Here is a 57,671-nt window from a genome sequence, read left to right as displayed (position 1 = left end):
GATTCACAAGTGCCTGTCAGCGCTGAAAAAAGCGGATGGCAGCAGTATTGTATTGTTTTCCACCGTCGCAGCAAAACTGGGAATGCCTTTCCACACATCAATTTCTGCCAGTAAGAGCGCGATTGAAGGTTTGGCTAAAAGCCTGGCGGCAGAAGTTGCTTTGCAAAAAGTTCGCGTAAACGCCATTGCGCCATCGCTGACGGATACCAGCTTATCTGCGGCTTTATTGTCCACTGAGCAAAAGCGCGAAGCGGCCGATAAGAGGCATCCGTTGCAGCGCGTGGGAACACCGCAGGATATTGCAGCGCTGGCAGCATTTTTAATGTCGGATGAAAGTTCCTGGATGACCGGACAGGTAATTGGCCTGGATGGTGGTATGGGGAGTATTAAAAGTTAGTAAATTTGTAATATGGAATTAGACACAATTGTACAATTGCTCACCGAGCTTGAAAAGTGCCAGAGCACGCGTCCGTCTGGAACCATTACTTTGGAAGACTTCCGCCTTTTCCTGAATGAACAGGCTTACCAACGCGAGAATCCGGAAAATCTGACTGAAAAATATGAACTGGATGTGAATGATTTGGAAAATCAGATTGCGAAACAGGTGATTATGCTGGGCCGCTACAGTAAGCATTTGATTAAAAAGTCCTTAGACAAACATCCGGAGTTGGTGAATGAAGATTTCACCTATCTCTACCGGATGATGGATTACGATTCATTAACGAAAATGCAGCTCATTGATAAAAATGCGCATGAGAAACAAACAGGAATTGAAATCATCAAAAGGCTCGTGAAACATGGCCTGTTGGCAGAAAAGCCCGACACCAAAGACAAGCGCAGCACGAGAATATCTGTTACCGCGAAGGGAAGGGAACTTTTTAACGCTTCCATGAAAGATATCACGACAGTTTCCAAAGTAATGTGCGGCCGGCTTTCCGAAAAGGAAAAGGAAGACCTGCTGAGAATGCTGAAAGAGTTAAATACATTTCACCACACTATTTATACGACGCGACGCACGGAGGATCCGGCAGAATTTTTAAGCTTGCTGGGAAGTGAAAACTAGGCTTTCACTTTACTGGATGCGCCGGGATTTGCGGCTGGACGATAATCATGCTTTATACCGCGCACTTTCTGAAAAGGAGCCGGTTCTTCCTCTTTTTATATTTGATACCACAATCCTGGATCAACTGGAAAACAAGGAGGACCGGCGCGTTGATTTCATCAGGCAGCATCTCGGTGGGCTTCAGGATAAACTTGCCTTAAAAGGAAAAGCAATTGCGGAATACCATGGAAAACCGCTCGATATCTTTAAAAAATTAGTGCAGGATTATGATGTCGCGGCGGTTTATACCAATGAAGATTATGAACCTGTTGCAATTAAAAGGGATGCCGAAATTTGCGATTTTTTAGAGGGAAAAAACATTTCTTTTTATAGTTACAAAGACCAGGTGATCTTCGCGAAAGACGACATTGTAAAAGCAGATGGAAGCCCGTACAGCGTGTACACGCCTTATTCAAAAAAATGGCTGGAACACTGGAAGGAAAATCCACAGAAACCATATCCGAGCGAAAGACATTTGGACCAGCTGGTAGACAGCAGATTTAAAAGGCTTAGTTTAAAGGATATTGGTTTTGAAAGCACGGGCGGCAGCTGGAAAGTTCCTCAACTAACCGATGCATTTCTGAAACGATATGCCGAGATCAGAAATACGCCTTCCGAGCATACCAGCGAACTCAGCGTGCATCTCCGCTTTGGAACGATCGGCATCAGGAAGTTGGTGGAAAGAGTAGGAGACAAGAGTGAAGTTTTTCTGAAAGAACTGATCTGGCGGGAATTTTTCATGCAGATTTTATATCATTTTCCAAAGGTGGTTACTCATTCTTTTCGTGCGGAATACGACAGTATTCCGTGGGAGCACAATGAAGATCATCTCTCAAAATGGCAGCAAGGCAAAACCGGTTATCCCTTAGTAGATGCCGGAATGCGCCAGCTGAACAAAACGGGATATATGCCGAACCGCGTCCGGATGGTCTGCGCCAGTTTTCTGACCAAACACCTGCTGACCGACTGGCGTATCGGTGAAGCCTATTTCGCAGTTCAATTGCTGGATTATGATCTGTCTGCCAACAATGGAAACTGGCAATGGTGTGCCGGCAGCGGCGCCGATGCCTCCCCGTATTTCAGGGTTTTTAATCTGGAAGAACAGCAAAAGAAATTCGACCCTGAATTTATATACATTAAAAAGTGGGTGCCGGAATTCAATACGACAGAATATCCCCAACCAATAGTCGAGCACAAAGCTACGCGGGAAAAAGCGTTAAATACCTACAAAAAGGCGTTACAAAAAAGCTGATTACTGCAAAACACAAAGGCTGGCCGGCTGTACCTGTATGTGAACCGGCGAACTAATTTCGATGTAATCGCCATCCAGATGCCAATCCCGGCTGTTCACGGAAAAGCTAATATCTGCGGTTGAAATGTAGGATATATATTCATCCTCTTTTAAGGTTCCTGCAAATAATCTGGCAGCGAAGATGGCTCCGTACCAAAGCGGAAATTTCTTAACCAGGACAATTTCAGCAAGTCCGTCCGTAGTGGTCGCGTGTGGAGCAATAAAGGCATTGTTTCCAAACTGACGGGTGTTGGCCACATTAATCATCAGATATTTACCTTTGCGGCTTACGTGTTTTTCATCCTCAAACTTAATCTCTACAGGCTTATACGAAAAAAAGGTTCGTAAAGAAACTTTAACATAATTCCAGAGTCCACGGTTGGTTTTTTCAAATAATTTAGTGACGACGCCATCAAAGCCGACGCCTGAAACATTGATGGATAAGTGTCCGTTCACGGTGAAGGTATCAATCCGGCGGTATTGTTTGCCTTTAATTTTACTTAGAAGTCCGTCAATATCTTTATCAAACTGATGCTCGCGCGAAAATCCATTACCGGAACCGCCCGGCAAAATGGCTAAAATTTTATCCGAATGCGCCAGCTGGCACGCTACTGAGGTAATGGTCCCATCACCGCCTACAGCAATAAAAATATCCGTGTCGTTCCACTGTTTTTTGATAAATTCATGCGTGTCCTGCGCCGATCTGGAAAGCAGGATACGGTCATCGTGCAGCACCTTCTGAAAAGCCTGTAAGGCAGCGTGATATTTACCCTTGGAGGAGTTTGGATTGATGATGCAGGCAACGTTTTTCATGCTGCAAAAATAGCAATACGTTGCTTATAAAGACAGTCTCTCACGGAAGGATTGTGTCAGCATCGGTTTAATGTCGGAAAAAGGCACTTTGATCAAAACCGGTCCGGCTGCATAGGCCGCAATTTCATATTGATTGTACAGAAAATACAGATTTTGGTTATCAAAGTAAAAATTGTTGTTCAGCGGAATCTCTTTCACCAACAGCATTTCACTTTGTCCGGTGCCGAGATCATTTTTAAGAAAGTGATCCATCAAAATCCTCGACCATACCTGGGAATCCTGATTTTCGACCACATCACTCAGCTGTAAGGTTTTATTATTCTTTAAATCAAAAACTTTATAAATTTCGTTATAATAACCGTGGGCACCACCACTGTAGCCGTCGGATTTGTATTGGATAGTAAGAAAATCATGTTCGCGTGAAAATGTTTTCATGTGGCTGCTCTGGTTCCACGTTTGGTGAAAAGTTGGTTTAAAGTCAGCTAATGTTTTCCTGATGTCATCATAATATTGCTGCGCAGAAGCTTTTAAGCCCGCTTCCAGTTCGCTGCGTGAATAGCCATTTAATTGCAGATTGGCAGGTTTGTAAAGGGAATCAAGAAGTGCCTTATCAGCCGTACCGTCAAAGGTGGGAACCGTGGACTCAAACAAAGCGGTGAGATTTTTATCCAGCTGAACAGAATCCCGAAATATAACCGAATCGCTTTCCTTAAATTCTGGTTTTTGCACGGCAACCGTATCTGTCCCGGTACCGGAATGTTGTACTTCAGTTGTTTTTTTACAGGCTGCAAGGGAGAGCAGCAGAACGGGAAAAGCGTACCATATTTTTTTCATAATTTAAATAATGTTTGTCGTAAAGGATGCAAATATCAGGCAAAAAGATAAAAAAACTGCCCGAATGGACAGTTTTTAAAATATAGTATTTGATGATGCAGCGATTATACATCAATCTTGGCATAAATCGCATTCTTCTCGATAAAGTCACGGCGCGGCGGAACTTCATCGCCCATCAGCATGGAGAATACATTATCAGCTTCTGCCAGGCTTTCAATCGTTACTTGTTTCAGAATTCGGTGTTCCGGATTCAGCGTTGTATCCCACAGCTGCTCCGGATTCATTTCCCCGAGACCTTTGTAACGCTGCACTTCTACGCCTTTTCCGTCCGGAGCGAGTTCCAGCGTCAGCTCTTCTCTTTCCTTTTCATTGTAAGCATAAATCTTCTTATTTCCTTTTTTCAAAAGATAGAGTGGCGGTTGGGCAATATAGACGTAGCCATTCTCAATCAGCTCTTTCATATAACGGAAGAAGAACGTCAGAATCAGCGTACTGATGTGCGCCCCGTCGATATCAGCATCGGTCATAATTACAATTTTATGATAACGCAGTTTGCTGATATTTAGGGCTTTGGAATCTTCTTCAGTTCCGACGGAAACGCCCAGTGCCGTGTAGATATTTTTGATTTCATCATTATCATACACTTTGTGTAGCATGGATTTTTCCACGTTCAGAATCTTACCCCGCAGTGGCAGGATCGCCTGGAAATGACGGTCACGGCCTTGTTTTGCCGTTCCGCCTGCCGAGTCACCCTCTACCAGGAACAATTCCGAAATGGCCGGGTCTTTGGAAGAGCAGTCTGAGAGTTTTCCGGGAAGGCCGCTGCCGCCCATCGGCGACTTGCGCTGAACCATTTCGCGGGCCTTTTTTGCGGCCTGCCGTGCTTTTGCAGCGAGAACTACCTTCTGAACGATTTGCTTCGCTTCATTCGGGTGCTCTTCCAGGAAGTTGGTCAGCATTTCGCCCACGATTTTATCCACGGCACCGCTTACCTCGCTGTTTCCAAGCTTGGTTTTGGTCTGGCCCTCAAACTGAGGTTCCATCACTTTCACCGAAATAACAGCGGTCAACCCTTCGCGGAAGTCATCACCGGTTACTTCTACTTTCTCTTTAGCGGGAAGCCCGAGCTCATCAGCAAATTTCTTGAGCGTACGCGTAAGCGCACGTCGGAAACCGGCTAAGTGCGTTCCTCCTTCGTGTGTATTAATATTATTTACATAAGAGTGCAGGTTCTCATTATATGAGGTGTTATAACGCATCGCCACTTCCACCGGAATATTATCCTTGTCACCTTCCATAAAGATGACGTTGTTCATAATGCTCTCACGGTTGCCATCGATGTACTCTACAAACTCCTTAAGACCGCCTTCTGAATAAAAGACCTCATGTTTCACAACGCCTTCTTCGTCTACCAGTCGTTCATCGGTCAGCGTAATACGGATGCCTTTGTTCAGGTAAGAAAGTTCGCGCAGTCTGCTGGCAAGTGTATCATAACTGTATACGAGTTCATGGAAAATAGAATCATCCGGCTGGAAAAATACTTCAGTTCCGCGTTCTTCGGTTACATCGATTTCGCGTACATCTTCCAGCGCATGGCCTTTGGAATAATTTTGCTGATAAACTTTACCACCGCGGAAAACCGTAGCCACCAAGGAAGTGGAGAGGGCATTCACACAGGAAACCCCGACACCGTGCAAACCTCCGGAAACCTTGTAGGAATCCTTATCAAATTTACCACCGGCGCCAATTTTCGTCATAACAACTTCAAGCGCAGATTTTTGCTCTTTCTCGTGAAAGTCCACCGGAATCCCACGGCCGTTATCACGTACCGAAATTCCGTTTCCTTCATGAATGGTTACCATGATCGAATCACAGTATCCTGCCAATGCTTCATCAATGGAGTTATCCACTACTTCATACACCAAATGGTGCAAGCCACGCGTTCCGACATCACCGATGTACATGGACGGACGCAACCGCACGTGTTCAATTCCTTCCAGCGCCTGAATACTACTGGCCGTATATTCTTTTTGACTCATATTCTATATTTATTTGAACGGCAGTTATCAGCTGCCGGCTGTCGACTTTGTATTAAAACCAATCCTTGAAAATACCGCCGTTTCAGCGGTATAAAAAAGACTAACAAATATACGAAAAATACGCGGAATACGAAAGGTTCTCAGCTGTTCAAATACAGTAATTAGCGGCATGAAAAATCCCCGCAGAGCAGGGATTTAAAAGTTATCTATGATGATGAATTTAAAGTGCCTGCATAAACAGTCCTTCCTCTGATTTCTCCACCTTAATGAGTTCCAGTTTGGTGAGCCCTTTGGTGGCTTTGTCCCACTTTTTCCCCGAAAGTTGGCTGCGCTCTTTAACTTCATTTAAAAGCATCGGCGCTTCCTGCGAGGCCAGGATTTCAATGATTACTTTTTCATCTTCCCCAAGTTCAACCTGCGCTGTTGTTTTTTCGGGTTTCATCTGCGGGAAAAACAAAACTTCCTGAATGGATGGATTATTTGTCAGGAACATAATCAGGCGGTCCATGCCGATTCCTAAGCCGGAGGTCGGTGGCATACCGTATTCCAGAGCACGCAGAAAATCGTTATCGATAAACATGGCTTCATCGTCACCTCTTTCGGATAAGGCCAGCTGTGCTTCAAAACGCTCCCGCTGATCAATCGGGTCGTTTAGCTCCGAGTAGGCATTGGCAATCTCCTTGCCGCATACCATCAGTTCGAAACGCTCCGTGAGGCCTTCCTGGCTTCGGTGCTTTTTGGTCAGTGGCGACATTTCTACCGGATAATCTGTAATAAAGGTGGGCTGAATGAAATTGCCTTCACACTTTTCACCAAAAATTTCGTCAATGAGTTTTCCTTTGCCCATGGTGTCGTCCACCTCAATACCGATAGACTGCGCGAAGTCAAATAATTCTTTTTCAGTTTTACCGGTAATATCGAAACCTGTAAATTTCTTGATGGCGTCCGTCATGGACACACGTGGGTAGGGCGCTTTCCAGCTGATTTTGTGTTCGCCAAACTCGGACTCCGGACTGCCGTTCACCTGTGTGGCACAGAACTCCAGCAATTGTTCGGTGAAGTCCATCATCCAGTTATAATCTTTGTAGGCCACGTAGATTTCCATCACCGTGAATTCCGGGTTGTGGGTGCGGTCCATTCCTTCATTACGGAAGTTTTTCGCAAACTCATAGACACCGTCGAATCCGCCCACGATCAGTCTTTTCAGATACAGTTCGTTCGCAATACGGAGATATAATGGTATATCCAGCGCGTTGTGATGCGTGATGAAAGGCCGCGCGGCTGCACCGCCGGGGATTTGCTGCAACACCGGGGTTTCCACTTCGAAATATCCGGCATCATTGAAAAAATTACGCATCGCCGTGAACAACTTGGTGCGTTTCATGAAAACTTCTTTCACCTGCGGATTCACTACCAGGTCCACATACCGCTGGCGGTATCTTAATTCAACGTCATTGAAGGCATCGTATGTATTTCCATCCGCGTCTGTTTTAGGCAACGGCAAAGGACGCAATGCTTTTGCAAGAACCGTCAGGTTTTTTACCAGCACTGTTTTTTCGCCTACCTGTGTGGTGAAGAGTTCACCTTCGATACCGATAATATCACCAATGTCCAGCAAGTGTTTATATACTTCATTGTAGAGCGTCTTATCGTCGCCAGTACAGATTTCATCGCGGTTAAAATATACCTGGATACGTCCTTCGGAATCCTGCAATTCCGCAAAGCTGGCTTTCCCCTGAATACGTCGGCTCATCAGGCGGCCGGCGAGGCACACCTTTTTTCCTTCTTCATAATTTTCCTTCGCGGAAAAGGTCGTGTCGGTTACTTTATATTCGGCGGCTGGGAATGGTTCGATGCCCAGATTTCGGAGGGCTTGTAACTTTTCGCGGCGTATGATTTCCTGTTCGGTTAATTGCATGGATTATAAGTATATGTAAAAGAATGCAAATTTAATTAAAATTTCAGCAAAAGCCAGCTGCCGGCCGGGCATAAAAAAAGCAACCTTTAAAAGGCTGCTGTTTTCTTTCGTTGCGTGGTGATTACTGTACTACTGCTGTAGAATCAGTTACCGTTGGAGCAACTACCGCTGCAGAGTCAGCAGGCATCATTGCAGTGCTGTCCATCATTGGAGTAGTGATGCTGTCCGGTTCAGTCATCATTGTGTTTGTTTCATCAACAGATTCTTTTTTTGCACAGCTCGCCATGATCAGACCACCAACGAACGCGATTGCTAATAATTTTTTCATAGTAAAATTTTATTTGTGGCAAAACTAAACTAATTTGAGATACCAGCAAATATAAATTTAAGATTTTGTAAATTTTATTTTTTAATTTTTTTTCATAATTGTTTGGATTATCTGAAAACATATCTATATTTGCTGTAATGAATCTAACAGTACAAAATACTTGGTGGTGGCTTTCAAACTCTCTTAGGGTCTGAGGCGAATCTTTGTATTTTGTTTATATAAGCATATAAAAGACTTTGGCGGGACCCGCTGAGGTCTTTTTTTTTATTTCAAAATTAAAAATTAACATGAACTTTTCAGAATCTTTTCCCTTTAAAACGACGGTAAAAACAGTGATGAGCGATCTCTTCACGCCGGTCGGAATTTACCTGCGGCTGCGCGACCGCTTCCGTGATACTATTCTGTTGGAAAGCGCCGGAAATCAGAATACGGAGAATAACTTTTCTTTTATCGCAGTCAATGCCATCGCGGGAATTGAGATAGAAAACCGTCGTTCCGCGGAAGTGAAGTTTCCGGCAGGGGAGCCATTCAGCATCGATCTCGAAAATCAGAAACTGACGGATGTTCTCCAGGAGTTCAGCGACTGTTTTCGATCGGAGCCGGCAGCTCACCCAATGGCAAAATACGCGCAGGGATTGTACGGATACATTTCATATGATGCAGTTTCTTTCTTTGAAAAGATTGATATTCAGCAGGCAGAAAATCAGATTCCGCTGTTGCGCTACAGGCTGTATCAGGTCGTGATTGCAATTAATCATTACAATGATGAAATGTTCATTATCGAAAATAAATTCAGTGGCCTGAAATCGCCTGTCCTCGAAATTGAAAACCTGATCCATCAGAAGAATGCACCGGTGTATCCGTTTAAGACCATCGGCGCAGAACAAAGCAATTCGAGCAGCGAATATTTTCTGGAAATTACCGAAAAAGCAAAACAGCACTGTTTCCGCGGCGATGTTTTCCAGCTGGTTTTAAGCCGCCGTTTCCGCATTCCTTTCGCCGGTGATGAGTTTAATGTGTACCGCAGCCTGCGGACAATCAATCCGTCGCCGTATCTCTTCTTTTTTGATTACGGAGATTATAAATTAATCGGTTCCAGCCCGGAGAGCCAGCTTATTATTAAAGATAACAAAGCCATTATTCATCCGATTGCAGGTACATTTCGCCGGACCGGAGATGTGGCGGCGGACCTGCAGGCAGCGGAAGAATTAAAAGCCGACGCAAAAGAGAACGCAGAGCACACCATGCTTGTGGACCTTGCTCGTAATGACCTAAGTGTCTTCGGAAACGAAACGCACATCAGCAAATTAAAAGAAGTGCAGTTTTTTTCACACGTGATTCATCTTGTCAGTGAAGTGTGCGCGACACTCCCTACAAATCAAAATCCTTTTGAGGTAATCGCGGCCACATTTCCGCAGGGAACACTGAGCGGTGCGCCGAAACACCGGGCGATGCAGCTGATTGACAAATATGAGCAGGTTTCCCGATCGTTTTATGGCGGGGCCATCGGTTTTACCGGTTTCGACGGCAGCTGCAATATGGCGATTATGATCCGCACGATGCTGAGCAAAAATAATGAACTCATTTACCAGGCCGGCGCCGGAATCACGGCAAAGTCGGAGGCACATAACGAATTGAAAGAAGTAGATAACAAGCTGAATGCACTGCGTGCGGCGATAGAACGTGCCGAAAAAATTTAAATAAAACAAAGATGAAAACACTTGTACTTGATAACTACGACAGCTTCACCTATAACCTGGTGCAGATGATCGAGCAGGTTACCGGACTGCGTCCCGACGTCTACCGAAACGACGAAATAACGCTGGCAGAAGTTGGAGTTTATGATAAAATTGTGCTCTCACCCGGGCCGGGTATTCCCGCTGAGGCCGGAATTTTATGTGACCTTATTCGTGAGTATGCCGCCACGAAATCGATTCTCGGCGTGTGTCTGGGACAGCAGGCGATTGCAGAAGTATTCGGGGCGACGCTGGTGAATCTTAGCGAGATTTTCCACGGGGTGGCAACCGCTGCCACTTCCTGTGTTTCGGAAGCTCCACTTTTACGGGGCCTGCCGGCTGAAATAGAAGTAGGCCGCTACCACAGCTGGGCTGTCTCTGAGCTGGATTTTCCGGAAGAATTGCTGATTACGAGCCGTGATGCCAACGGTATTATTATGTCCCTGCAACACAGAACCTGCGATGTACATGGTGTGCAATATCACCCCGAAAGCATCCTGACGCCCAACGGCAGAAAAATACTGGAAAACTTTTTCGGCGCGTCCATGCCGCAATAGGGATAGACGCGTAAATCCTGCGGCGACACAGGAGCCGCAGATTGCAGCAGATAGCCCGGCCCCGGCGCGGCTGGCCAAGGATGGGCGAGGGGATTGCCCCAATAAAAATATTTAAACTATGAAAGAAATACTACAATATTTATTTGATCACCAAACGCTGAGTAAAGCGCAAGCGAAATCCGTATTGCTGGAAATTGCCAAAAATATATTTAATGAAATCGAAGTGACGGCGTTTGTGTCGGTTTTTCTGATGCGCAGTATCACGATGGAGGAGCTGGAAGGATTCGTGGAAGCGCTGCAACAATTGGCACCAAATATAAACCTGGAAAATGATGGACTGGTAGACATTGTGGGCACGGGCGGCGACGGAAAGGATACCTTCAATATTTCAACCTTGGCTGCACTGGTGGTGGCTGCGGCGGGACAGCCAGTCGCTAAGCATGGCAATTATGCCGCCTCTGCGGTGAGCGGTGCGTCGAACGTGCTGGAACTGTTGGGATACCGGTTTAAAAAAACTGAAGAAGAGTTAAAGCGCGACCTTGAAAAGAGCAACTTCTGTTATCTGCATGCGCCCCTGTTTCATACGTCATTGAAGAATATTGCACCGATGCGCAAAAATCTGGGACTGAAAACTTTTTTTAATCTGCTGGGACCGCTCATTAACCCGGCGCGGCCGAGGTATTCGATCATCGGTGTGGCCAATCTGGAAATTGCCAGGCTGTATCAATATTTGCTGCAAAAGAAAAATCAGCATTTTCTGCTGGTGCATTCGCTGGACGGATATGATGAAGTTAGCCTGATCTGCGATACGAAACTGATCACCAGTCACGGCGTAAAAGTCTGTACCGCGCGCAGCCTGAATCCGCAGCCAGTACGAGCCGAAAATTTATACGGAGGGACCACGCCGGAAAAGGCCGCGGAGATATTTTATCAGATTTTAAGCGGAAAGGGAACCGAAGCACAAAATGCGGTAGTGGCAACCAATGCCGCCCTTGCGCTGGAAACCGCAGGACAGCATGGCGATTATAGACAATGCCTGGAACTCGCTTACAAAACATTGTCCGACGGAGTCGCCCTGCAAAACTTTAAAAAACTGATACAATAAAATGGATATATTAAAGAAAATCATCGCGCACAAAAAACTGGAGGTGCAACAAGCGAAGCGCACATTTGAATACAGAAAATTTTTGGAAACTGACGCAGCGCAACAAGACCCGCTTTCTTTCACGGATGGAGTACAAAATAAACACGGCATTATCGCTGAGTTTAAAAGACAATCGCCCAGCAAAGGAATTATCAATGCCAAGGCGGCTGTTGCAGAAACTGTTGAAGGTTACGAGCGTGGCGGAGCCAGTGCAATTTCAGTGCTGACGGATTCGGCTTTTTTTGGCGGTTCGGCCAATGATTTTGTGAAGGCCGTGCAAACGGTCCGTATTCCTGTCTTGCGAAAAGATTTCATGGTGGACGAATACCAGTTTTATGAAGCGCGCGGGCTGGGGGCTTCGGCGGTGCTGCTCATTGCGGCCTGCTTGTCTCCGGCACAGGTGCAGGAGTTCACGGACTTGGCGCACAGTCTGCAATTGCAGGTATTACTGGAACTGCATTCGGCAGAGGAGTTAGGCCATGTGTGTAGAGAAATTGATATGGTGGGCGTGAATAACCGCAATCTAAAAAACTTTAAAGTGGATCTGCAGCATTCGGTGGATTTGGCGGCGGCACTTCCGGCGGATGTGATTAAAGTAGCTGAAAGCGGTATGCGGTCGGCGGAAGATTACCACTATTTAAAAGAAAACGGATTTAATGGTTTTCTGATCGGTACCCGTTTTATGGAATCGGATGCGCCGGCGGAAGCGTTTGCAAACTTTGTAAAAACATTATGATGAAAGTAAAAGTGTGCGGGGTCACAAATCTAAAACAAGCGGAAGAACTGCAACAAGTGGGCGCTGATTATCTGGGTTTTATTTTCTATGCAAAATCTAAAAGATATGTGCTGACTCATCTTTCATTGCAAGCGATTTCACAAATTACGCACAGTGGAAAAGTGGGTGTGTTTGTTAATGCAGATATACATGAAGTAGTGGAAATCGCTCAACACGCAGGACTCCATTTTGTACAGTTGCACGGCGACGAAGATTTAAATTATATTTTAAATGTAAAGAAAGCGCTGCCTGCCGGGATTAAAATAATTAAAGTAATCCGTGTCGGTTCAGATAAAGGATTAGTCTGCCAGCAAATTCAGCGATACAATCATATGAAAGAAGTGGATATTCTTTTATTTGATACTGATGGCAGTTCTTATGGTGGAACCGGACAATCTTTTGAGTGGAGTTTTCTTAATGACGTTACTTTTGAAAAGCCCTATTGGCTAAGCGGCGGTATTGATGAATCTTTATTGCCAAAACTTAAAACATTACAAATCCAACCTCAAACACTCGATATTAACTCACGTTTTGAAACAGCACCAGGCCTGAAAGATGTAAACAAGGTCCGCAGTTTCTTAATAAGGTTAAGAAATTGAAAATTTAAATACGCTAACATTACAAAAAACTGATGATAAATAAAACCTATAAAAATCCTGACATCAACGGATATTATGGCGAGTTCGGCGGCGCCTTCGTACCGGAAATGCTGTATCCGAATGTGGAGGAATTGCGCTCGGAATATCTGGAGATTATGGAAAGGCCGGCATTTAAAAAACAGTATTCGGCGCTGCTGAAAGACTATGTCGGGCGTGCCACGCCATTATATTTTGCTGAAAATTTAAGTAACCAATATAACACCCAGATTTATTTGAAGCGTGAGGATTTAAACCACACCGGTGCGCATAAAATTAATAACGCGCTGGGCCAGGCACTTCTTGCGCAGCATTTAGGCAAAAAAAGAATTATTGCCGAAACGGGCGCGGGCCAGCACGGCGTTGCGACGGCGACAGCTTGTGCGCTGCTCGGCCTGGAATGCATTGTTTACATGGGCGAGGTTGATATCAAGCGGCAGGCGCCCAACGTAGCACGGATGAAAATGCTGGGTGCGACCGTGGTTCCTGCCACTTCGGGTTCCAAAACGCTGAAAGATGCCGTGAACGAAGCCTTGCGCGATTGGATTAATAACGCTGATTCCACGCATTATATCATCGGCAGCGTGGTGGGGCCTCATCCTTTCCCGGATTTGGTGGCACGTTTCCAAAGTGTTATTTCCGAGGAAATACGATTTCAGCTGCGCGAACAAACCGGATCTGAACTGCCTGACGCCATCATTGCCTGCGTGGGCGGTGGCAGTAATGCCGCCGGTGCTTTTTATCATTTCGCGGATGAACTGTCAGTGCGGCTCATCGCGGCAGAGGCCGGCGGTTTAGGTGTTGACTCAGGTAAATCGGCAGCGACCACCGCCTTGGGTACGACCGGCATTTTGCACGGCAGTAAAAGCCTGGTGATGCAGACTGGCGAAGGACAGGTGATTGAACCGCATTCGATTTCTGCCGGTCTGGATTATCCGGGAATTGGTCCGATGCACGCCCATTTGTTTGCCTCGGGCAGAGCAGAATTCGTTTGTGTGACTGATCAGCAGGCGCTGGCTTCTGCAAAGAAACTGGCACGGCGCGAGGGAATTATTCCGGCGCTGGAATCGGCGCACGCACTGGCAGTCCTGGACTTTATGAAGTTTAAAACGGAGGAAAAAGTAGTAATCTGCCTGAGCGGACGCGGTGATAAAGACATGGAAGCGTATATGACTGATTTGGCAAAGGATGGAAAACTGTAAAAACACAGCAATGAAAAAGAAAAAACTTAATATTTATTTTACCGCAGGAATCCCGCAGCTGAACGATACCGGGCGCGTTTTGCAAATGATTCAGGACTCGGGCGCAGACTATGTGGAAATAGGAATGCCGTACTCGGATCCGGTGGCGGATGGCCCCGTCATTCAGCGAGCACATGAAAAAGCACTGGCCAATGGAATGACTATTTCCATTTTGTTTTCGCAATTAAAAGAGATCCGCGACCGTATTACGATTCCTGTTATTCTGATGGGTTATCTTAATCCTGTCCTGCAATATGGTTTCGAAAATTTTTGCCGCGAGGCCCGTGATGCGGGCGTGCAGGGTTTGATTATTCCTGACCTGCCGCCGGTTGAATTTGAAAGAGCGTATAAAAAGGTTACAGAACAATATCAGCTGGATTTTATTTTCCTGATTACCCCGGAAACTTCTGTTGAAAGAATTTATTACCTGGATAAACTGGGCAGCGGATTTCTGTATGCAGTGTCCAGTTCATCCACCACGGGTCAGCAGTCGAAGCAGGTGTATAATGAAAACTACCTGAACCGATTACAGTCACTGCCACTTAAAAATGAAATAATGGTCGGATTTGGGATTAGTAACTGCGAGGATTTTAAACAGATTTCAGCTAAAGTAGACGGCGCCATCATAGGTTCGGCCTTTGTGAAAATTCTGCTGGATGACCCGGATTGGGAAACATCGGGGGCGGCTTTTATTGAAAATATCCGCAATTAGTTTTAAATTTGTCAGGCGTCCGCACTTTTCTTTTTCAGGCTTTATAAATGAGTAAAAAGTATTGCGTTGCGCCTCAGAAAAAAGATTTTATGACTAGTACTCAAAACCGTGTCCTGCAGTTTGAAGATTTAGGGTTGATGGAATATGAACCCGCTTTTACTTACCAGCAGGAATTGATGGACTCCATTATTTCGCTCAAACTTCACAACCGCGATCATGAAGATGACAGAAAAATAACGCCTAATCATTTTCTGTTTGTGGAACATCCGCATGTATACACGCTGGGCAAAAGCGGCTTGCAGGAGCATTTGCTGGCGGACCAGCTGAAGTTGCGCGACCTAAAGGCGAAATTTGTACAAACAAACCGCGGCGGGGACATTACTTATCATGGCTTTGGCCAAATCGTGGCCTATCCCATTCTGGATTTGGATAACTTTAAGTCAGATATATTTCTGTATATGCGAAACCTGGAAGAAGTGATCATCCGTGTCATCGCAGAATATGGTTTGAAGGGAGAACGCAGCGAAGGCGAAACTGGGGTCTGGCTGGATGTGGGAACGCCGTACGCCCGAAAAATATGCGCAATGGGTGTGAAGACTTCCAAATGGGTAACCATGCACGGGCTTGCTCTGAATGTGAATACAGATTTAAAATATTTCGATTATATTATCCCGTGTGGAATCAGGGATAAGGCAGTAACATCATTAGAACGGGAGCTGGAGCGATCTTTTTCAACCGAAGAAACAGCTGAGATTAAGGAGAAAATTCTGCGTCATTTCAGCGCAGTTTTCGAAGCTACCTTTGAACAATAAACATAAAACAGGAAAAAACATTTTTAAAAATTTGACAAAAAACCAGGCTTAAAAATCACTTTTTGCTAAATGGCTAAAATTTTTATCTTTGTAAAAACCGAAAAACAATAATGGCAGAATATAAACTATTGCTTCCTTCGATGGGCGAAGGAGTCATGGAAGCCACCATCATCAGCTGGCTTGTAAACGAAGGAGATACCGTGCAGGAGGACGATTCTGTAGTGGAAATTGCAACAGATAAAGTAGATTCTGATGTACCGGTACCCGTATCCGGTAAATTGGTCAAAATCCTGAAACAAAAAGACGAAGTTGCACAGGTTGGGGAAGTAATTGCCATTCTGCAGGTGGCCGGCGCCGGAGATGCAGTGGAAGAGCAGGCGCAGGAACCAAAATCCCACGCAGAGGTACAGACCCAGATTCCGGAGACTACACCAACGGATATTGCCGCACTGGAAGAACCGCTCCAGAAGACTTCTGCAACTACACAAATGAATACCGGTGATCTGTATTTATCACCACTGGTAAAATCCATTGTGCAGGAAGAAAATATTTCCGAAGACGAACTTCGCTCTATTTCCGGCAGCGGAATGGAAGGTAGAATTACCAAAGAAGATATTTTATCCTTTGTTGCAGATCGCAAAGAAGGTAAAACAGCTCAGCCACAAGCGCAGCAAATTACGCCTTCGCAACCTGCCGCTACGACAACAGCAGCACCTGCAGCGCCAAAAGCAGTGCCGGTTCCGGTTGCTGCCGGCGATGAGATTATTCAGATGGACCGTGTGCGGAAAATCATTGCTGATGCGATGGTGAACTCCAAACGTATCTCGCCGCACGTTACCTCATTTATTGAATCTGATGTAACCAATGTCGTGAAATGGCGCGCCAAGCACAAAGCATTGTTTGAAAAGCGGGAAGGCGAGAAGCTGACCTTTATGCCGATTTTTGTGAAGGCCGTGGTGAAAGCCATTCAGGATTTCCCTATGATCAACGTTTCAGTGGATGGTGATAAAATCATTAAGAAGAAAAACATCAACATCGGAATGGCCACCGCACTTCCGGATGGTAACCTGATTGTACCGGTGATTAAAAATGCGGATCAGCTTTCCCTGTCAGGTCTGGCGAAAGCAATCAATGACCTGGCGCACCGTGCGAGAAATAAAAAACTAAAACCGGAAGATACCCAGGGCGCTACCTACACCATTTCAAATGTGGGCAGCTTTGGAAACCTGATGGGCACGCCGATTATTCCGCAGCCACAGGTGGGAATTCTGGCAATTGGTGCGATTGTGAAAAAACCGGCCGTATTGGAAACCGCTGATGGCGATGTGATTGCCATCCGTCAGCTGATGTTTATGTCACATTCCTACGACCACCGGGTGGTAGATGGTTCATTGGGCGGCATGTTCCTGAAACATGTTCATGATTATCTGGAGAACTGGGATCTGAACACTGAAATATAATATCTAAACCTCCGGAATTCGGAGGTTTTTAGTTTTAATTACGTTCTATTTACATTTAAAATCAAATTATTAATGTTTACCATCCGTCAGGCAAAAGAAGCCGATACTGAATTAATATTTTCACTGATCCGCAAATTGGCCGTTTATGAAAAAATGGAAGATGCAGTTATTACCTCGGCAGAAGAGCTCCGCGAACAGCTGTTTGTTAAAGAAAATGCGCAGGTACTGATTGCAGAAGAAGCCGGAACCGCAATTGGTTTTGCTTTATATTTTTTCAATTTCTCCACCTTCGTAGGCCGCGCGGGACTGTATCTCGAGGATTTGTATATTGAGCCGGAATACCGCGGCAAAGGCTACGGCAAACAACTCTTTGTTCAGCTGGCCACGCTGGCTAAAGAGAAAAAGTGTGGCCGGATGGAATGGTCTGTGCTCAATTGGAACACGCCGGCCATTAACTTTTATAAATCGCTCGGCGCTGTAGCCATGAATGAATGGACAGTTTACCGCCTGGACGAAAAGGCACTGCAGAAACTTGTGAAATAAATTTCGGAGTCTGATTAACAAAAACCGGCGCGGAACCTCAAGGTTCCGCGCCGGTTTATTACTGTTTTGAAATGCCTGATTATTACATAATGTCACTAATCTCTTCACACAGCCACTCCAGCAATTCGCGGTCTTCCGCTGTAAAAGGATCTACTGTATGGGAATCGATATCGATCTGACCAATGTTTTCACCGTTTTTCATAATCGGAACCACGATCTCAGCCTTCGTATCAATTGAGCAGCTCAGGTAATTATCCTGTTCATGAACGTCCGGTACCACAAAGGTCTCGTTGGAGACAGCTACCTGCCCACAGATTCCGCGACCGTAGGGGATAATACTGTGATCCGTGGGTGCACCTACATAAGGTCCCAGAATAAGTTCCTGCTTATCGCCATTTTTGAAATAAAAACCGGTCCAGTTGAAATACGAAATTTCTCTGTCCAGAATTTCACATACTTTCTGGAGTTTCGCATTGGTATCTTTTCCCTCGTCATCCAGCGCAGTCAGCAATTGCTTTTTTAGTTGTTCCATATATTATGAAAAGTGTTTTAAATTCATTTCTTCCTGGTAGCCAAACATTCCGCGTGCTTTAATCATTTCTGCCACACCTGCCGGCACTTCTTTTTCCCAGCCCGGCGTGTGGTCTGCAATTTTTTGCAGAATGCTTCTTGAGTAAATTTCCAGGTGATTGGGATTATATTCTTCGATATCCACAATCCTTTCGTTTTGCTTAAAGTATTTATATAATTGCTTCAGACTGTCGCTCACTTTCAGGTTTTTGGAAGTCAGCAGCTCATGTGTTTCGGGATCTTTGTAAGGGTAGAGGTACACGCGCATATCCTGGCGGAAGAATTTACCAAACGCTTCGAGGATTCCGCCGGACAGGTTTTTATAATATTCTTCATCGAACACATCCAGCAGATTATTAACGCCCATCGCCACGCCAATTTTGCCATTGGTGTACGTTGTAAAATAATCAATCAACCTGTAATATTCCGAGAAGTTCGAAAGAATTACCGTGTAACCCAGCTTTCCTAAGATATCAACCCGGTGCAGGAAATCACGCTCATCAATATCGCCCGCTGCCCGCAGATTGGAAATGGTAATTTCAAAAAGGACCTCCGTTTCTTCGGGCGTGGATTCCCAGTCGCGCTCAAACATTTCCAGCCCGCGCTTAAACATATCGATGTTCACCAGCGTTACTGGCCGGAAACTTCCGCGTACGGCAAAAATATTTTTCTTGTATAAAGTATCAGCCGGAAGCATATTACTGCCCTGCGCATTGAAGATCACGGCGTCGGTCATATTGTTTTTCACCAGCTGCAGACTCATCAGGCGATTGTCTACATACTCAAAAGCCGGCCCGCGAAAATCGATCATATCAATCTCCAGGTTGTCCGTCGGGATATGATCATATAATGAATTGATCATCTTGCGCGGGTTATCGCTGTAGTTGAAAGCGCCGTAAATTAAATTAACCCCGAGACCGCCTAAAGTTTCCTGCTGCAGTGTTGCATCATTCTCCCGAAATTTAACGTGCAAAACGATTTCGTTGTAATCCTCGTGCTCGTCCAATTGGAAACGAAGACCCACCCAGCCATGGCCTTTACTTGTTTTATCAAAGTTGATGGTGGTTACCGTGTTTGCATAAGAGAAGAACCTGCGGCCCGGATTGTTTTCGCGGGATAGGCGCTCTTCGATCAAAGCGACTTCATACCGCAACATTTTGCGCAGGCGGTTTTGCGTCACGTAGCGGTTGCCGGGCTCTTTTCCGTAGATCGCATCACTGAAATCTTTATCGTAAGCAGACATTGCTTTCGCAATGGTTTTGGAAGCTCCTCCGGCGCGAAAAAAATGACGCACTGTTTCCTGACCCGCGCCAATTTCGGCGAAAGTGCCATAAATACCGGCGTCTAAATTTATTTCTAATGCTTTCTGTTTCGGAGTTAATTTCTGCTCAATCACGGCCCATTTCAATTTGGCGCAAAAATACGAAATATTCAACAATCTGAGGCTATCAGCCGTTTCCAAGCGCGCTTATTGTTTCACATGGCTTTCCATTCTTCTTCTGCCTCTTTAAGTTTTTAACAAATAATTGTAGATTTACAAAACATCCGTTTTTTATGATTTTAAACTTTCTTGGAACAGGAACTTCTCAGGGTGTTCCGGTGATCGGTTGCCACTGCCCAGTGTGCCGCTCCGATGACCCGCGGGATCATCGTCTCCGTTCGTCCGTACTGCTCACGACTGACGATCAAAAAAATCTGCTCATCGACTGCGGCCCCGATTTCCGGCTGCAAATGCTGCGCGCCGCGGCAGATGATCTGGAAGCTGCCCTGATTACCCATGAACACAATGATCATATCATCGGGCTGGACGATATGCGGCCATTAATTTTCAGAAAAGGAAAAAATATTGATATCTACGCAAAAGAGCGCGTCGCAAACGAAATCAGAGAACGTTTTCCGTATGCATTTGCCACGGTGCGTTATCCGGGAGCGCCATCTTTTGATCTTCACCACATTGATGGACCGCTCGAAATTGCGGGAGTAAAAATCCAGCCTTTGGAAGTTATGCACGGAAATTTGCCGATTCTCGGATTCAGAATCCGTAATTTAGCGTATGTCACTGATGCCAGTTATATCTCACCACAAGAAAAAGAAAAAATGCAGAACCTGGAATATTTGATCTTAAACTGCATCCGAAAGGACGATTTGCATCCGTCGCATTATATTCTTCCTCAGGCGATTGAATTGTTTGAGGAACTGCGGCCCGGGAAAATGCTGCTTACGCATATCTCGCATCACATGGGGCTTTTCCCGGAAACATCAGCGGAACTCCCGGAGGGTATTGAGTTGGCGTACGACGGCCTACAGCTTGATTTCTGAAATTTTTTAAATTAAAAGTTTTTCCAGCGGAAAAATAATTTTATATTTGCACACCAATTAGCGGCCCAGTTGGCGGAATTGGTAGACGCGCTAGACTCAAACTCTAGTACCGAAAGGTGTGCCGGTTCGATTCCGGCACTGGGTACAAAACCTCTGCACCTCTTGCGGAGGTTTTTTTATTTTGAAAATCCTATTTATAGTGCTGAAAAATCCCGAAGTCCGTTGCAGTCCAGAGCGCGGCCTTTTGCCCGGCTACTTTTAAACCGTTATTTGTCCAGGTGTTGCAGGTTTCCAGGAAATTATAACTTCCTTTTGCTTCGTAGAACGCATCATCCTCACCATAGACCGCATCCGTGGGGATCAGAACAAAATTTCCTTCTTGATCGCGGTCAAATTTATCCGTAATGAATTTTACCAGATCACGGTACTGCGTTTCCGTCAGCATAATCTTTTTGCATTTGTCATTTTCAATCATCGTATCATAGAACGTACAATGCATTGCCGATTCTCCCAGCCAAAATGCAGCTTTCACAGCCGTGCTGAATTTCAGGTCAGACCATTCCGGCGTATCCAGATAAAAACCTTTGTCGCCCCAGCCAATGGAGAGATATTGAAAGTCAGTGCGCTGCGATTTGGTATTTCTAAACGGAACGGCAGCGCGCCAGTCCATTTCAGGCGATACTATCGGAACGACAATATCGGTGTGGACACCATTGGTCAGAATATAGGTTTCGATGGTTTTGGGTTCACCTGCCGGCTTCGCAGGAACTTCCAGGAAAGGGAGTAATAAAGCTGCCAGCACATACACCAGCACGAGACTTAGAACGACGCCCACTGCTCTCGCAATTCCGAGGAATATTTTTTTCATTCTGTAAATATAAAATTAAATAGTTCCGTAAGACTTGTCGCATCAAAATGCGCTATAAATTGTCTTTTTTGTGCTTTTTAATGAACGCTATATTTCTTTGCAGCCCTGCAAACTTTGTTCGTTTAACCGGCGATTTTTTAAAGATCTCCGAGAAGATTTCCTGTGTTAATTCTGTCCAGTTCACCTGATTCATTTGCTGCAGACCTTCCGTGGGAACAAACTTAGGCTGCTGATGTGGGGTTGCAAAGCGGTTCCAGGGGCAGACATCCTGGCAAATATCACAGCCGAACATCCAGTCTTCCATATTGCCGGCAAAACTGGCGGGGATTTCATTTTTAAGTTCAATGGTGGCGTAGGAAATACATTTGCTTCCGTCAATAGTACGGTCATCAACAATCGCATCTGTGGGGCACGCTTCAATACAGCGCCGGCAACTTCCACAGTGATCCGTGACCGGCCCATCCGCAATAAGTTCCAGATCGCAAATGATTTCAGCTAAAAAAAAGAAGGAGCCGGCACCTTTTGAAATGAGGTTGGCATTTTTCCCGATCCAGCCCAAGCCTGATTTTCTTGCCCAACTGCGTTCCAGTACCGGCGCTGAATCTGTGAAAACCCTGCATTCGAACGCACCGATTTCCTCTTGAAGTTCACTGACGAGCTCACGCAGTATTTCTTTAATGATTTCATGATAGTCCTGGCCGTACGCATACTTGGAAATCTTCAGGCCGCCAAAATCAGTAAATTTTTGCTGAGGATAATAATTATAGAGCAACGAAATAACGGATTTGCTGCTGGGCACCAGAATTGTGGGATCCAGCCTCTTATCAAAGTGATTTTCCATGTAGGACATTTCACCGTGGTACTGATTCTTTAACCATTGCTCCAACGGAGCAGCATCTTCTTCCAGAAAGCCGGCCGCAGAAATTCCGCACGAATGAAAGCCGTGTGCTTTTGCTTTTGCTTTAATCAATCGGGTGTAACGGCTGGCAGAAGAATCCATAAGAGTGATTGCGAAATTACTATTATTTTATAATTTTGTGTGAAGCATACTGCTGTACAATCAACTTTAAAAAACAAGAATCATGTCAATTGAAAACATTCTGCAGTCCGGAAATTACCATCTGATCGATGTTCGTGAACCGATGGAGCTGGAAATGGACGGCGCCATCGACCAGGCAACCAATATTCCGCTGGGCGAAATAGAGGAGCATAAAGATGAAATCGCCAATATGAGCGGACCAAAAATTGTGTTCTGCCGGAGCGGAAATCGGAGCGGGAAAGCAATGGAATACTTAAAATCCCAGGGAATCGAAGATGTTTACAATGGCGGCGGCTATCAGGATGTGGCAAGCCAGTTAGAGAAATAATTCGTCCTTATTTTAAATTAAACAACCATTTACTGACATCTGCTACGGCAGAAAGTAAATGGTTGTTTAGTTTTGATACTGTTTTTATTCGATTGATCTTCAGTACTTTGAGTTATATAATTTTTATTTTAAGGAGTTGCTCCGGTTTCTTTGGCATGATTTTGACAAGCCATAGAGCGTAAAACTTAAAAATTTAAAATTATGAAACTGATTAAAAATTCAATGCTTATAGCAGGGTTGGTTACAGCCGGATTACTTAGTGCACAAAGTGCTGATATGCGAAATATGCTGAAAATCGGAGTAAACGGTGGGGTAGCGGTGCCGGCAGAAAATGCAGGCGGTACCATCGGTGTTGATGTGGCTTACCAGAATCTGACGACTCCGGGCTTTGGTTTGGGTATCGCAACCGGATATAACCACTTTTTTGGAAAGGATAACAACGGGAACAGCAATAACGATTTTGGCGTGGTGCCGGTCGCAGCCTTGCTGAGATATTATCCGCAGCAAACCGGCTTTTATCTGGGAACTGACCTTGGATACGGGTTTATTGTAGGTGATGAAAAGGTAGCTTCCAACAGTACGGTGGACAGACCAGACGGCGGTTTCTACATCAAACCAGAAATCGGATACCATAACCGCGACTGGAACGTAGCCCTACAATACCAGAAAACATTTACCGGCAGCAAAGGCGAAATCGGCGGCCAGAAATATAATGCCGGAGCCATTGGTGTTGGTGTAGGGTACAACATTCCGCTGGGAAAATAAGAAACGAAACATTCTTGAACCTCCTCTGTAAGCAGGGGAGGTTTTTCTTTTTAAGCCTTATTATTTTTAAAAACTATTATTATCTTTGGGAGATAACCGTACAAACATGGAAGCAAAAAATCAATTCAAACTATTTCTGCCTGGCTTAATGGCAGAGAAAAACAATGGAATCACCGTGCTTGCTGCTGATCTGAAAGAAGCTGAAACGGTTATTGCCTTATATAAAACGTCACATCAGAATCTGGAATTGTTGACAGAGGCTGTCTATGAAACCGAAAACTACAAATCATTTACGGAAATTGCACAGGAGTTTTTGCAGCAGCATCAGCCGGGGCCAATTGATCGTGTTAGTATTGCCGTGCCGGGCCCTGTCATTGCCGGCAAGAGTGAACCGCTCCGCCTGCAGTGGCGGCTGGATGCCGCGGAGTTCAGCCGTGTCACCGGCCTGGAAAATGTCTGCCTGATTAATGACCTGGAAGCTTCTGCTTACGGAATTAAACATGTAGATGATGAGGATTTTGTTAAAATTCATGACGTTGTGAATTTTACTCAGGGCAATGCAGCCTTACTGGCACCGGGTGAAGGACTGGGTGAAGCTGCGCTGTTTTGGGACGGCCATTACCTGCGACCGTTTGCGACGGAAGGCGGCCACTGCGAATTTTCGCCGCGGACCAATCAGGAAGTTGAGTTCTATACCTACCTGCAAAAAATTTACGGCATCGTTTCGTGGGAGTCAGTACTGTCAGTGAGCGGACTGTTTAATATCTACCGTTTTCTGCGCGACGTAAAGCAGCACCAGCAGCCGCAATGGCTGAGTGGGGAGATCGAAAGCGGAAACTTCACCGACGCTGTTATTCGCGGGGCACTTGAATGCACAGACCGCATCTGCACAGCAACCGTTGAAACATTTTTAACCTACATGGCGCGAGAGGCGAACAGCCTTGTGCTGAAAATGAAGGCCACCGGTGGTTTATACCTGACCGGCAAACTGCCCATCATGCTGGAACAGTTCATTGACAAAGGCCAGTTTTACAAGAACTTTGTCATCAGCGATAAAATGGAAAATATTCTGGAAGACATTCCCATTTATCTGGTTCGCGATGAAAAAACCATCCTTAAAGGCGCAGCACTTTATGGCGCTTTCTCTCAGGAATAATTATTTACAAAGGGTTTTGCACAGCAAGACTCTTTTTGTGTACCCGGTTACACGACGATCTTGACCTACATCAAGAGTAACAAAGCTTATTTAGGATACCTTTGCGCAGATGAATTCTAAAAGCATTTATAACGAGATGAAAAAATTATTATTCGCTGCAGTACTGGCAAGCGGCCTGGCGTTCGGACAAACTAAAAAGGTAACAGATTCCAACGTACAATGGTGGGGTTACAAACTGGCTAAAACCGAAACCTCTTCACACTTCGGTCTGCTTAATGTCAAGTCTGGTGAGGTGGTACTGAAAAATAATCAGGTCGCCGGCGGAACATTCGTACTGGATATGAACAGCATCAATGCAACAGATGTGACAGGCGAGTCCAAGCAGAAGTTAGATGGCCATTTGAAAAGCGGTGATTTCTTCGAAACAGATAAATTCCCGACGGCCGTGTACAAGATCACCAGTGTAAAAAAGAACAACAGTAAAGCTTTCCCGTACAAAGTGAACGGAAACTTGACTGTGAAAGGAAAGACGAATGCAGTTTCTTTCCCGGCGAAAATTGCCCTGAATAATGGAGTTTTCACCTTAACATCCGATAAATTCAGTTTTGACCGTCAGAAATTTGGCGTCAATTATAAATCAAGTTTGAAGGATGCCGTCATCAAGGATGATATCGATATGATGATCAGCATTACTGCAAAGTAAAGGTTAGATTAATTTGAAGGTGGAAAAGAGCAGCATTGTCTGCTCTTTTTTTTACTTTTATGACATGAAATTATACGTAGTCAGCGGGTTGGGTGCCGATTTTAAGGTGCTCGAAAGATTGACATTTCCCGCTGATCTTGAAGTTTGTTTTCTCGATTGGCTGCAGCCGGAAAAAGGTGAACATTTTTCTCATTATATCCGTCGGATGGCAGACCGAATCGACGATCGTGAACCTTTCGCGTTGCTGGGATATTCTTTTGGCGGTATCATCGTGCAGGAAATTCATCGGCTGAAGCCCGCAGAAAAGGTAATCATTATGGGGAGCATTCGTTCGCACCGCGAAAAGTCGCGATTGCTGCGGTGGGGCGAACGCACGCGGCTGCCGGCCTATGTGCCGTCGGGTTTTTACGGTGAACGATCGACCTTTCTTTACACATTTGCCCGGCGCTTTTTTGATCCGTCTAATCCTGCACTTCTTCAATACTTCAGGGTGCGTGATCCGTATTACCTCAAGTGGAGTATTGCAAAAATTTCTGCCTGGAAGTTTGAACCTGTTCCCGGTGTAGTACAAATCATGGCAGACCGCGACCTCATTTTTCCCATCGCGAATTCCAAACCTGATTATATTATAAGAAATGCCAGCCATTTATTTCCAGCCACACGCGCAAAAGAAGTGTCCCGTATCCTGGACGAAATTTTCGGTAAAATAAAGCTAGAGAGACCATAACAGTAGTTGATACTGCGGAACCTGCACACTGCATAGGAAATCATCGAAATAAAATTATCTTTGTAATACATTAAATTTTATTCTGCTCCGGCAGCTTGTACATGGAATCAATCAGCGTTTTCGAGATTATTAAAGTAGGAATCGGCCCCAGCAGTTCACACACCATGGGCCCCTGGAATGCAGCGGGCAGCTTTCTGCAATTATTGCGCGGCCTTCAGCCGTTGGAACAGGTGACGCATGTTTCAGTAGAGTTTTTTGGGTCGCTGGCCAAAACCGGTATTGGTCACGGTACCGATATCGCTGGCATGCTGGGCTTGAGCGGCGAAAATTTCCGCGAAATTGACACCACGCAGATTGACGCGAAAGTAGAAGCCATTAAATCATCCGGAAAAATAATGCTCGGCGGCGCAAAAGAACTGCCCTTTATTTACGGAACCGATTTGATTCTTAATAAAAAAAAGTCACTGGATTTCCATCCGAACGGGATGATTTTCAAAGCAACTTTTGCAGACGGCACTACCGTAGAGCAGGATTATTACAGCGTGGGCGGTGGTTTCATTGCGACGCGCGAGGAAAACTCCTACGAAAATAACTGCGTGCGAACCTTATATCCCTGTCATTCCGGTGCGGATATTATGCGCAATATTACTAAACTGCAACTGCCCAAAATTTCTGATTTGGTGTTCCTGAATGAGGAATCTTGGCGCACGCGCGAGGAAACCAGAAGGGAAGCGCTGTACATCTGGGAGCAAATCTGCGAATGCATTTATAAAGGCATTAATAAAGAAGGGATTTTGCCCGGTGGCCTGCGGGTTACACGGCGAGCAGCCGGCCTAAACCGAAAGCTGCTCGGTGAAAAGAAATACAATAATCTGCAGGAATGGTATAATTTGCTGCTCGAAACCGATCCCGGTTTTATTAATATTAATAAATGGGTGTCCTGTTTCGCGCTTGCGGTTAATGAAGAAAACGCTTCCTTTGGCCGGATCATCACGGCACCGACCAACGGCGCCAGCGGTGTTATTCCGGCGGTATTGCTGTATTCACAGGTATTTACGGAGTATGCCAGTGAAGACAATATCATCCGTTTTCTGCTCGTCGCCGGTGAGGTCGGAACTTTGTTTAAAAAGAATGCAACCATTTCTGCGGCCATGGGTGGCTGCCAGGCAGAAGTCGGTGTTTCATCGGCAATGGCAGCGGCCGGTCTTACGGAAATTATGGGCGGTACACCCGGACAGGTGCTGATGGCGGCCGAAATTGCCATGGAGCATCACCTCGGCCTCACCTGCGACCCGATTGCGGGACTGGTGCAGATTCCGTGTATCGAGCGCAACTCGATGGGTGCCATGAAAGCCATCACCGCTGCCAATATCGCGCTGGAGTCCGATCCTGAAAAAGCACGCGTCACGCTGGATGAAGTCATCCAGTCCATGTGGGAAACTGCGCAGAGCATGAGCGAACGCTTTAAGGAAACCTCGGAAGGTGGTTTGGCAATTGCCGTGAATGTAGCGGAGTGCTAAAATTTTTAGGAGCAGGAAGTACTGTGCTCAGTGGAAATCTCGTCCGGCTGTCCGCTATATCTGCGCCGCGGCGGCTTTGCCGCCGCGGCGCAGGATGCCGCTTCCATCCGGGCTATGAGGGACATTCCGTTCTTTCTTTCCCGGACGGAGTACGCTTACTTTAAAATGGGACGAATCCTGTTGGCATTCCGGATCAGTTCTTCGAGCAGTTCGTAGTTTTCTTTTTCCAGCGCCGATTTAAATTTCCTTAACTGCGAGATATGCTCATTCAGTACATCGAGAACATTTTCTTTGTTATGCTTAAAAATCGGGACCCACATTTCCGGGTGGGATTTTGCCAAACGAACCGTACTCGAAAAACCGGTGCTCGCCATCTGGAAAATAGTATCCTCTTCCCGTTCTTTCTCTAAAACCGTATTGGCAAGTGCATACGATGTGATATGCGAAATATGCGAGATGTAAGCCGTGTGGATATCGTGGTTCTCAGCGTCGAAGTACAACACATTCATTTCCAGGCCTTCAATTACTTTCAGGGCAGTTTCTACTGCATCCGGCGCTGATTTTTCTGCATCGCAGATAACGCCGGCTTTCTGACTGAAACTGTCAGCTTTAGCTGCTTCGGGTCCGGAGTTTTCAGTTCCCCACATCGGGTGAAAGGCTACAAATCGCTCGCGGTTCGGGTGCTGGTCTGCCGTACTGCAAATCTTTCCCTTTGTGGAACCGACATCCATTACAGTTTGCCCTGGGCCAAGCAGATCAAGCACTTGCGGCAGCAGAGCTGCGGCGGCATCTACGGGAATGGCAAGAATCACCACATCCGATTTTTGCACCGCTTCAGCCAATGGAAGCGCTTCATCAATAATTCCGCGCTCCAGCGCTTTTTGAACATGTTCCGGTGAAGCATCAACACCAATCACATGGTTACAGACGCCATTAAGTTTTAATTTTAAAGCAATGGACCCGCCAATAAGGCCGGTCCCGATAATAGTAAGCTGCATTTTGCTTGTATTTTATATTGGAGTATCAGGGTAGCTTTTTCAGGGATTTAAAAAGCGTTTGCTCTTTGCACTTTTCAAAATACACTTCATAACGCGGATTCTTTTTGGGATAGACCAAGGTATAGGCAGGACACGGCTGTTGCTGCGCCTGGCTGCGGGCGAAATCCACATACCCATTGGTCAGAATACTGTCGCGCAAATATTTCTCATCGATATTCTGCTGTGCCATTGTTTCCTTCACTTCCTCAGAAAAAGCGAAGTCTTTGGACAAGGTTTCCGCAATCACTCGGGAGTTCGGGAGATAGCCACTGCAGCTCGCACCTTTTTTATTAAGGATAAACATCACCAGCAAAAGACCCGGGATAAGGCCAATCAGAAAAAATTTAATTTTTCGCATTTAGAATATTAAAAGATTGATATCGTGGTACGTCAGGTTAAAACGGTCGCACAGAATTTTTTTGGTATGGCGGCCTTTGTACATATAGAGTGATTGCTTCATTTCATTATTGCGCACCAGCATATTCTCAAAACCTCCTTCTTCATCATAATTTAAAAGATAGGATAAGAAGAAATTCGAGATCGCTTTCGTTGTGGTTCTTGGCATTTTAGACGTCAGGTTCGGAAGTCCGCAGTGAATCACGCCGTGTTTGATAACGTAAGGATTTTCCATGTCGGTGAGCTCTGACGTTTCAATCATCTTGCTGTTATCGATGGTTACATCAATAATGACGCTGCCTTTCTTCATTGACGCTACCATTTCATCGGTAACTACGGGCACATGTGTCAGTTTCGACAGTGCACCGATCACAACATCAGCACGTTTCAGGCTTTTGGCTAATTCTTTCGGATCAATAATAGAAGTCGGTACGCGGCCATCCACCATCATGTGCAGCCTGCGCAGTTTAGACAGTGAATTGTCAAACACACGTACGCTTGCGCCAAGTCCCAGTGCCGCTTTGGTAGCAAATTCACCTACAATGCCGGCACCTAAAACAACCACCTCTGCCGGACGCACGCCGGTAATTCCGCCGAGCATCATCCCATTGGATAGTGCCAGTAATTCCGCGGCATATAATACCGAAATATTCCCGGCAATTTCACCGATCAGGCGTACCAGCGCAAGTTGCTTATAGTCATCTGCAATAAACTCAAACGCGATTGCATTTACTTTTCGTTCGGCAAGTTGCTTAAAATAGTCCGCGTCACGCAAACTGATCTGCAGTGCCGACACCAGGTATGTGTTGGCTTTTAACAGCTGTATTTCTTCCTCTGTGGGAGGGTTGATTTTGAGAACCAAGTCCTGTCCAAAGGCTTCTGCAGGATCATCGGTCATCTGTGCACCGGACTCAGCGTACTGCAAATCACTGTAAAAAGAGCCTTCGCCGGCTCCTTTTTCGATGATGATTTTATGACCATGGGCTGTGAGCACCTGTACCGCATCGGGTGTAATACAAGTTCGCCTTTCATTCAGACAGGTTTCCTTGGGAATACCAATGCTGAACTGTTTTCCTTTTTTTACGATCTCCAGTTTTTCTTCCTGCGGAACAAGATCCTGCTCGGTAAAGGGAGTGAAGACATGGGTGTGGCTCATGACAAATCAGTTTATAAATACAGTGCCTTACAGGCGGCAAAGATACGACGATTTAATTTTTTCAGCTGTGTTCCGTGAGAAAGATGTGGCGTATGCCGTCGCGGGTTTCGATCTGCATCGTATGATGCGGATAATCGGCAAGTTGCTCTTCATACACCTCAGGCCATTCAATTATGGTGAAAAAAGCGGTATCCAGATACTCTTCGATACCGATATTATAAGCTTCAGCAGCGTTTTTTAATCTGTATAAATCAAAGTGAAATATGGTGCCTCCGGGCGCGATGTATTCATTCACCAGTGCATAGGTAGGGGAGGAAACCTGATCTGCACTGCCCAGTTCTCGCACTAAATGTTGCGTGAAGGTGGTCTTGCCGGCGCCGAGATTTCCTTTTAGAAGGAGAAGCGGATGTTTTCGCTGTGATAGGAAAGACCGGGTAAAATCCTGCCAGTCTTCCATGCCCTGAACAATGAACTCCATTTATTTATAAATTTCAATTAGAATTTCCCCGTCCTCGTTGATAGCTCCGCGGTACATACCGGCGGTATTAAAAGGCATAGCGATATTGCCGGCACGGTCCAGCGCGATCATTCCGCCATCGCCGCCCATTTTGCCAATTTCATCAATTACTTCCTGCGTAGCCGCTGCCACGTCTTTTTGCTGATATTCCATCTTCGCAGCAACGGTTCGTGCGGCGGTTGCGCGGATGAAATATTCTCCCCAGCCGGTAGCGGAAATCCCGACGTTATTGTCAGCATAGGTGCCGGCACCGATAATCGGTGCATCGCCGATGCGTCCGTATTTTTTGTTAGTCATTCCGCCGGTAGAGGTACCCGCTGCGAGGTACCCATTTTTGTCCAAAGCAACTGCGCCTACCGTTCCGAACTTCTGATCCACTTCATACGCTTCCGGATAGGATTTGCCTGCCGACATGGCTGTTGTTTTTTTATTTTCTTTATTTTTAATTTTTTGCAGACTGTTCCATCGATCCTGTGTCCAAAAATATTCGGGATCTACTATTTCCAGTTTTTGAGCTGCAGCAAACGCTTCGGCACCGGCGCCGGATAGCATGACATGTTCACTTTTTTCCATAACGGCTACCGCAGCCGTTATCGGGTTTTTAATGGTATGCACGCCGGCGATCGCACCGGCCGCTTTGTCCTGGCCGCGCATGATGGAAGCATCCAGTTCATTTTTTCCATCCGCCGTAAAAACAGCGCCGCGGCCGGCGTTGAACAAGGGACTGTCTTCCAGCACCATGATGGCGGAAGTCACCGTTTGAACCGCCGGCTTGCCTGCTTTCCACTGGGCGTAACCGGCCAGCAATGCTTCTTTTAACTTCGCCTGATACTCGGCTTCTTTCGCCGGCGACATCTCGCTTTTCAGAATAGTGCCGGCACCGCCGTGGATGACGAGTATATGCTTCTTTTGTGCAGTCAGCAGTGCTGCGGCCGAAAGACTCAGCGTAAACAGTAATCTTTTCATGATAAAGGGGTAAAAAATAGCTGCTCAAATGTAGAGAAAATTTTGGAGGCGCGAGCGCAGCGAGCGCCGAAACTTCTGCTTGATTTGCGCTTAGTTATATGCTGTTCGTACTGTAAATGATGTTGTTCGAAATTTTCCCGTTTGCACGTTTCTTACAACGGCGGCGTTCCCCCGCGTTAGGGATTGCAATGAAAAGCCCGCAGCCGACGCAGGAGGCGAGGACTTGCAATGAAAAGCCCGGCCCGCCGGCTGATTACCTTCTTTCTCATTTCAGCTATTCCTCCGGCGGGAAACGCCCAAAATTTTAAATGACTTGGCAATAATCAGTACATTTACGGCATGATTTCAAAAGAAACCATTGACAAGATTTTTTCAGCCATTCGGGTAGAAGAAATCATCGGCGAATATGTGCAACTAAAACGTGCCGGCAGTAATTACAAGGGCCTGAGTCCGTTCCATGATGAGAAGACTCCGAGTTTCGTAGTGTCACCCAGCAAGCAGATCTGGAAGGATTTTTCTTCCGGCAAAGGAGGTACGGCCATTTCTTTCTTAATGGAAATCGAGAATTTCACCTATCCGGAAGCGCTGCGCCACGCGGCAAAAAAGTATGGAATTGAAATCGACGAAATTAAACGCGACTTCACCGATGATGAAAAGCAGGCACAAACCGGCCGCGATCTGCTGTACAAAATCCACGAAGTTGCCAACGATTTTTTTCAGCAGCAGCTTTTTGAAACACAAGAAGGGCAGACGATCGGCTATGCTTATTTTCGGGAGCGCGAACTGCGGGATGATATTATAAAGAAATTTCAGTTGGGATATTCGCCCGAGCAGCGCAATGCCTTTACGGCCTACGCGCTGGAGAAAGGCTACAGCAAAGAAATCCTGGAAAAATCCGGACTCAGCATATTCACAGAATACAGTCCTGACGGAGTGGACCGTTTTCGGGAGCGTGTTATTTTTCCGATACTCAGTTTTTCCGGCAGGGTGCTCGGTTTTGGAGCCAGAATATTGAAGAGCAACGTGAAGGCCGCGAAATATCTGAACTCCCCCGAAACGGAAATTTATCATAAATCCAATGTTTTATATGGTCTAAATCAGAGCAAGCAGGCGATCAGTAAGCAAAATGTCTGTTTGCTCGTCGAAGGCTATATGGATGTCGTGGCGCTGCACCAAAACGGTATTGAAAACGTGGTGGCCAGTTCAGGAACAGCACTGACGCAGGAACAGATTAAACTTATCAAACGGCTCACGGAGAATGTAACCATTCTTTTTGACGGTGACCCCGCCGGTATTAAGGCCAGTTTCCGGAGTATCGATATGCTGCTGGCTTCCGAAATGAATATCCGCATCCTGCTCTTTCCGGAAGGCCATGATCCTGATTCTTTTGTACGCGCACATCCACAGGAATATGTGGAGAAATTTATCGCCGAGCAGGCGCAGGATTTTATTGATTTTAAAGCAGCTATTCTGCTCAAAGATGCCGGTGCTGATCCGATAAAAAAAGCGGAGGCGATCCGGGATATTGTGAAATCCGTCGCGGCCGTTGCCAATGTCCTGAAACAGGAAGTGTACCTGAAAGAAGTGGCTACCAAGTTTGATCTTTCGGAACAAACGCTGTTTAATGAACTGAATGTGCAGAAGCAGATTCATCAGCAACAGCCCGGGCCGTCTGCCCAGCCAGCCGCGCCGAAACCTAAAATGGAAGTGGTGGCACCGGAAGCGATCCAGACCCTCAATCCTTTATTGGAACTGGAGGAGAAACTGGTGAAGCATATGCTCAACTACGGTGACCGAGTGCTCAACCGCAAAGATGCGGAAGATCAGCCGTACCAAACGACCGTAATCGAAGAGATTGTGCGGCATCTGGAAGAAGATGATTATCCGGTGCAGTCGCCGGTCAACCAGGTCATCATCGATGAGCTTAAAAAAGGATTACAGGAAAACACCATTATCGGCAGTAATTTCTTTCTGACCCTGATGGATGAGCAGGTGGTGTCCAAAGTCTCGAGTGCAATCATGGAAGATAATCCGCTGGGTGACTGGGCACGCAATAATATCTTCCCGCCCAGCCCTGGCGATAAACTGGAAGCCGAGATCGAAGATGATATGCTGATCCATAAAAGTCATTATATCGAAAAACTCATTTATGAAAAAGTGCAGCAGTTGCAGGAATGCCAGGATCAGGAAGAGCAATACAACGAGACACTCAAAATGATTATGGTGCTGAAGACTTTGCTGAACGAAATCAACCGCAAACTCAGCCGCCAACTGACAAAAGGGCATAGTTTTTTTAAGGAACAGAAATTGTAAAAAGAATTGCAGAAAAAAATTCAAGATGGATATAAAAAAAGAATTCAGAGATTTCTCTGTAAAACACATGGGTAACAGTGGCCTGGCGACAGATCAGTATATGGGAATGCTTGGGCCGACCAACCTGACACCCTATATTATGGAAGAACGCCGAATGAACGTTGCGCAAATGGACGTTTTCTCGCGACTTATGATGGACCGCATTATTTTTTTGGGAACCGGAATTGATGATCAGGTAGCCAACATCGTGACCGCGCAATTGCTGTTCCTGGAAAGTTCTGATGCGTCCAAGGATATTCAGATTTATATTAATTCACCCGGCGGATCTGTGTATGCAGGTTTGGGTATTTATGATACGATGCAAATTATTAAACCGGATGTAGCGACAATCTGTACCGGCATGGCAGCTTCCATGGGCGCAGTGCTGCTGGTAGCAGGAGAGAAGGGGAAACGTTCAGCGTTGAAGCATTCGCGTGTGATGATTCATCAGCCCAGCGGTGGTGCCCAGGGAGTAGCGTCTGACATGGAAATTAACCTGCGCGAAATGCTGAAACTGAAAAAGGAATTGTACGATATTATCGCACATCATTCCGGCCAGACTTATGACTGGGTAGAAAAATCTTCGGACCGTGACTACTGGATGACGTCTGGTGAAGCGAAAGAATACGGTATGGTGGATGAAGTTCTGGAAAGAAAAACAGAGAAATAATAAACTTTTCTTTCATATAAAAGAAGCCGGCGTAAACTATTTTGCGCCGGCTTTTAGATGTATATCGTTCAAATTTTATCCTTCGATTCCTTCAATAATTTTTGAGAAGTCCGAAATATTAAGGGCTGCGCCACCGATGAGTCCGCCATCAATATCAGGCTGAGAGAAAATTTCCTTTGCGTTGCCCGGTTTCACCGAACCACCATAGAGGATGGAGATTTCTTCTGCAACGTCTTTTCCGTATTTATCGGCAATCAGATCGCGGATGGCCTTATGAATTTCCTGTGCCTGCTCCGGCGTTGCCGTTTCCCCGGTTCCAATCGCCCAAACAGGTTCATACGCGATAACAACATTTTTAATTTCTTCGGCCGTTAAACCAAAAAGAGCCGTTTCCGTCTGCTGTTTTACGACATCCAGATGATTTCCGGCGCGGCGTTGTTCGAGTGTTTCACCATTGCAGTAAATGGGCGTGAGGCCTTTTCTTAAGCAAATCTTCACTTTCAGTGCACACTTTTCATCCGTTTCGCCGTGGTAGAGGCGTCTTTCTGAATGGCCGACCAAAGCACCATTGGCGCCGATAGATTCCAGCATGCCGGCAGAAATCTCACCGGTGTAGGCGCCTTCCTCATATGCGCTGACTTCCTGCGCAAAAATTCCCACTTCGCGGAGCGAGAATACGTCCTTCGCCATTAAAAGATATAATGCCGGCGGTGCAATCCAGATTTCGCAATGTCCCGGATTTTCCTTGCGGTAATGCAGTAACTGAAGCATCAACTGCTGCGCTTCAATTACATCTTTATTCATTTTCCAGTTACCGGCAACGATTTTTCTTCTCATGTTGATTAATTTATTATTTCAGGTTCCAGATTTTTTTCAGTGTGGTGTAATAGGAATGTTCATCATCAGATACTGTCTCATCTGCTTTGATCAGGGACTTGGCAAACTGCTGGAAAGACAGCCGTTCTTCTTCGGTTGAATCATCCAGGAAACATTTGGCGTGAAACTCAAAATGCGGCGCCCATTCTTCAGGTTGTAAAGAGGCGATGACATCCAGTTCGTCATCCAGGTCCATTTTAAATGGAAATTCTTCTGCCAGATATTCGCGGATCATCAATCCTTCTTCAGGCGCAACCTCGCCATCGACGGCAGAAAGTAACATCAGTAAATGGTATCCGGCAATTGATTTATTCGATTTTTTCTGTTCAGTATTCATGTTTAATTTTTTTTAAAGGTTAATATAATCCAGCGCCGGCAGCTTAGCCACTATCGTGCCGTTTTCCAGAATGAGCACCGCCGGATTGCTCCGGGCAATGGTTTTCAGCGCCGTGCCGTCCATTACGGTATTGGGGATTTTTGTGAATAGATTAGTTCTGGTGGAGATTCCGTAAGCGGCAGTGCCGGTTTCCGAGGCAGCTTTTGCTTCCGCAGCCCGCAGAACGTCTGAGTCGGCCTCTTTCGGGTTATAAGACAAAATTAAAACTGCTCTCGGTGCATTCAGAATTTTTAAAGTCATGTTCTGGCCATTTGCATCTTCCGGTGCAAACTTGGCAATCTCGGACTGATAGCCTTTCTTTACAACCTTAGTAATCGTTTCATTTTCCTGAATTTCCCACGGTGAACCTTCCTGCCAGTAGCTTTTATCGTTAATATATTCATCCTGGCCGATGTTTCGTGTTTCGCCGGATTGTTTATTTTTGACAGCGTAAAACGTTTTATACTCCGCCGGATCTGCCGCAATTTTCTGCTGTTCTTTGAGCAGATTAGTACCTACTTTATAATCCCGAAAGTCAATAAGAGGTTCCTTTTTAATTCCCCAAACCATAATACTGCTGAAGATAAGCATCAAAGCAAGTACCGCCATAACTGCCGGCGTTTTTCGGCGCGGCAGCGTTTCAGATTTTCGTCTGTATAAAAATGATAAAAGAAGCAGGGCAGCGAGCAAGATCATGTCTTTGAAAAAACTCTGCCAGGGCGTAAAAGATACAGCATCCCCAAAACAGCCGCAATCTGTGACCACGTTATAGTATGCCGAATAAAAAGTCAGAAAGCCAAAAAAGATGCACAGTGCGATCAATAAAGTCAAAGTAGCTTTCAGCTGCAATCTAAAAATCAGCAGTAAACCCAGGAGCAGCTCTGCAAAAACGACCGCCACCGCAAAGAATAAAACATACGGCTCCAGGAAGGGCAGATTGAACACTGCCGGCGAAAAGTATTCTTCCAGTTTAAAACCAAAACCTTTCAGATCCACTGCCTTAACAAAGCCGGAAACAACGAAGATAATTCCAACAATGATGCGGAGAACTGTGCGTATCATGACGTTTGATTTTTAAAGTTTGCGGAATCTTCGTTCATCTTAATAAGACAAAACAAAGCATAGTTCAGCATGTCGAGGTAGTTGGCATCAATCCCTTCGGACACCAGTGTGGCACCGGCATTATCCTCAATCTGTTTGGTACGCAGAATTTTCTGATAAATTAAATCGGTGATGGAGGAGATCCGCATCTCACGCCAGGCTTCACCATAATCATGGTTTTTCCGAATCATCAGATTTCTGGCTTCTGCGGCAAACTGATCATATAATCCGATTACTTCCTCTGCATCTTCATGAACTTCGTCTGCCGCCCCTTTCTCTAATTGAATAAGACCAATAACCGCATAATTAACGATGGCTATAAAATTTTCCTGTTCGCTTTCACCAACTTTGGAAACGCCGGTGGTTTGGAAGGTTCGCAAGCTTTTTACTTTAATATAAAGCTGGTCGGTGAGCGACGGCGCGCGCAAAACACGAAAGGAAGCGCCGTAATCGTGCAGTTTTTTTACAAAAAGAGAACGGCACATTTCCAGTGCCTCGTCATATTGCTGTAAAGTTTTGTCCATAGATCAGTAAATCGTTTCAAAGATAACAATTTTGACTTGCCTTTCCGAGCGGCACCGCACGGAATTGATTTTTGCAGCACATCGTTTTATATTATTTCTATTTTTGTGAAATGGAAAATGTAAGGTCGGCTCCCAACTTTTTAATTAATTGCCGCGGTAAGCTTTTGGATTTGAAAGAACCGAAAATTTTAGGCATCCTGAATGTCACACCCGATTCGTTTTCAGACGGCGGGCAATTTAATTCAGAAAAAGAGGCGTTACGCCAGGCAGAAAAGATGGTTACGGAGGGTGCTGACATCCTGGATATCGGTGCACAATCCACCCGGCCGGGTGCGGAGAAACTCACAGCCGCAGATGAAATCGCAAGACTCGGCACCCTGATCAGTTTAATTAAAAAAGAATTTCCGGAAACACTGATTTCGCTCGATACGTTTTATTCGGACACGGTCTTATTCGGGTTTGATCAGGGAATTGATATCATTAATGACATTTCGGGTGGCTTTTACGATAAGGAGATGATACCTGCAGCAGGACGCACCGGGCTGCCGTATATCCTGATGCACAACAACGCGAATTATGAAAAAATGCATGAGGTTAAAACCTTCGATGATCTGCTGCTGGACCTAAACTTCTATTTCTCGGAGCGCATACAAAAATTGCGGAACGCCGGTGTGAAAGACATTATACTGGATCCCGGATTCGGATTTGGGAAAACGGTGGAGCAGCAGCATCAGCTGATTAATGAACTGAATTATCTGAGTTTTGGAAGATATCCTGTGCTTGCCGGTATTTCCAGGAAATCTTTTATTTATAAACCCTTAGGGAAAAAAACCACCGAAATCAATACCGAAACACAAAAGCTGCACCGCACGTTGCTGAAAAACGGTGCAAAAATTTTGCGGGTACACGACGTGGCCCAGGCGCGGACCACCATTCAGGATTTCCTAGTTCAAAGCAGATAGTTTCTCGGCATATTCTTTCGCGAAAACTTCGCGGTCGCGGTTGAGTTCTTCGAGCGTTCCCGGCAGTTCGTAAGCAAAGAGTATTTTGTCTTCATCGTCTAAGAATAGAAGTTCTCGCCGCTGTCCGTCAATCAGTTGCGCGAAAATTTCCCACATGGAAGTATCTCTCTCTTTAAGCATTTCAAAAAACGAACGTGCCTGAATCTGAATTGGTTTCATTTAAAATCCTAAAATATTAAGCTTAAGCTGGACCGCAAAATTTGAACTGAAGTTAGCTGTGGCGTATGGTCCCACACGGTAGAAAAAGCCCAGATTAAACGGTATTCCAAAAATACTGTTAACTTCCAGACCCGCTTCCTGATATAATTTATTCAGTTTTTCAAAGTTGAGATCATGGTATTCCGGATGCGACATGTCGCCGATGATTCCTTTATACAGCAGATCAAAGCTAGAAGTCTTGCGGCCAAAGGTACGGAAATATACAGGCAGACGGTGCGTCAGGTAATAGCCGGCAAAACGGTCATTGAAATATTTCCCTCCTTCCATGGTCGCGAAACCAAGGAATGAAGTCAGGTTGAAACTGATATTTCCTTTGCCGTTACTCAAGCCGTTCATTGCGAACTGATGCCAGATCGGTGCGTCACCCGAAACAATGCCGGCGTACAGTCTTGCGCCCGTTTGCCCTGCTTTTGTTTTAAACTGATGCTGCGCCAGTACATCAAATTTGCTGTAGGAAAAATTTCCCTTTAAAGCAGAAAAAGCCTGTTCATAATTAAAATAAAACTCCGGATAGTTCTGTTCGTAGGTAAGTTTGCCCGCCGGCGTCATCATGTTTTTTGAAAACGGCGCGTACTTTAAAGTCAGCTGAAAAGCAGTGTTGTGAAAATCATTACCGCGCTCCCGGAAGTTATAGGGAAATTCGGCGTACTCCTTGTTGGCTGACATCGCTGCTTTGGCCGTGAAGGTACTCGTCAGGTCATCTTCGTAAGAAAATTTAAAGCCGGAAAAGCGGTAAAACATCCTGTTATTCAAATCAACGCCAGAGTTCATAATGCGCATTTTCACATTCCACAGATCTTCATTGAAGCGGCCGGCCGCATCCACATCATTGTAATATTCTGCGCGGAAAAAAGCATTCCTTCGGAGCGTGGTTCGCACATCTATACCCGCACCGCCTTTCCAGCGGTGGTCGTGAAAACCATAACCTACATAGGCATCCGGCGAAATATATCTGCTGAACTTTTCATTGGTTTTAACGCCGGCGCCGAGCCGAAGCCCTTCATATTTATTGTATTTCACTAACTGCAGCACATCAAAATCAACTTTGCCGAAACGTACTTTTCCTTTCAGCAGTTTAGAGATGATTCCGGCTTTCTGATCGAGTTTGTATTTCTGGCCGACACTGTCAATCTGCACATAGGTGTTTTGTTCGCGAGCGGAAAGGGAATCTGTTCGATATTGATTCAGTAGCGTGCCGTCAGCATTTTCTACGGACATGGTATAACCGGAGAAATCTTTTTTGCTTTGGGGAATGTTTGTTTTAAAATTAAAATAATCAGCCTGCAGGCTTACATACATGCCGAAACGGTCTTTTTTCACTTTGGCAGAATCAGCGCCGGGTTTTGGAAAGGCAGTGGAACCCATTTTAACTTTGAAGTTTTCTTTATGTAAAAACCACTTGCCGTCTATGGGTGTCCAGATGCTTGTGAGTGAGCCTTCACTCTTCACTTTGCTGTGATGTTCGATTTTCTTTACTGCGTAGGTTTTGGTATCTATATAAAGATAGCCGGTAAATTTCCGGCGCTTGGGTGCAGACTTTTTATCAACCGGCCGAAAACGGATAACAAAATTACTGCGTCCCTCGATCTCCAAGGTATCGGTTACGAAGTATCGGTACAGCGCGCGGTTTTCCGCCAGGATTTCGCGCGGGATTTTATTGCGGTTGGATCGCAGCGCCAGCATTTCATAGATCGGCTCTTGCAGGCCGCTGATCCGGTTGTCGAGCACATTAATTTTCTCGCCGTATTTCTGGGAATACAAATATTCCGTCGCGCGTTCCCAGAGGAAGAGTTTGCTTTGGCCCATCAGTTTCATAACCCGCACGCTTTCAAGCGAATCCTTTTTCTTTTTATCGCTCAGATCTGCTGCGGGTGGCAAAAGCTTTAGCGAATCCAGGCGTCGGCTGATGTATTGATTGTATGCTTTAATGCTGTCTTCATCTAAATCGAAATCGATCTTTTCGTAGGATTTAAATTCGTAAGACTGTAAACTCTTAGGTGAATTGTCTTCAAAGTTTTCATTTACTTTCTTTAAAATTTCCAGCGCCAGCTGATCGCTTACATCAGCAATTACTACCCCTTCAATGGACTGTAATTTGGAATCCTTTGGAACCATACGCACTTCCATCAGTTTATCAACCAGGCTTTTGTCATCATAAAAACCTTTTTTAATGATTTCAACTTCGCGGCATTTTGTTCGCAAATAGGCCTCGCCAGTCGCATTGGTGACAGACAGTAGTTTTTTACCACATAAGATCTGAGCGCCGGCCAGCGGTTTATTTTCAGGTTCCGACGTAACAATTATTTTATACTGGGCCGTCAGGACATTTACTGTAAAAAGTAAAAGAAAGAAAGAAAAGTGTTTCATATAGGGAGGAGGCGTGACTTAAATTTAAAGATAATGTTTCGCACAGGATATGCACCCGTTTTTAAATATATTTTTTTAAAATGGTGCACATTAAAATATCACGCCAGAATGAAGGCTTTAGGAAATGCGGCTCCATTTATTTTTACCGCGGTATTGGCTCACGTAGTAAGCACGCAAATTCTGGTTCTCAGGTTTTTGCAGATGAGGGTCGTCCTGAACCAAATCTTCGGCGATTTTTTTTGCCGCTTTAATTATTTTTCCGTCGGCCACCAGATCCAGTTTTTTAAAATCGATAATGCCGCTTTGCTGCGTGCCGAGGATATCACCGGGACCGCGAAGTTGCATATCCACCTCGGAAATGACAAAGCCATCCTGTGTTTCCACCATCGTTTTCATCCGGGTGCGGCTTTCCTTGCTCATCTTATCTGCAGTGACCAGGATACAGTAGCTCTGCTCCGCACCGCGTCCCACACGTCCGCGCAGCTGATGCAGTTGTGAAAGCCCGAAGCGCTCGGCGCTTTCGATCACCATTACCGAGGCATTGGGAACATTCACACCCACTTCAATCACCGTGGTAGCCACCATAATATGTGCTTTGCCGGAGGCAAAATAATTCATGGCGGCTTCCTTTTCGGCAGGCTTCATCTGGCCGTGAACCATCGCCACGTTGCAGTTCGAAAAAAACTCGCAGATGTGAACATAATTCTCCTGTAAATTTTTGTAATCAAGCGTTTCCGATTCCTCGATGAGCGGATACACAAAGTAAGCCTGGCGACCTTTCGCAATTTCGTCCTGTACGAAACGGAAAATGGTCAGCCGGTCGCGCTCTTTGCGGTGCGCAGTGATAATAGATTTTCGGCCGACGGGCAGTTCATCAATCACCGAAACGTCCAGGTCGCTGTAAAAACTCATGGCCAGCGTCCGCGGAATGGGAGTCGCCGTCATCACCAGAATGTGAGGTGGGATTTTATTTTTTGCCCAGAGCCTCGCTCGCTGCGCCACACCGAAGCGATGCTGCTCATCAATAATGGCCAGCCCTAAGTTTTTAAATTTCACCCGGTCTTCCAGCACGGCATGCGTTCCTACTAAGATTGACAGTTCACCGCTTTGGAGCTCGTCATCGATAACGCGGCGATCTGCCGTTTTGGTACTGCCGGTCAGCAGCCTGATGGTTACGCCGGTGCCGTCCAGCAGGTCCTGCAGCGACTGGAAATGCTGTTGTGCCAGAATCTCCGTTGGTGCCATCAGACAACTCTGAAAACCGTTGCCCAGCGCAATAAGCATGCTCAGCAGCGCGACCATGGTTTTGCCGGAACCCACATCACCCTGAAGTAAGCGGTTCATCTGCACCGGCTTTTTCATGTCGGCGCGAATTTCCCGCAGCACTCGTTTTTGCGCGCCCGTCAATTCGAACGGAAGCCTGTGCTGATAAAAATCTTCAAAGGGTTTACCGACTTTTGGAAAAGGATTGCCGATGACGTTTGTTTTATGGTGCTGTTTTTTAAGCACATATCCCAGCTGAAAGAAAAAAGCTTCCTCGAACCGCAGTCTTTTTTCGGCGTGTTCCAGGTGCTGCATATCATTGGGAAAGTGAATATGGAACATCGCCGGAAGACGTCCGATGATTCCTAGTTTCTTCATGAGTTCTGCCGGCAGGTTTTCGGAAATCATCTGCGGTAATTGTTGCAGAATATCGCGTATGATGTTCTGGAAAAACTTATTATTTAATCCACGTTTTGCCAGCTTTTCACTGCCCGGGTAAATGGGTAGCAGGCTACTACTTACGGCTTTTTTCTCGTCCTTTTCGATTTCCGGATGTGGCAGGGAAAAATTACCGTTAAATTCATTGACTTTTCCAAAAACAAAAATCTCCTGATTGAGCGGTAGTTGCTCCTGAAGCCATTTGGAATAACGAAACCAAACCAACTCAATGGTGCCGGTGTCGTCCCGAAACTTGGCGGTCAGTCTTTTCTGTCCTTTGCCGTAGGTAATTTCCTGCACGTCCGTAATTTTTCCTTTGAGCTGAATTTCATTGTCGGAACCACTTTGCAAGGCACCGATTTTATGAACCGTGCTGCGGTCCGCGTAGCGAAGCGGGTAGAAGGTAAGAAAATCCTCAACGGTCTGAAACCCCAAAACACTGCGGATAAACTTAGCACGTTCCGTTCCGATGCCTTTCAGAAATTCTATTGGAGTGTCGAGTGTCAATACAATGTGTTATAAAACTGATGTCAGCAAATTTCGTTAAAATTAAAAAGACTTCCAATCTCTGAAAGTCTTAAAATAGGAGTTAATCGCGCAGTTTCGTTTTAAACTTTTTGCGGTAGGTTTCCCACTGTTCGCGGGAGGTTACTTTTTTGTATTCATTGGTACCGATAAACTGCAGGTACGGCTCAATCTCTCCGGCAGTGAATTCGCCCTGCAGATTGGTAACAGGTTCCATTTTTTCATCCATAAAAACCAAAGCAGGCGTGGCTGATATGTTCATGTATTTCGTGAAATCATGCAGAGATTGCCGCTGCCCGTTTTGAAGGCCGGTATTATTAAATGTTCGGCCGAAAGCAGTGATAGGCTGTTTTTGCTCCGCATCTATTTTCACGGCATAATATTTTTTATTAATTAGAGAAGAAATCACCGGATGGTTCAGCGCTTCCCGTTCCATAACCGCACAGGATTTGCAGCCCTGAGTGTAGAAAAAAACCAAAATCTTTTTAGACTGTTCATTCTGCAGCGCCGCTGCTTCGTCCCACGACTGCCAGTTCACCTGCGCATAAGACAAAAGCCCGGAAAGGATGCCAAATAAAATAATCAGTTTTTTCATATTTATATCAGATAACTGAACTATGCAAGGGTTAAATCATTAGCGGACGTCCTGCATCAGCTTCTTCACAAAAGGAGAGATAATTATTAATATCACCCCTGCGATCACTGCATAAATAGCGAGTTGCTTATAACTTTCTGCATACGTAATCAGGGCTTCCAGATTGCTCGTACCGTGTTTGGCTGTGGCCATGTTGGCACCGATAAGTCCTGCTACGTACTGCCCGTACGCGGAGGCCAGAAACCATAAACCCATCATCATTCCCTGCAGGTTTTGAGTTGAAAGCTTCGTCATAATTGATAAACCAATAGGAGAGAGGCAGAGCTCACCGAACGTTATGATTAACAGTGCGATAGTGAAGAACCGCAGCGAAGTTACGCCCTCTGCATTGGCAAAAAATTTTGTGGCAAACAAGGTGTAATACCCCAAGCCAAGAAAGATAAAGCCAAGCCCGAATTTAATGACGGTATTGGGTTCCAGCTTTCTTTTGCTCAGCCAGATCCATACAAGGCCAGCGAGTGGCGCCAGGAAAATAATAAAGAACGCACCGCCGGAATTGTTTACACCGTTCGCATCGAGGCCCAGCAAATCGTTATTCAGATTCTTCGCGGCGAAAATACTCAGAGAGCCGCCACTCTGTTCATAAATCCCCCAGAAAAGAATAGAAAATAAAATGAAAACCAGCGCGGCCCACAGCTTTTTCCTTTCGGAAGGCGTTACTTTGCTCATTTCATAAAACAAATAAATCAGCGTGAGTGGCCCGATGGTGTACATAAAAATATCGGTGTATTCCGTTTGTGCCACCATGATCATGATAATCGGCACAAAGATTAAAGACAGAATGTACACACCGAACTCTTTCCATTTGGCAATGGGTGCATGCGCAATAAGCGATTCCGGATGGCCGGGCTGTAAACCAATAGGCCCTAAGCTCTTCTGGGTAAAAGCAAAATTAATTAAGCTGATAATCATCACGATGGCTGCGCAGCCGAACGCTACGTTCCAGTGCAATCCTTCGGGAATTAAATGCCCCATCAGTTCCCCTTTTCCGATGGCGATACACAAATACCCTCCGAGCAAGGCGCCCAGGTTGATCCCGGCGTAAAAAAGTGAGAAACCGGCATCAGCCCGCGAATCATTGGGCTTATATAATTGCCCTACCATGGAGGAAATGTTGGGTTTGAAAAATCCTGTTCCCACCACCGTAAAGGCAATTCCCAGAAAGAAAAACTTATGCGGATCCGCGGCCAGAATCATACTTCCGACAATCATCAGCGAGCCTCCCCAAAACAGAGATTTTCGGAACCCCAGGATTTTATCGGCAAATAAACCACCGATAAACGTGAACGCATACACGAATGCCTGGGTGGCGCCATATTGCAGGTTAGCTTCTTCCTCATGAAGATCCAGTTGGGAAATCATAAAGAAAACCAGCATCCCGCGCATTCCGTAGAAACAAAATCTTTCCCACATTTCGGAAAAGAAAAGGGACCAGATTTGCTTCGGATATTTGCCTTTAAAATTTTGTATCTGTTCGATGGATAGACTCATAAGGTATTATTTTAAACGCCTGTGCATCGCTTTTGACGAAAACAGACCTACGAAAATAGAAAAAACCACCGAGTTATCGGTGGTTTATATGAGTGTAAATGTAAAATACTTTTTGGTCAGTGAATTCCGTGCATCATTCTTACCAGTTTCTTGTTAAATAAGAGCAGCATCAGCGCAGCGAAAACTGGAATAGCGCCGATTACGAGGAAGAAGGTTGACATTCCGTACGTTTCCGAAATTCTGTCGATCATGGAACCGCTCAAACCAGCGATAAAGTTTGCAATGGCCGAAGCTGTAAACCAAAAACCGAATAGTAAGCCGATAAATTTCTTTGGTGACAATTTGCTTACGTAAGACAACCCTACCGGTGAGAGGCAAAGTTCTCCAGCAGTGTGGAAGAAATAAGCAAGGATCAACCAGATCATGCTGACAGACGCATTGCGAGCGCCTAATGGAATACTCATACTTCCGTACGCCAGAAACACGAAACCGAAACCTACCAGGATCAGCCCCAGTGCCAGTTTAACCGGCCCGGAGGGATTCCATCTCTTCTCCCACAACTTACTGAAGGATGTCGCCATCGTGATGATGAAGAATGAATTCAGAATCTGGAACCATGAAGCCGCGACTTCCGTATCCTCCTGGCTAAACTCTCTGTTGATTTTCCAGATTCCCAATCCCCAAATGATTAAAAAAGAAATCGCGGTAAAAATAATGGTCAGCGGATATTTTTTCATAATCTGCTTAGATAGCAGATAGAGTACATATGTCACAATTGCGATCGGGAAGATCGTCAGGAACGTATCGACCCACTTAAATATGAGAGCAGTGTTACCTTCCAGCGCTCGCTGTGTGTAATCTTTGGCGAAGATGGACATGGAACCACCAGCCTGTTCGAAAGCAAAAAAGAAAAACAAGCTCGCAAACATAAAGACCGCAATAACGATCAGTCGGTCACGAACAATTGCAGGATTGCTGTCGGTTTCCTCTTCGGCGGACTCTTTATTTTCTTCTGCGAAAATGCCTGCAACCTCCTTATTTTTAGCAGGGCTGCTCCCAACAATCCCGAAGATTCTTTGCGCAAAATAAAACTGCAGTAAACCAAAAAACATGAAGATTCCGGCTAGTCCAAAGCCATAATGCCAGCCTATTTTCTCACCAATGTATCCGCACAACATCATTCCCATGAATGCACCTGCGTTAATACCCATGTAGAATATGGTATAACCCGCATCTTTTTTTGCACTGCTGTCAGGATAAAGTTGGCCAACCATCGATGAAATATTAGGTTTGAACATACCGTTACCTAAGATCATTAACACCAACCCTACATAGAAGAAGGTGTTGGAGAAGCCTTCCATAGCCATAGCGGCATGCCCGAGTGTCATGACCAGAGCGCCTATGAGAATTGCCTTTCGATACCCAGTCAGTTTATCGGCGATGATTCCGCCAAACAGCGGTGTAAGGTAAACTAACCCGGTGTACCAGCCGTACAGTTGCAGCGCATCTTCATTGCTCCATTCCCAGCCGCCTTCTACTAATTTCGATACTAAAAACAGCGTCAGTAAAGCACGCATACCATAGTAGCTGAACCTTTCCCACATTTCAGTAAAGAACAAAACGAAAAGAGAGGCCGGGTGTCCTATCACCAATTTATTATCAATGCCTTCTTTCGCGAGATGTTTTAATAAAATTTCATCTTGATTTCCTTCCATATTTTATCGATTTTTTACTTTACAATTAAGCCATCGTTGCGCATGCTGCAACTCCTCGCAGTGCCAAGGCAATTATTAGCGTAGCAAATATAGTTGTTTTTCTAAAGCAGCAAAGCGAAAGAGTTTCAATTAAAAAAAATAAAACGCAACCGAAAGCTGCGTTTTATTTGTATTAATAGAAAGGAAACCTAGCGGATTCCTCTTTCCTTCATAATCCGGTTCAGCCGTTTCAGGATAGCCAGGCCGAGCAAAGTGGCGATCATCAGCAGGCCAAAGTTCACGATGAAGAAATTTGCCTTATTGTCGTACTCGTACCAGAAGCTGGCGAGTACGCCGGAGAGTTTGTTCCCGATAGAGGTTGACAGGAAAAATCCACCCATCATCAGCGCGGTAATCCGTGGTGGCGAAAGTTTAGACACGAGCGAAAGTCCCATCGGTGAGAGGCAGAGTTCGCCAAGTGTAATAACGCCATAAGAAGCAATCAGCCAGATCGCGGAAACTTTAATCAACCCGTTATCGCCGGCATACACGGCCCCGACCATCACCAGACAGGATAAAGCGGAAATGAAAAGACCAAGTACAATCTTGGAAGGCGTGGTTGGTTCTTTGCCGCGCCGCCGCAGGAACATGAAGACACTCACCACAATTGGCGTTAAGATAATTACCCAGGCAGGGTTAATCGACTGAAAAAGTTCCGTGTTATAGAGCGCTACTTCGTGGGAAGGATCTGCTTCCAGTTTGCTTCGCTCAGCATCAGAAATGTTGCGGAAATAAATATCAGGCGCCATTTCTTTTTTAGGTTCACCATTTTCATCTTTCACCGTGCGGTACTGGTCATCATATACCGAAACCTCTTTGGGTTCGTATGTTTTGCCTTGTACGCCGTCTTTACCATCAATTAAATTTATGCTGCGCAGCGGTTCCACCAGCGGTGCAGGAATACTTCTGTCCGTGTAGTTATTTGCCCAGCGCGTAAGTGCCGTTCCGTTCTGTTTAAAGACGGCCCAGAACATCAGACTCACCGCAAAGATCGCCAGCAACGCACCGATCGGTTTTTTGTCTTCTGCATTGGCTTTTACATAAAGCATGATATAGAAATAAACCACCGGCAGACACGCGAAAATAAAGGCATCTGTGGAATCGCTGCCGAAAATGTTGCCCGGAATCATCCAGCCGATAACACCCGCTACGATCGCCGGCAGGAAGACTTTCAGCAGAACATCAGAAATTTTGGTATCTCCTTCCTGAGATTCCTTGAGGATATTGGCCTGAAGAATATGGCGTCGCCCAATCGTGAAGACAATCAGTCCCACAAACATACCGGCACCAGCAGTCATAAATGCAGGTCCCCAACCATATTTATTACGCATGAAAGCCGCAATAATATTACAGATGAAGGCACCGATATTAATTCCCATATAGAAAATATTATAACCGGCATCTTTGTTTGCGGTGTACGGTTCTTCGTTATAAAGATTCCCAAGCAGGGTAGAAATACTGGGTTTAAAGAAGCCGTTACCTAAAATCACAAGCCCCAGTGAAGCATAAAACAAAGGAAGTTCTTTAAAAAGTCCGATTCCGAAATAGCCCAGACCCATCAGCGCGCCGCCAATATAAATTGCTTTAATGTATCCCAGCACTTTATCAGCCAGGAAGCCGCCGAGAAACGGGGTCAGATAAGTAAGTGCGATGAAGGTTCCGAAGATATCATCAGCTGTTTTGTCGTTGAAGGCAAGTCCGCCCTTTTCACTGTCGATCATGTACAGGACAAAGATCCCCAGAATCAGATAATACCCGAAGCGTTCCCACATCTCTGTAAAAAACAGATAGGGCAATCCCTTCGGATGCTTACTGGAAGTTTTTTTCATGATTTTTTAAATTTCTCAAAAATAGAATATTTAATCGAATTGAAAAATCAAATTTAAACTTCGATAAATGGATGATGGATGGAGTTTTATGCGCAAATAGGTAGTGATGGTGAAAATTTAAAAAGTAGAGCGGATTAATTTTGTCGGCTTTTTTTAACTGAAAGTTTTCCGAAGCCACTTCAAATAAAAACTGCTTCATTTCTGAAGCAGTTCATTTATAAATAGTTACAATTTTTCAAGCAGGTAATCCGTCATTTTCTGGTATAACTGCGGACGGGTGTTTCCACCGTAGATTCCGTGGTCCTTATCAGGATACGCCATGAAATCGAATTGTTTTTTATTTTGAATCAGCGCTTCAGCGAACTCAACTGCATTCTGGAAGTGTACATTGTCATCGGCAGTACCGTGGATCAGCAACAGATTTCCTTTCAGCAGGTTGGCGTATGTGGTCGGCGAATTGTCATCGTAGCCGGAAGGATTTTCCTGTGGTGTGCGCATGAAACGTTCGGTATAAACTGAGTCATAATATCTCCAGTTGGTGACCGGTGCCACCGCGATTCCGGTTTTAAAAACATCTGCACCTTTTGTTAAGGCAAGGCTTGCCATGTAACCGCCAAAACTCCAACCGAAAATACCGATGCGGCTCTTGTCGATATAACTTTGATTACCGAACCATTTGGCAGCGGCAATCTGATCTTCGATTTCGTACTTGCCAAGGTTCATGTACGTTACTTTTTTGTAATCAGTTCCTTTGTAACCGGTTCCACGCCCGTCAACACACGCCACGATGTAGCCTTGCTGTACCAAGTGGTTAAACCACAAGCCATTTCCCTGGTCCCAGGAGTTGCTCACCTGCTGTGAACCCGGCCCGGAGTACTGGAACATAAATAGAGGATACTTTTTATTCGGATCAAAATTTTTCGGTTTCATGATCCAGGCATTCATCTGGTCACCAGCTTCGTTCGGAACGGTGAAATATTCTTTCGGTACCCAGTTATCTGCCTGCAATTTCTGCAACTGCTCGGTATTGTTCTGCAGTTCTTTAACAGCCTGGCCGTTTCCATTTTTCAGCACATAAGTGTACGGTTGGGTTGCTGAGGAAGAGGTTTCAATAAAATACTGATAGTTCTTGCTGAAATTCGCGCTGTTGGTTCCCGTTTTATTACTGATAATGGTTGCGCGGCCGTTGTTGATATTAACTTTGGAAATTACTTTGTTGATGGAGCCCGCCTGCGTGGTCTGTACCAGCACCTCTTTTGATTTGGGATTGTAACCGTAATATTTGGTTACCTCCCAGTCGCCTTTGGTGATTTGTTTTTTAAGTTTACCTGAAGGGTCGTACCAGTACAAATGGCGATGGCCATCGCGCTCAGAAGCCCAAATGAAAGAATTATCCGGCAGGAATTCCAGGGTGACATTATCGGTATCTACCCATTTCGGATCTGTCTCGGTAAACAGTTTTGTAAGCTGGCCGGTTTTTGTATTTAATTTTAAAACATCGGAGGCATTCTGAACTCTTTCGGAAGTAATAAGCACCATTTCGTCGTTCTTCGCGGTGCGGTACACATCCGGGATGTAGTAATTTTTAAAGCCACTCAGATTGACAGGCATCAGTTGTGCCGTGTCTAACCTATAAATATGTGCCGACACTTCGGAGTTTTTTTCGCCGGCTTTCGGATATTTAAAACGCATTTCGGAAGGGTAGAGTTGTTTACCATAGATAGGAATCAGCATTTCCGGAACTTGTGTTTCATTAGAGCGAACGAAAACGATCGCATCGGAATTTTTGTTCCATTCGTACAGGCGTGCGTGTCCAAATTCTTCTTCATACACCCAGTCTGCCAGACCATTCAAGATTTTATTCTTTTCACCATCGGTGGTGATCTGAATAATTTTCCCCGACCCGAGATCCTGATAAAAAAGATTATTATCTGCCACAAAAGCTACCTTGGAGCCATCGGGCGAAAAAGTGGGCTCCTGCACAAAATTACCATTATTAAGTTCAAGGGTTTTCCCTGTTTTCAGATCGCGCACCTCAAATTTACCGAGGAAAGAATGGCGGTACACCCCCTTGCTTTGCTTAAGTAATAAAATTTTGGATTCGTCTTCATTAAAGATATAGGATTGAAAATTTCCCTGCACGATATCCCCTTCTTTACGGGAGGTTTTGTAAGAATATTTGGAAATGCCACCCGGCTCGATAACGACATAGTGTTCGCCGTTATTTAATGAAGAAATACCGGAAATGCCTTTGCTCCGATAATAGCCGGAATATATTTTATCCAGCGTAATTTCCTGCGCAAACAAGGCAGCTGCGGCGAAAAAGGAAATGGAAAACAGAATTTTTTTCATAGAAATATAAGATAAGATTCCAAAGATAATAAAATTCAATCCACACGAACACTGTCTTCATGCGTTATGTTGGCAGCAAGTTTGATGTGTTTAGTGCAAATAATAAACAAAACAGGTATGGAAACTTTTAATGAAGATAAACTGGTGAGTTACGAACTGGATGACCAAGTTATTAAAACCGGCTTCGGCAATTATGGGGAAGCTTCACAATACGCTGCCAATAAATCGGGCACTCTGGTTGAGGTAGCTTTTACTGATGGAAATGATAATCCCCGGATTACAAATGAAGCAGGCTTAATCGCGCAGCGAAAAAGCTTATTTATTGATGCCGGACCGGACTATCAGTTCATCCATTCGGATGATCCGCGCTTTGTTGAGTTTTCGGACCAGCTTCAGGAAATGGAATCTGATATTAAAGAAGAAAGTCCTGAAGAAAAATACATCACGGATCAGCGTATTGAAAATACAGAGGATCCGCTCATTATCCTTAAAAACGGCCAGTTTGACTCGGTGCAGTCTGTAGAAAGAATTAAGTACCGTATGCACGCCAAAGTGTATAAAATCGGAGTAGCAGTCGATAAATAATTGAACACTACAACCACAAAATATCAAGTTATGTCAGACAGAAAATATTCGAAAAAAGCACAGGATAAAATCCATGAAACCATGGAAGAGTATAAAGAAGGAAAACTGAAATCCGGCAGCGGTGATAAAGTTACCAATCGTAAACAAGCTGTAGCCATTGGAATTTCAGAGGCAAAAAAAGAAGGATTAAAAGTTCCGAAGCAAAGCAAGAAATAAATAAAAATAAGGGAGCCGTTTCACTTTTGCGAAACGGCTCTTTTGTACTATTTATTCAGGAGATTCGCGGCTGAGGTTGTGCGTAAATCCGATTGCCTTTTTCGGTTCTTCCACAATGCGGTATGTTTGCAATTCCTCGGTTAACTGATCTATTCTGGCAGAAAAGCGCTTGTACTGATGATAAGCGGCCTCTTTCAGGAAAGTTTCCACCTGATTCAGGTATTTCGGTGTAAGTTTGGTGGCGGCATCCCGGAGCGAGGCAGACAGCATTTCTTTGCTGATGGAAATCTCCGTACTGTTTTCTTTCATGTACTGATTCCGGATCCGCTTTTTCAGGCTTTGCGTAAAATCAACCACCATGGTATTGGAATAAACCCTCATTTCGGCTGCAGTTTCCTTCCAGAAGGGCACCAGATGCGCCTTGTTATGCTTCAGTATTTTAAGAAGCAAAGAATCTTCGCTCAATTCTTCTGTCATATTATAAAGGATCATTTCAGCGCGCTCTTTCTTATTCGGCGGGAAAATAGGGATTTGCACATCAAACCTGCCGGGGGCCAGCAAGTCGTCATCAATCCGGCGCAGTGAATTGGCAGCACCCACCATCAGTACATTTTCTTCTTCGAAATGGCTGATGTAATGCAGCACAATATCTTTGGTTTCCTGATCGCAGTTTTCGCCCGTTTCCTCATCACTCCGGTCAGCCATTGCCACATCGAAATTTTCGAAGAACAGCAAGACGTTTTCCTGCTCCATCATTTTAACCAGAAAATTATTAAAATCAGGTTTGTTTTCTTCGGCGAGTGAAGTCCCCAGATAATGTTTCCGGATTTCCTTAAAATCAAAGCCTACAATTTCAGCAATCTTGCCGGCCCAGAATATTTTTCCACTGCCCGGCGGACCATATAGTATAATGCCAGACGGACGGTGGATTCCCCAGTTCTCAACAGAAACATCATTCAGAAAAGGCTCAAGCGCCTCGGAAATAAAAAAGAATAAATCCCGATACCCGATGAATTCTCGTTTATCCAGACGCGTGGTGTCGCCAAAGTATTTATAGACAAACTGATAATTACCACCGAGTTTATTATCAATCCCAAAGCTAGAAACGGAAGACTGGTAACGTCCGTTATTGAATATCTGCGGTTTCTGTTTACGAATGGCCTCGGCAACTTCGGCGGCCGGCTGATGGATTGTCTCCGCAATGTCTTCCACAGATTTTTTCTTATCCAGATCTGCCGCATATTTTTGCAGGAAAGAAATGTTCTCGCGCGCAAACTTCTCAAAGTCTTTTTTCACCTCGAAACCGGTGGTAATACAGTCAGAAAGTTCCAGGTCAAAGTCCTGAATAAAACGGATAAAACTATCGGTTGGAATTTTCAACTCTCTGGCCAGTTCAGCAAGCTTCATAAATCTTCATTTAAAAATTCAAGGAAGAAGACAGGAAAAATTGTGCCCTTTACGGTTCGTAGCTTTCAAAACGGCCATTATCATAAAATATAACGATGCGCCGGATCCCGGGCGTACCTGCTTTTTCACGGGTTTCTTCCTTTGTCGCTAATGCCTGAGAATCGTCCAGCGCAGGGGAAGGTGCAGTCGGTTGCGAAATAATCGATTCTCGCGGCACTTCCTGCACCGGTTTTTCAGCTGGACTTTCACTCCCGAACGATTCATCATTAATCATTGAAAAGAGATCGGGTAGCGGGGGACGTTCCACCTTCTCTTTGGCAGGTTGTTCAATTTGCGGTTCGGCAGAGGCCGTCATTTCGCCTTTACCCTCAATCAACCAAGACCATTGCAGTTCCGGAAAGCGACTTTTTAATTTAATTAAAAAATCCAGCGAGGGTTTATTTCGTCCGGATGTAATGTGGGAAATACTCGAACGGGGAACATCCACTTCATCTGCAAATTCAGAAGCAGAGTAGTTTGTCCAAGAAATAACTTCAGCAATTCGGTCCTTCAAATCCATTTAACAAATGTAAATAATAATTTTGAAATGTGAATTACATTTGTTAATTACAGATGTGAAATAAATATTACAAGTGTAAATACGTATAAGACTCTGAATATCATTTAGATATAAGCAAGTTGTGGATAACTGTAAGTAATGATTATTTCCAGGCTAAAGCTTCCCACAATCGTAATTATGGAGATTAGTTCTTTAATGTTGCCCTTTTTTTGTCGCACATTTAATTATGATATCTGAGGTTCTACCTTATTTGCTGTGCGTAAACTTTTATCTACTTACACTTTATAATGCACAAAAAAACACGGTAAGTGACCGTGTTAGTAGTAATTAAAATTTCTTTTTTTAGGTCTGTTTATGACAATTCTCCCGGTTCCTTTTCAGGTATTAAAAGCGAAAGTAGAATACTGCCGCCCAATATCGAAATAATGATAATTAAGGAGTCTGTGGTCGAAAATCCCCAGCGATCCAGATATTCATGCAGCAGCATTTTGAGTCCGATAAAAGTCAGTAATATCGCCAGCCCTATCTTCAGGAAACGGAACTTATCAATGATGCCGGAGAGCAGGAAGAACATGGAGCGTAAGCCGATTATGGCGAAAATATTGGAAAAGAAGACCACATAAGGATCTTTCGTGACCGAGAAAATAGCCGGGATACTGTCCACCGCAAAAATCAGATCAGTAAATTCAATGATAACTAAGACAAGGAACAGCGGCGTCATCTTCTTTATACCGTCAACTGTTACAAAGAATTTGCTTCCCGAAAAACTGTGGTGCACCTTAAAATGCTTGTTGGCAAACCTAACTACCGGGTGATTCTGGGTATCAATCGCTTCGTCCTGATCTTTATCAAAAAACATTTTGATTCCGGTAAAGACCAGAAAAGCGCCGAACAGATACATAATCCAGTCAAATTCCTGGATAAGTGCTGCACCGACGAAGATGAATATAAAGCGCATAATTATGGCGCCTAAAATTCCCCAGAAAAGCACGCGGTGATAATTCTGAGGCGCCACCCCAAATGCTCCGAATATAAGAACCATTACAAAAATATTATCCACCGAAAGTGCATATTCCACTACATAGCCAGTGAGATATTCCAAACCCAGATTCTCGTTGTATAAAGCGATGCTTCCCGCAAGGTCGTCGGGAATAATCCGGACAGGGTGGTGGTGCTTAGTGATCACCTTTTGCAGTTCAGCTATACTTTCAATGCCGTGGAGTAGGTGACCGTAGTTTCTCAAAACGAAGTAAAAACCTATCGAAAGCAGGATAACAAAAAAGCTCATCAGCCCTGCATGTCGCAGTGAAACGGCTTCGGACTTTTTATTAAGCAACCCAAGATCTAAAGCAAGGATAATCAATATAAATATCAGAAAACTCCCAAGGAATAAAACTTCATTCGTCATATATAGTGGTAAAAAACAAAGATAACAATATCCACAAATTACTCGAATAACATTTGTAAACCCAGCTAATAAAAAAACTTAAACCTGCTGAAATACTGTTTGCACTATTAACTCCTAAATCGCTCAAATACAATAACACACGACTTAAAGCCAATCTTAATATTTAATTTAAATGATTTATGTAAAATACTGTTTTACAGTAAAATACAATTATAAATATTCGTAAATGTAATCCACATTTTTACTAACTGACAAACTGGCAACCGCACATGTTTTATAAATATACAAATGTAAATATAACTTCATGTCTTTTAAATTGATTATTTTTGTATTACAGTAACATTTTATGCAGCAGTTTACATATTTGAAATCGAAAATTGGAGCGCGCAGATTTTTAAATCCGGAAATTTTCCATTCATATTTGCGGCAAGAATTTCCAGATGTGAAGGTGTATGGTTATTCCACCGCCGGGAAACCAATTTTTTCTTTGGTATGGGGAAACGGTGATATGAAGGTGGCTACCTGGACGCAGATGCATGGAAATGAAAGTACAGGCACACTGGCGATGGTGGACTTATTAAGCAGTCTGACGCAACAGCCAGAACTGGAAGAAGCTCTCAAGGAAAAAATTGAACTGCATATTTTATTTATGCTTAATCCGGATGGTGCGGAGACCTGGACACGCGCGAACGGTGATGGCGTTGATATCAACCGTGATTTCTTGTCCTCCTCCACTGCCGAGATGAAACTGCTTCGCAAATTTTTATCGGAGACTGACTTTGATTATGGTTTAAATTTACATGACCAGCGCACCATTTTTACCACAGACGGAATTCATCCGGCAACCTTATCCTTGCTGTCGCCGTCCGGGGATATGGAACGCAGCCTTACCAGGGAAAGAAAAATGTCCATGGCTGTGATCGCGAAAATGTATCATGCATTGAGTGAGAACTTACCGAACAAAATCGGCAGATATACGGATGAATTTTATTCGGGTGCTACAGGCGACAACCTGATGCGTCAACGCCTGCCAAACATTTTATTTGAGGGCGGCCATTTTCCGGATGATTATAACCGCACGCAGACGCGGAAATATTACACGCTCGCTTTGTATGAAGGCTTAGTCGCCATAGCCGAATTAAAAGGTTCGGCAGAGGGGTGGGAATTATATCAGGATATTCCTTTAAATAAGGAAACGCATTATGATATTATTTACCGGAACGTCAAGTTAGCCACGGAACATGAATGCACGGTTGACATTGCTGTGCAGTTTCGTGAAGAGGTAAATGAGGAAAAGACAGGTCTGAACTTTGTGCCGGTGGTTCGCGAAGTCGGGACACTGAATAGAAAAAAGGGCTGGCAGGAAATCGACTGCTCTGGGAAGCAGTATATTTCAGCAACTACATATCCAAAAGTGGATGAGCCTGTAAATTTCGAACTGATTTAAAGTTAAACTGCCTTTCAATCGAAAGGCAGTTCTTTTATTAGTTTCATATCAGCTTAAGGAATCACGCGAATGCCCGATGCCATAAATCTTATTTCTTTCTTCGGTTCGGTGATGGCCACAATTTCTGCTTCCGATTTTTTGGCATCTTCCGCATAATGTTGCAATTCTTCAACCGATGTTACCTTCACGGCCGCGTCGCCTTCCAGTACAACTGTTTTCCCGACCAAT

General features: G+C 44.9%; 56 protein-coding genes and 1 tRNA gene (2 of these 57 only partly in view). 27 read left to right on the top strand and 30 right to left on the bottom strand.

What is annotated here, in order from left to right; all coding sequences use genetic code 11:
- The 3 genes in view from MVI27_RS06860 to MVI27_RS06850 are tightly spaced (at most 12 nt apart) and all read left to right on the top strand, a layout consistent with a single transcriptional unit that may run on beyond the window.
- Positions 1–397, top strand: partial view of an SDR family NAD(P)-dependent oxidoreductase gene (locus MVI27_RS06860; protein ID WP_246960068.1) — the 3' portion only. The gene continues 299 nt to the left of window position 1, outside the view; only the last 397 of its 696 coding nucleotides appear in the window; the start codon falls outside the window, past its left edge; the stop codon is at positions 395–397.
- Between the two features lie 12 nt (positions 398–409).
- Positions 410–1,063 (top strand): MarR family winged helix-turn-helix transcriptional regulator, encoded by a 654-nt coding sequence (locus MVI27_RS06855; protein WP_246960067.1) that lies wholly within the window; start codon positions 410–412, stop codon positions 1,061–1,063.
- Positions 1,053–2,354, top strand: coding sequence for a cryptochrome/photolyase family protein (locus MVI27_RS06850; RefSeq protein WP_246960066.1), 1,302 nt, complete (start codon positions 1,053–1,055; stop codon positions 2,352–2,354). The genes MVI27_RS06855 and MVI27_RS06850 overlap by 11 nt, the downstream gene beginning before the upstream one ends.
- On the opposite strand, the gene MVI27_RS06845 is transcribed toward MVI27_RS06850, so the two are convergent.
- From MVI27_RS06845 to MVI27_RS06825, 5 genes are all read right to left on the bottom strand, one after another.
- Positions 2,355–3,206, bottom strand: a complete 852-nt coding sequence (locus MVI27_RS06845; RefSeq protein WP_246960065.1) for a diacylglycerol/lipid kinase family protein — start codon at positions 3,204–3,206, stop codon at positions 2,355–2,357.
- Between the two features lie 24 nt (positions 3,207–3,230).
- Positions 3,231–4,040, bottom strand: coding sequence for an RsiV family protein (locus tag MVI27_RS06840; RefSeq protein ID WP_246960064.1), 810 nt, complete (start codon positions 4,038–4,040; stop codon positions 3,231–3,233).
- Between the two features lie 104 nt (positions 4,041–4,144).
- Positions 4,145–6,079, bottom strand: coding sequence for a DNA topoisomerase (ATP-hydrolyzing) subunit B (gyrB, locus tag MVI27_RS06835; RefSeq protein ID WP_246960063.1), 1,935 nt, complete (start codon positions 6,077–6,079; stop codon positions 4,145–4,147).
- A 220-nt stretch (positions 6,080–6,299) separates the two neighbouring features.
- Positions 6,300–7,997: a lysine--tRNA ligase gene (gene lysS, locus MVI27_RS06830; RefSeq protein WP_246960062.1), complete on the bottom strand. Its 1,698-nt coding sequence runs from the start codon at positions 7,995–7,997 to the stop codon at positions 6,300–6,302.
- Between the two features lie 121 nt (positions 7,998–8,118).
- The gene (locus MVI27_RS06825) at positions 8,119–8,325 is read right to left on the bottom strand and encodes a hypothetical protein (protein WP_246960061.1); all 207 of its coding nucleotides are present in this window, start codon (positions 8,323–8,325) and stop codon (positions 8,119–8,121) included.
- A gap of 287 nt (positions 8,326–8,612) precedes the next feature.
- Here MVI27_RS06825 and MVI27_RS06820 point away from each other — a divergent pair, with 287 nt between their 5' ends.
- The 10 genes from MVI27_RS06820 to MVI27_RS06775 all read left to right on the top strand — a co-directional run bounded on the left by MVI27_RS06820 (position 8,613) and on the right by MVI27_RS06775 (position 17,940).
- On the top strand, positions 8,613–10,025 hold the full coding sequence (locus MVI27_RS06820; protein WP_246960060.1) for an anthranilate synthase component I family protein: 1,413 nt from the start codon (positions 8,613–8,615) through the stop codon (positions 10,023–10,025).
- Positions 10,026–10,036: 11 nt separating this feature from the next.
- Positions 10,037–10,618 carry an anthranilate synthase component II gene (locus tag MVI27_RS06815; protein ID WP_246960059.1) on the top strand — a complete coding sequence of 194 codons (582 nt, stop codon included), beginning with the start codon at positions 10,037–10,039 and terminating at the stop codon, positions 10,616–10,618.
- Between the two features lie 118 nt (positions 10,619–10,736).
- Positions 10,737–11,723, top strand: coding sequence for an anthranilate phosphoribosyltransferase (trpD, locus tag MVI27_RS06810; RefSeq protein WP_246960058.1), 987 nt, complete (start codon positions 10,737–10,739; stop codon positions 11,721–11,723).
- 1 nt (position 11,724) lies between these two features.
- Positions 11,725–12,498, top strand: a complete 774-nt coding sequence (gene trpC / locus MVI27_RS06805) for an indole-3-glycerol phosphate synthase TrpC (RefSeq protein ID WP_246960057.1) — start codon at positions 11,725–11,727, stop codon at positions 12,496–12,498.
- Positions 12,495–13,136: a phosphoribosylanthranilate isomerase gene (locus tag MVI27_RS06800; RefSeq protein ID WP_246960056.1), complete on the top strand. Its 642-nt coding sequence runs from the start codon at positions 12,495–12,497 to the stop codon at positions 13,134–13,136. The genes trpC and MVI27_RS06800 overlap by 4 nt, the downstream gene beginning before the upstream one ends.
- Before the next feature lie 32 nt (positions 13,137–13,168).
- Entirely contained in the window at positions 13,169–14,374 is a 1,206-nt protein-coding gene (gene trpB / locus MVI27_RS06795) for a tryptophan synthase subunit beta (protein WP_246960055.1), read from the top strand.
- A gap of 10 nt (positions 14,375–14,384) precedes the next feature.
- On the top strand, positions 14,385–15,125 hold the full coding sequence (gene trpA, locus MVI27_RS06790; protein WP_246960054.1) for a tryptophan synthase subunit alpha: 741 nt from the start codon (positions 14,385–14,387) through the stop codon (positions 15,123–15,125).
- An 89-nt stretch (positions 15,126–15,214) separates the two neighbouring features.
- On the top strand, positions 15,215–15,937 hold the full coding sequence (lipB, locus tag MVI27_RS06785) for a lipoyl(octanoyl) transferase LipB (RefSeq protein ID WP_246960053.1): 723 nt from the start codon (positions 15,215–15,217) through the stop codon (positions 15,935–15,937).
- Between the two features lie 110 nt (positions 15,938–16,047).
- Positions 16,048–17,397, top strand: a complete 1,350-nt coding sequence (locus MVI27_RS06780) for a dihydrolipoamide acetyltransferase family protein (RefSeq protein ID WP_246960052.1) — start codon at positions 16,048–16,050, stop codon at positions 17,395–17,397.
- A 72-nt stretch (positions 17,398–17,469) separates the two neighbouring features.
- Positions 17,470–17,940: a GNAT family N-acetyltransferase gene (locus MVI27_RS06775; protein ID WP_246960051.1), complete on the top strand. Its 471-nt coding sequence runs from the start codon at positions 17,470–17,472 to the stop codon at positions 17,938–17,940.
- Between the two features lie 82 nt (positions 17,941–18,022).
- Here MVI27_RS06775 and MVI27_RS06770 read toward each other — a convergent pair whose 3' ends face one another.
- Positions 18,023–18,472: a GAF domain-containing protein gene (locus tag MVI27_RS06770; RefSeq protein WP_246960050.1), complete on the bottom strand. Its 450-nt coding sequence runs from the start codon at positions 18,470–18,472 to the stop codon at positions 18,023–18,025.
- Positions 18,473–18,475: 3 nt separating this feature from the next.
- The gene (locus tag MVI27_RS06765) at positions 18,476–19,903 is read right to left on the bottom strand and encodes a TonB-dependent receptor (protein ID WP_246960385.1); all 1,428 of its coding nucleotides are present in this window, start codon (positions 19,901–19,903) and stop codon (positions 18,476–18,478) included.
- 161 nt (positions 19,904–20,064) lie between these two features.
- Between MVI27_RS06765 and MVI27_RS06760 the strand changes: the two genes are divergently transcribed.
- Together MVI27_RS06760 and MVI27_RS06755 are read left to right on the top strand one after the other, a co-directional pair.
- Positions 20,065–20,829 carry an MBL fold metallo-hydrolase gene (locus MVI27_RS06760; protein WP_246960049.1) on the top strand — a complete coding sequence of 255 codons (765 nt, stop codon included), beginning with the start codon at positions 20,065–20,067 and terminating at the stop codon, positions 20,827–20,829.
- 63 nt (positions 20,830–20,892) lie between these two features.
- Positions 20,893–20,974: transfer RNA gene (locus tag MVI27_RS06755), tRNA-Leu, on the top strand.
- 45 nt (positions 20,975–21,019) lie between these two features.
- Here the strand turns inward: MVI27_RS06755 and MVI27_RS06750 are convergent.
- Together MVI27_RS06750 and queG are read right to left on the bottom strand one after the other, a co-directional pair.
- Entirely contained in the window at positions 21,020–21,697 is a 678-nt protein-coding gene (locus MVI27_RS06750; RefSeq protein WP_246960048.1) for a TIGR02117 family protein, read from the bottom strand.
- A gap of 52 nt (positions 21,698–21,749) precedes the next feature.
- A complete protein-coding gene (gene queG, locus MVI27_RS06745; RefSeq protein ID WP_246960047.1) occupies positions 21,750–22,697 on the bottom strand; it encodes a tRNA epoxyqueuosine(34) reductase QueG in 948 nt (315 codons plus the stop codon).
- A gap of 82 nt (positions 22,698–22,779) precedes the next feature.
- On the opposite strand from queG, the gene MVI27_RS06740 reads away from it, so the two are divergent.
- From MVI27_RS06740 to MVI27_RS06715, 6 genes are all read left to right on the top strand, one after another.
- Entirely contained in the window at positions 22,780–23,064 is a 285-nt protein-coding gene (locus tag MVI27_RS06740) for a rhodanese-like domain-containing protein (protein WP_246960046.1), read from the top strand.
- Between the two features lie 201 nt (positions 23,065–23,265).
- The gene (locus MVI27_RS06735; RefSeq protein WP_246960045.1) at positions 23,266–23,829 is read left to right on the top strand and encodes a porin family protein; all 564 of its coding nucleotides are present in this window, start codon (positions 23,266–23,268) and stop codon (positions 23,827–23,829) included.
- Between the two features lie 106 nt (positions 23,830–23,935).
- The gene (locus MVI27_RS06730; protein WP_246960044.1) at positions 23,936–24,985 is read left to right on the top strand and encodes a glucokinase; all 1,050 of its coding nucleotides are present in this window, start codon (positions 23,936–23,938) and stop codon (positions 24,983–24,985) included.
- A 136-nt stretch (positions 24,986–25,121) separates the two neighbouring features.
- Positions 25,122–25,688: a YceI family protein gene (locus MVI27_RS06725; protein WP_246960043.1), complete on the top strand. Its 567-nt coding sequence runs from the start codon at positions 25,122–25,124 to the stop codon at positions 25,686–25,688.
- Between the two features lie 64 nt (positions 25,689–25,752).
- Entirely contained in the window at positions 25,753–26,415 is a 663-nt protein-coding gene (locus MVI27_RS06720) for an alpha/beta hydrolase (RefSeq protein WP_246960042.1), read from the top strand.
- 101 nt (positions 26,416–26,516) lie between these two features.
- Positions 26,517–27,935, top strand: a complete 1,419-nt coding sequence (locus tag MVI27_RS06715) for an L-serine ammonia-lyase (protein ID WP_246960041.1) — start codon at positions 26,517–26,519, stop codon at positions 27,933–27,935.
- A 155-nt stretch (positions 27,936–28,090) separates the two neighbouring features.
- On the opposite strand, the gene MVI27_RS06710 is transcribed toward MVI27_RS06715, so the two are convergent.
- From MVI27_RS06710 to MVI27_RS06690, 5 genes are all read right to left on the bottom strand, one after another.
- A complete protein-coding gene (locus tag MVI27_RS06710; protein WP_246960040.1) occupies positions 28,091–28,933 on the bottom strand; it encodes a prephenate dehydrogenase in 843 nt (280 codons plus the stop codon).
- 25 nt (positions 28,934–28,958) lie between these two features.
- Entirely contained in the window at positions 28,959–29,330 is a 372-nt protein-coding gene (locus MVI27_RS06705; RefSeq protein WP_246960039.1) for a hypothetical protein, read from the bottom strand.
- Complete coding sequence (locus MVI27_RS06700; RefSeq protein ID WP_246960038.1) at positions 29,331–30,524, bottom strand: alanine dehydrogenase; 1,194 nt, start codon at positions 30,522–30,524, stop codon at positions 29,331–29,333.
- 61 nt (positions 30,525–30,585) lie between these two features.
- Positions 30,586–31,002, bottom strand: a complete 417-nt coding sequence (gene tsaE, locus MVI27_RS06695) for a tRNA (adenosine(37)-N6)-threonylcarbamoyltransferase complex ATPase subunit type 1 TsaE (protein WP_246960037.1) — start codon at positions 31,000–31,002, stop codon at positions 30,586–30,588.
- Positions 31,003–32,007, bottom strand: coding sequence for an isoaspartyl peptidase/L-asparaginase family protein (locus MVI27_RS06690; RefSeq protein ID WP_246960036.1), 1,005 nt, complete (start codon positions 32,005–32,007; stop codon positions 31,003–31,005). It abuts the gene before it with no gap.
- A gap of 339 nt (positions 32,008–32,346) precedes the next feature.
- Here MVI27_RS06690 and dnaG point away from each other — a divergent pair, with 339 nt between their 5' ends.
- Both dnaG and clpP read left to right on the top strand, forming a co-directional pair.
- Positions 32,347–34,320, top strand: coding sequence for a DNA primase (gene dnaG / locus MVI27_RS06685; RefSeq protein WP_246960035.1), 1,974 nt, complete (start codon positions 32,347–32,349; stop codon positions 34,318–34,320).
- Positions 34,321–34,345: 25 nt separating this feature from the next.
- Positions 34,346–35,029 carry an ATP-dependent Clp endopeptidase proteolytic subunit ClpP gene (gene clpP / locus MVI27_RS06680; protein WP_246960034.1) on the top strand — a complete coding sequence of 228 codons (684 nt, stop codon included), beginning with the start codon at positions 34,346–34,348 and terminating at the stop codon, positions 35,027–35,029.
- A gap of 75 nt (positions 35,030–35,104) precedes the next feature.
- On the opposite strand, the gene tpiA is transcribed toward clpP, so the two are convergent.
- From tpiA to MVI27_RS06660, 4 genes are read right to left on the bottom strand one after another with little or no spacing between them, the layout of a single operon-like run.
- Positions 35,105–35,866, bottom strand: coding sequence for a triose-phosphate isomerase (gene tpiA / locus MVI27_RS06675; protein WP_246960033.1), 762 nt, complete (start codon positions 35,864–35,866; stop codon positions 35,105–35,107).
- 13 nt (positions 35,867–35,879) lie between these two features.
- Positions 35,880–36,242 (bottom strand): tellurite resistance TerB family protein, encoded by a 363-nt coding sequence (locus MVI27_RS06670; RefSeq protein ID WP_246960032.1) that lies wholly within the window; start codon positions 36,240–36,242, stop codon positions 35,880–35,882.
- Between the two features lie 12 nt (positions 36,243–36,254).
- Positions 36,255–37,343, bottom strand: coding sequence for a BT_3928 family protein (locus MVI27_RS06665; protein WP_246960031.1), 1,089 nt, complete (start codon positions 37,341–37,343; stop codon positions 36,255–36,257).
- Positions 37,340–37,906 carry a DUF1599 domain-containing protein gene (locus tag MVI27_RS06660; protein ID WP_246960030.1) on the bottom strand — a complete coding sequence of 189 codons (567 nt, stop codon included), beginning with the start codon at positions 37,904–37,906 and terminating at the stop codon, positions 37,340–37,342. The genes MVI27_RS06665 and MVI27_RS06660 overlap by 4 nt, the downstream gene beginning before the upstream one ends.
- A 110-nt stretch (positions 37,907–38,016) precedes the next feature.
- Between MVI27_RS06660 and folP the strand changes: the two genes are divergently transcribed.
- Complete coding sequence (gene folP, locus MVI27_RS06655) at positions 38,017–38,868, top strand: dihydropteroate synthase (protein WP_246960029.1); 852 nt, start codon at positions 38,017–38,019, stop codon at positions 38,866–38,868.
- On the opposite strand, the gene MVI27_RS06650 is transcribed toward folP, so the two are convergent.
- The 8 genes from MVI27_RS06650 to MVI27_RS06615 form a co-directional block, all read right to left on the bottom strand.
- Positions 38,851–39,087 carry a hypothetical protein gene (locus MVI27_RS06650; protein WP_246960028.1) on the bottom strand — a complete coding sequence of 79 codons (237 nt, stop codon included), beginning with the start codon at positions 39,085–39,087 and terminating at the stop codon, positions 38,851–38,853. The genes folP and MVI27_RS06650 overlap by 18 nt on opposite strands.
- Positions 39,088–41,514, bottom strand: a complete 2,427-nt coding sequence (locus MVI27_RS06645; RefSeq protein ID WP_246960027.1) for a DUF5686 family protein — start codon at positions 41,512–41,514, stop codon at positions 39,088–39,090.
- Positions 41,515–41,631: 117 nt separating this feature from the next.
- A complete protein-coding gene (recG, locus tag MVI27_RS06640) occupies positions 41,632–43,722 on the bottom strand; it encodes an ATP-dependent DNA helicase RecG (RefSeq protein WP_246960026.1) in 2,091 nt (696 codons plus the stop codon).
- An 82-nt stretch (positions 43,723–43,804) separates the two neighbouring features.
- A complete protein-coding gene (locus tag MVI27_RS06635; protein WP_246960025.1) occupies positions 43,805–44,335 on the bottom strand; it encodes a thioredoxin family protein in 531 nt (176 codons plus the stop codon).
- Between the two features lie 39 nt (positions 44,336–44,374).
- The gene (locus tag MVI27_RS06630; protein ID WP_246960024.1) at positions 44,375–45,886 is read right to left on the bottom strand and encodes a peptide MFS transporter; all 1,512 of its coding nucleotides are present in this window, start codon (positions 45,884–45,886) and stop codon (positions 44,375–44,377) included.
- Between the two features lie 116 nt (positions 45,887–46,002).
- Positions 46,003–47,601, bottom strand: coding sequence for a peptide MFS transporter (locus MVI27_RS06625; protein WP_246960023.1), 1,599 nt, complete (start codon positions 47,599–47,601; stop codon positions 46,003–46,005).
- Positions 47,602–47,789: 188 nt separating this feature from the next.
- Positions 47,790–49,469 (bottom strand): peptide MFS transporter, encoded by a 1,680-nt coding sequence (locus tag MVI27_RS06620; protein WP_246960022.1) that lies wholly within the window; start codon positions 49,467–49,469, stop codon positions 47,790–47,792.
- A 225-nt stretch (positions 49,470–49,694) separates the two neighbouring features.
- The gene (locus MVI27_RS06615; protein WP_246960021.1) at positions 49,695–51,821 is read right to left on the bottom strand and encodes a S9 family peptidase; all 2,127 of its coding nucleotides are present in this window, start codon (positions 51,819–51,821) and stop codon (positions 49,695–49,697) included.
- A 117-nt stretch (positions 51,822–51,938) separates the two neighbouring features.
- Between MVI27_RS06615 and MVI27_RS06610 the strand changes: the two genes are divergently transcribed.
- Entirely contained in the window at positions 51,939–52,406 is a 468-nt protein-coding gene (locus MVI27_RS06610; protein WP_246960020.1) for a hypothetical protein, read from the top strand.
- A gap of 30 nt (positions 52,407–52,436) precedes the next feature.
- Positions 52,437–52,622 (top strand): DUF6496 domain-containing protein, encoded by a 186-nt coding sequence (locus MVI27_RS06605; RefSeq protein WP_246960019.1) that lies wholly within the window; start codon positions 52,437–52,439, stop codon positions 52,620–52,622.
- A 51-nt stretch (positions 52,623–52,673) separates the two neighbouring features.
- On the opposite strand, the gene MVI27_RS06600 is transcribed toward MVI27_RS06605, so the two are convergent.
- From MVI27_RS06600 to MVI27_RS06590, 3 genes are all read right to left on the bottom strand, one after another.
- Complete coding sequence (locus MVI27_RS06600) at positions 52,674–54,029, bottom strand: AAA family ATPase (protein ID WP_246960018.1); 1,356 nt, start codon at positions 54,027–54,029, stop codon at positions 52,674–52,676.
- A gap of 49 nt (positions 54,030–54,078) precedes the next feature.
- A complete protein-coding gene (locus MVI27_RS06595; RefSeq protein WP_246960017.1) occupies positions 54,079–54,588 on the bottom strand; it encodes a helix-turn-helix transcriptional regulator in 510 nt (169 codons plus the stop codon).
- 352 nt (positions 54,589–54,940) lie between these two features.
- Positions 54,941–55,996 (bottom strand): TerC/Alx family metal homeostasis membrane protein, encoded by a 1,056-nt coding sequence (locus MVI27_RS06590; protein ID WP_246960016.1) that lies wholly within the window; start codon positions 55,994–55,996, stop codon positions 54,941–54,943.
- Between the two features lie 421 nt (positions 55,997–56,417).
- On the opposite strand from MVI27_RS06590, the gene MVI27_RS06585 reads away from it, so the two are divergent.
- A complete protein-coding gene (locus MVI27_RS06585; RefSeq protein ID WP_323134592.1) occupies positions 56,418–57,443 on the top strand; it encodes a M14 family zinc carboxypeptidase in 1,026 nt (341 codons plus the stop codon).
- A gap of 53 nt (positions 57,444–57,496) precedes the next feature.
- Here the strand turns inward: MVI27_RS06585 and MVI27_RS06580 are convergent, their stop codons facing one another.
- Positions 57,497–57,671, bottom strand: the final stretch of a protein-coding gene (locus MVI27_RS06580) for a DUF4920 domain-containing protein (protein ID WP_246960014.1). 332 nt of this gene lie beyond the right edge of the window; the window shows 175 of its 507 coding nt (coding positions 333–507); the start codon falls outside the window, past its right edge; its stop codon occupies positions 57,497–57,499.

Origin of the sequence: Chryseobacterium salipaludis (genome assembly GCF_022968825.1) — a bacterium.
GTDB classification, from domain to species: Bacteria; Bacteroidota; Bacteroidia; order Flavobacteriales; family Weeksellaceae; genus Kaistella; species Kaistella salipaludis.
This window is presented reverse-complemented; position numbering and strand designations above follow the sequence as displayed.

What these genes read in the sequence shown, in the direction of transcription:
- MVI27_RS06855 (WP_246960067.1), top strand. Translation starts at nt 410, where the DNA reads ATGGAATTAGACACAATTGTACAATTGCTCACCGAGCTTGAAAAGTGC.
- MVI27_RS06845 (WP_246960065.1), bottom strand. Translation starts at nt 3,206, where the DNA reads ATGAAAAACGTTGCCTGCATCATCAATCCAAACTCCTCCAAGGGTAAA.
- MVI27_RS06840 (WP_246960064.1), bottom strand. Translation starts at nt 4,040, where the DNA reads ATGAAAAAAATATGGTACGCTTTTCCCGTTCTGCTGCTCTCCCTTGCA.
- gyrB (WP_246960063.1), bottom strand. Translation starts at nt 6,079, where the DNA reads ATGAGTCAAAAAGAATATACGGCCAGTAGTATTCAGGCGCTGGAAGGA.
- lysS (WP_246960062.1), bottom strand. Translation starts at nt 7,997, where the DNA reads ATGCAATTAACCGAACAGGAAATCATACGCCGCGAAAAGTTACAAGCC.
- MVI27_RS06825 (WP_246960061.1), bottom strand. Translation starts at nt 8,325, where the DNA reads ATGAAAAAATTATTAGCAATCGCGTTCGTTGGTGGTCTGATCATGGCG.
- MVI27_RS06820 (WP_246960060.1), top strand. Translation starts at nt 8,613, where the DNA reads ATGAACTTTTCAGAATCTTTTCCCTTTAAAACGACGGTAAAAACAGTG.
- MVI27_RS06815 (WP_246960059.1), top strand. Translation starts at nt 10,037, where the DNA reads ATGAAAACACTTGTACTTGATAACTACGACAGCTTCACCTATAACCTG.
- trpD (WP_246960058.1), top strand. Translation starts at nt 10,737, where the DNA reads ATGAAAGAAATACTACAATATTTATTTGATCACCAAACGCTGAGTAAA.
- trpC (WP_246960057.1), top strand. Translation starts at nt 11,725, where the DNA reads ATGGATATATTAAAGAAAATCATCGCGCACAAAAAACTGGAGGTGCAA.
- MVI27_RS06800 (WP_246960056.1), top strand. Translation starts at nt 12,495, where the DNA reads ATGATGAAAGTAAAAGTGTGCGGGGTCACAAATCTAAAACAAGCGGAA.
- trpB (WP_246960055.1), top strand. Translation starts at nt 13,169, where the DNA reads ATGATAAATAAAACCTATAAAAATCCTGACATCAACGGATATTATGGC.
- trpA (WP_246960054.1), top strand. Translation starts at nt 14,385, where the DNA reads ATGAAAAAGAAAAAACTTAATATTTATTTTACCGCAGGAATCCCGCAG.
- lipB (WP_246960053.1), top strand. Translation starts at nt 15,215, where the DNA reads ATGACTAGTACTCAAAACCGTGTCCTGCAGTTTGAAGATTTAGGGTTG.
- MVI27_RS06780 (WP_246960052.1), top strand. Translation starts at nt 16,048, where the DNA reads ATGGCAGAATATAAACTATTGCTTCCTTCGATGGGCGAAGGAGTCATG.
- MVI27_RS06775 (WP_246960051.1), top strand. Translation starts at nt 17,470, where the DNA reads ATGTTTACCATCCGTCAGGCAAAAGAAGCCGATACTGAATTAATATTT.
- MVI27_RS06770 (WP_246960050.1), bottom strand. Translation starts at nt 18,472, where the DNA reads ATGGAACAACTAAAAAAGCAATTGCTGACTGCGCTGGATGACGAGGGA.
- MVI27_RS06760 (WP_246960049.1), top strand. Translation starts at nt 20,065, where the DNA reads ATGATTTTAAACTTTCTTGGAACAGGAACTTCTCAGGGTGTTCCGGTG.
- MVI27_RS06750 (WP_246960048.1), bottom strand. Translation starts at nt 21,697, where the DNA reads ATGAAAAAAATATTCCTCGGAATTGCGAGAGCAGTGGGCGTCGTTCTA.
- queG (WP_246960047.1), bottom strand. Translation starts at nt 22,697, where the DNA reads ATGGATTCTTCTGCCAGCCGTTACACCCGATTGATTAAAGCAAAAGCA.
- MVI27_RS06740 (WP_246960046.1), top strand. Translation starts at nt 22,780, where the DNA reads ATGTCAATTGAAAACATTCTGCAGTCCGGAAATTACCATCTGATCGAT.
- MVI27_RS06735 (WP_246960045.1), top strand. Translation starts at nt 23,266, where the DNA reads ATGAAACTGATTAAAAATTCAATGCTTATAGCAGGGTTGGTTACAGCC.
- MVI27_RS06730 (WP_246960044.1), top strand. Translation starts at nt 23,936, where the DNA reads ATGGAAGCAAAAAATCAATTCAAACTATTTCTGCCTGGCTTAATGGCA.
- MVI27_RS06725 (WP_246960043.1), top strand. Translation starts at nt 25,122, where the DNA reads ATGAAAAAATTATTATTCGCTGCAGTACTGGCAAGCGGCCTGGCGTTC.
- MVI27_RS06720 (WP_246960042.1), top strand. Translation starts at nt 25,753, where the DNA reads ATGAAATTATACGTAGTCAGCGGGTTGGGTGCCGATTTTAAGGTGCTC.
- MVI27_RS06715 (WP_246960041.1), top strand. Translation starts at nt 26,517, where the DNA reads ATGGAATCAATCAGCGTTTTCGAGATTATTAAAGTAGGAATCGGCCCC.
- MVI27_RS06710 (WP_246960040.1), bottom strand. Translation starts at nt 28,933, where the DNA reads ATGCAGCTTACTATTATCGGGACCGGCCTTATTGGCGGGTCCATTGCT.
- MVI27_RS06705 (WP_246960039.1), bottom strand. Translation starts at nt 29,330, where the DNA reads ATGCGAAAAATTAAATTTTTTCTGATTGGCCTTATCCCGGGTCTTTTG.
- MVI27_RS06700 (WP_246960038.1), bottom strand. Translation starts at nt 30,524, where the DNA reads ATGAGCCACACCCATGTCTTCACTCCCTTTACCGAGCAGGATCTTGTT.
- tsaE (WP_246960037.1), bottom strand. Translation starts at nt 31,002, where the DNA reads ATGGAGTTCATTGTTCAGGGCATGGAAGACTGGCAGGATTTTACCCGG.
- MVI27_RS06690 (WP_246960036.1), bottom strand. Translation starts at nt 32,007, where the DNA reads ATGAAAAGATTACTGTTTACGCTGAGTCTTTCGGCCGCAGCACTGCTG.
- dnaG (WP_246960035.1), top strand. Translation starts at nt 32,347, where the DNA reads ATGATTTCAAAAGAAACCATTGACAAGATTTTTTCAGCCATTCGGGTA.
- clpP (WP_246960034.1), top strand. Translation starts at nt 34,346, where the DNA reads ATGGATATAAAAAAAGAATTCAGAGATTTCTCTGTAAAACACATGGGT.
- tpiA (WP_246960033.1), bottom strand. Translation starts at nt 35,866, where the DNA reads ATGAGAAGAAAAATCGTTGCCGGTAACTGGAAAATGAATAAAGATGTA.
- MVI27_RS06670 (WP_246960032.1), bottom strand. Translation starts at nt 36,242, where the DNA reads ATGAATACTGAACAGAAAAAATCGAATAAATCAATTGCCGGATACCAT.
- MVI27_RS06665 (WP_246960031.1), bottom strand. Translation starts at nt 37,343, where the DNA reads ATGATACGCACAGTTCTCCGCATCATTGTTGGAATTATCTTCGTTGTT.
- MVI27_RS06660 (WP_246960030.1), bottom strand. Translation starts at nt 37,906, where the DNA reads ATGGACAAAACTTTACAGCAATATGACGAGGCACTGGAAATGTGCCGT.
- folP (WP_246960029.1), top strand. Translation starts at nt 38,017, where the DNA reads ATGGAAAATGTAAGGTCGGCTCCCAACTTTTTAATTAATTGCCGCGGT.
- MVI27_RS06650 (WP_246960028.1), bottom strand. Translation starts at nt 39,087, where the DNA reads ATGAAACCAATTCAGATTCAGGCACGTTCGTTTTTTGAAATGCTTAAA.
- MVI27_RS06645 (WP_246960027.1), bottom strand. Translation starts at nt 41,514, where the DNA reads ATGAAACACTTTTCTTTCTTTCTTTTACTTTTTACAGTAAATGTCCTG.
- MVI27_RS06635 (WP_246960025.1), bottom strand. Translation starts at nt 44,335, where the DNA reads ATGAAAAAACTGATTATTTTATTTGGCATCCTTTCCGGGCTTTTGTCT.
- MVI27_RS06630 (WP_246960024.1), bottom strand. Translation starts at nt 45,886, where the DNA reads ATGAGTCTATCCATCGAACAGATACAAAATTTTAAAGGCAAATATCCG.
- MVI27_RS06625 (WP_246960023.1), bottom strand. Translation starts at nt 47,601, where the DNA reads ATGGAAGGAAATCAAGATGAAATTTTATTAAAACATCTCGCGAAAGAA.
- MVI27_RS06620 (WP_246960022.1), bottom strand. Translation starts at nt 49,469, where the DNA reads ATGAAAAAAACTTCCAGTAAGCATCCGAAGGGATTGCCCTATCTGTTT.
- MVI27_RS06615 (WP_246960021.1), bottom strand. Translation starts at nt 51,821, where the DNA reads ATGAAAAAAATTCTGTTTTCCATTTCCTTTTTCGCCGCAGCTGCCTTG.
- MVI27_RS06610 (WP_246960020.1), top strand. Translation starts at nt 51,939, where the DNA reads ATGGAAACTTTTAATGAAGATAAACTGGTGAGTTACGAACTGGATGAC.
- MVI27_RS06605 (WP_246960019.1), top strand. Translation starts at nt 52,437, where the DNA reads ATGTCAGACAGAAAATATTCGAAAAAAGCACAGGATAAAATCCATGAA.
- MVI27_RS06600 (WP_246960018.1), bottom strand. Translation starts at nt 54,029, where the DNA reads ATGAAGCTTGCTGAACTGGCCAGAGAGTTGAAAATTCCAACCGATAGT.
- MVI27_RS06595 (WP_246960017.1), bottom strand. Translation starts at nt 54,588, where the DNA reads ATGGATTTGAAGGACCGAATTGCTGAAGTTATTTCTTGGACAAACTAC.
- MVI27_RS06590 (WP_246960016.1), bottom strand. Translation starts at nt 55,996, where the DNA reads ATGACGAATGAAGTTTTATTCCTTGGGAGTTTTCTGATATTTATATTG.